Genomic DNA, 57,671 nt, shown 5'->3' on the forward strand with positions numbered 1-57,671 from the left:
TGGTACATTCGCACACCGTCATATCGTATTACACGATACTGATACAAATGAAACATATTCACCGTTACATCGCTTACCAAACATTAATGCATCGTTCTCTGTTCATAACAGTCCGTTATCAGAGGCTGCTGTTGTTGGTTACGAATATGGTTATAACGTATTCGCTCCAGAAACTCTTGTTATGTGGGAAGCGCAATATGGTGACTTCTCAAATACTGCGCAAGCATTATTTGATCAATATGTTTCAGCTGGAAGAGCAAAATGGGGTCAAAAATCTGGCTTAGTTCTTCTATTACCACACGGTTATGAAGGTCAAGGACCAGAGCACTCTAGTGCACGTCCAGAGCGTTTCTTACAGTTAGCTGCTGAGAATAACTGGACAGTTGCAAACTTAACGAGCGCGGCTCAATACTTCCATATCCTGCGTCGTCAAGCATCTATCTTAGGAACAGAAGCTGTTCGACCATTAGTATTGATGACGCCGAAGAGTTTATTACGTCACCCACTTACGCTTTCAACTGCTAGTCAGTTAAGCGAAGGACGTTTCCAACCTGCTTTAGAACAAGAAAACCTTGGCATGAAACCAAATAAAGTAAAGCGTCTTGTTTTAAGCACAGGTAAAATGGCGATTGACTTAGCAGCAGAAATCGAGTCGGGTAAACATGAGTACAACTTAGACGAAGTTCATGTCGTTCGTATTGAGCAATTGTACCCATTCCCTGCTGAGAAAGTTCAATCTATTATTAAACGCTTTAAAAACTTAGAAGAAATCATTTGGGTTCAAGAAGAACCTCGTAATATGGGCGCATGGCATTACATGGCTCCAATTCTGTTCGAACTTGCTGGAGATAAAGTGAAAACAGGCTACATTGGACGTCCTGATCGCTCTAGTCCATCTGGCGGCGATCCATTCGCTCACAAAGCTGAGCAAGAGCTAATTGTTGCACATGCTTTAGATGTGAAGTATAACTTCCGTCAAGATAAACAAGAAATTGAAGTTTACAGCAACTAAAAAGTAACAATGAAGGTTTCTAGCTTGTTCCTTGGGCAGAATATCTGCCCAAGGCCAGGCTAACAAATGGAGATTACCGAAGACAAAAGAAGAAAAAACACACCGTTAGGCAAATAAGGGGAGGACATTTAAAATGATCGAAATTAAAGTACCTGAGCTTGCAGAATCTATTACTGAAGGAACTATTTCACAATGGCTTATCAACGTAGGCGACAAAGTTGAGAAAGGTGGCAGCGTTGTTGAGCTTGAAACTGATAAAGTCAATGTAGAAATCATTGCAGAAGATTCAGGTATTGTATCGAAGTTACTAGGCGAACCTGGGGATACAGTTGAAGTTGGCGCAACTATCGCAATTTTAGATGCTAATGGAGCACCAGTTGCAGTAAGTACACCTGCACCGGCTGCTGAGCAACCAAAACAAGAAACAGCTGCTGAAGCACCGAAAGCTGCGGCACCAAGTGCTGAGCAAACTGCAACACTACAAGGGTTACCAAATACAAACCGTCCTATCGCATCACCAGCTGCTAGAAAGATGGCTCGTGAATTAGGAATCGACTTAAACGACGTACGTAGTACAGATCCACTTGGACGCGTGAGACCACATGATGTACAAGCTCATGCTGCAGCACCAAAAGAAGCACCAGCTGCTCCAAAGAGTCCAGCTCCTGCTCCAGTTGCAAAAACGGAATTTGAAAAACCAGTTGAGCGCGTGAAAATGTCCCGCCGCCGTCAAACAATTGCAAAACGTCTTGTAGAAGTTCAACAAACATCTGCAATGTTAACAACATTTAACGAAGTTGATATGAGTGCGATCATGGAATTACGTAAAGAACGCAAAGATGCTTTCGAGAAAAAACATGATGTACGTCTTGGCTTCATGTCATTCTTCACAAAAGCAGTTGTTGCAGCATTAAAACAATTCCCATTATTAAATGCTGAAATTCAAGGTGACGAGCTTATCATTAAAAAATTCTATGATATCGGTATTGCAGTAGCAGCTCCAGATGGATTAGTTGTTCCAGTTGTACGCGATGCTAACCAATTAAACTTCGCTGAAATCGAAAGCGAAATTCGTGAATTAGGTAAAAAAGCACGCGATAACAAACTTTCATTAAAAGAACTACAAGGTGGTACATTTACAATTACAAACGGTGGTGTATTCGGTTCTCTAATGTCAACACCGATCCTAAATAGCCCTCAAGTTGGTATTTTAGGAATGCATAAAATCCAAGTACGCCCAGTTGCAATTGATAACGAGCGTATGGAAAACCGCCCAATGATGTACATTGCTTTATCTTACGATCACCGTATTGTTGATGGTAAAGAAGCAGTTAGCTTCCTTGTTGCTGTTAAAGATATGCTTGAAGATCCAAAGTCATTATTATTAGAAGGTTGATAGATTAAAAATCTATTAAAGGCTGTAGAATGATTCATTCTACAGCCTTTTTTTATTGTGTTCATACGGGACAAATTTCATGACATAAGGTAATAATGTATGCCTAAACGTAAGGAGGATTAAAATGAATAACCTTCCAATTCATGCAAAACTTAAAGTAAATAAGGATACTTTCTTCCTCCCCGATTCAAACGGGGGTGTCTATTTTCGAAATAACGCCAGTTCATTTCGCATGGACGGTGATGGAATTTATGACTGGATTGAAAAATTAATGCCAATGTTTAACGGGAATTATTCTTTAGCAGAAATAACCGATGGCCTCCCTCTCCCCTATCAAAATCGTGTATTTGAAATTGGAGAGATTTTATATGAAAATGGTTTCGTTCGCGATGCAAATCAAGATGCACCTCATGAATTAAACAGTACATTACTCGACAGATATGCTTCACAAATTGAATTTTTAGAAGCTGATTCTCATTCAGGTGCTTTAAAATTTGAAACGTACCGCGGGGCAAATGTCCTTGTACTTGGTTCTGGGGATATGCTTACTTCCTTAGTTTCTTCTTTATTAGAATCTGGTTTACCTACATTTCATTACCTCGTTACAGATCGAGATGAAACAAACTATGACAGAATACATGAGCTAATAGAACGTGCATATGAAGTTGATAACAGTGTACTCCTTCAAGAAATCGATACTACAATTGACCGTCCCTTGCATGAAGTATTCGAACCTTTTGATTGGATTTTATATATTTCTCAAAACGGAGACATTGACGGTTTAAAAACAGTTCACACTATTTGTAGAGAAACGAAAAAGAATTTTATACCAGCTATTTGTTTATCTACACTCGGTATAGCTGGGCCTGTCGTAACGGAAAATCGTGATGAATGCTGGGAATCCGCATGGCATCGACTACATGAAACGACTTTACAAAATGAAAATTCATCTAATTCCTTCTCACCAATTACATCTGCCATGTTAGCAAATGTAATCGTTTTTGAATTATTTAAGCATGTCGCAGATGATTCTTATCGGGAAAAAGAAGCACAATTCTTTTTATTAAACTATGAAACACTTGAAGGAACGTGGCATTCTTTTATAAAACATCCTCTTGCAACTGATGAAAGTTTTACAATTGATACGATAGAAAATCTTTCTGAAAAACTTGAGCATCGGTATGGCCAACATACTTCAACTGATATATTCCGCTTTTTCGACTCATTAACTTCTAAAGAAGCCGGTATATTCCATGTATGGGATGAACAAGATTCATATCAATTACCGTTATCACAGTGCTATATTCAAGTAGCCACTCCACTATCAGATGGCCCAGCTCCCCTTCTGCCTCTTATGACTTGCAGTGGATTGACTCATAATGAAGCACGCCGAGAAGCCGGTTTAACAGGAATTGAAACATATGTAGCAGAAATCATTCACCGCCTTATTCCTGAACATAACGATATCGGTATCGGTGCTGGAGAAACGATGACAGAAGGATTTTACCGGGCACTACAACAACATTTAAACAATAAACTGTATGAGCGGCAGTCACATATGCTAGAAGAACTTACAACGATTGATTTAACTGATATTCACGATAAACATTGTAGATTTTATTACGATGCTCTTGCTACAATTCATGAAACACCTAAAATTGCAATGAGTGAAGAGATTCTCAGTTTTCCAGTCATTTGGGTTGGTATAAATGATAGATGGTACGGTGCATCTAATATTAATATGACGTTAGCCTTACGGAACGCACTACAACTATCACTGCTCCACATTCAAAGTGCAGAGACTCCTTACAGAGCTAATATCTTGCCTGAATCATCTATTATTTTATATGACACGGATTCTTTTAGAGTGGAAATACAAGCGGAAGAAGAAATTCCAAGTGTGCAATCTTTACAGCTTGCCTTACAGCATTTAGAAGAACATAATTTTTATCCCTTCGTGTTTGATTTAGCAATCGAACCATTTTTGAAAGAAAACTTAGACGGTGTGTATGGGGTATTAATTGCAAAGGAGGACGGTCTATGACTCAAAATATATTGCTTATAGGAGATGGCCTTCTTGCAGACTATGTACATGATCAATTATGCAAACAATATTCCATCATTCGTCAGCATACCCTTCCAGAAGTACTTCCTGAAAATATTCATCTCGCTCTCGTATTACATGACGGATCTCCTTCTACTATTCATCATGACGCTGAGCTAATTTTTCGGTCAAATCATATTCCATGGCTACGTGGTTTTACTTCATTTGGCGAAGGTATTATCGGTCCTTACATTCATCCTCTTACGCCCGGATGTTCCCATTGTTCTGATGGACGCCGTTTTATCGCTGGCTTTGACCAAAAAGAAATGTGGGAACTACAGCGGAAATATGCCTTTAAAGCAGATGATGTAACGAGGCGTGATGTACGTGCCACCCAAAATGGAATGTTACAAATGTGCCATCTTATTTGCGCAGAAACAGAAAAAATATTAACTCATAACCATTCTTCTTTAGAAAATGAACTTATTTTACTAAACTTACAAACATTACAATGTACGCGGCATTCTTTTCTTCCAGATCCTCTCTGTCCTGTATGTAGTAATTTACCTAATGATACTGCGGATGCGGCGGAAATTTCTTTACAACCGAGTTTAAAAGTAAGCACCGAAACGTATCGCTGCCGTTCCATTCATGAATTAAACACATTTTTAACGAGAGACTATTTAGATTATCGGGTCGGTATGTTGAACGGCAAAATGCAGCATTCATTATTACCATTCGCTGACGTCATTATAAACATGCCATTAATGTTCGGAAATGAAGGTGTTGCAGGCCGAACTCATTCATTTGCAGTGAGTGAAGCAACTGCTATTTTAGAAGGTTTAGAACGATATTGCGGGATGTCGCCTCGCGGGAAAAAGACAAATGTGCATGGTAGTTTTCATGATTTAGAAGAACACGCACTAAATCCCCTCTCGCTCGGTGTACATACAAATGAACATTACAATCGTGATAATTTTCCATTTAAACCGTTTGATCCTGATTATGAGCAAAACTGGGTATGGGGATATTCTTTATCACAAAACAGACCGCTTTTAGTTCCTGAATCAATTGCTTATTATAGCCTCGGTCATCGAGACGCTTTCGTATATGAAACATCAAATGGATGTGCAATTGGCGGTAGTTTAGAAGAAGCGATTTTTCACGGCATTTTAGAAATTGTAGAGCGTGATGCCTTCTTACTCACTTGGTATGCAGAATTACCTCTTCCCCGCCTTGATCTGAGTTCAGCAAATGATACAGAATTACAATTAATGATTCAGCGGTTACGTACGATTACCGGATATGAATTACACGCTTTTAACGCGACGATGGAACACGGCATCCCTAGCTTATGGGTAATTGCAAAAAATACGCGTGAAAATGGAATGAACGTTGTTTGTGCAGGAGGCGCTCATTTAGATCCTATTCGAGCTTTAAAAAGTGCCATTCAAGAAATAGCAGGCATGTTACTTATAACAGACGATGAGCTCGAGCACAAAAGAGAATACTACGAAAAATGCTTACAAGATCCTTATTTCGTTAATAAAATGGAAGACCATAGTATGCTGTACGGATTGAAAGAAACGGAAGAACGTCTTCACTTCCTTTTACGAGAAGATGCACCGGTGCAAACGTTCCAAGAAATGAATGTATCACAATCATTTGATATGGATTTAACATCCGATCTCCACCAACTTTTAAATCGTTTGCATCAATCTGACCTTGAAGTAATCGTTGTAGATCAAACCGTTCCCCTTATAGAGAAGAACGGACTACACTGTGTAAAAGTTATTATTCCAGGTATGTTACCGATGACGTTCGGACACCATCTTACTCGGGTTACAGGACTGGACCGGGTATATACCATACCGATGACACTTGGATATACAGACGAACCTTTAACAAATGAAAAATTAAATCCACATCCACATCCGTTTCCATAGTAAAGGAGGGATTTCATGCAGCTAAATACTTTTTTACATCATCTCCATTTCTCTATCGATGAAATTATGCCGAATCATGAGGTGGACTGGAAAGACGCACCGCTTCCTTATAAATTATATCGAAATGTACCTAACATCCCGCTCTCCTTAGAAATCCCGTTATCTTTATCGAACTCTTCTACTACACCTACTCTAAATGAGATTGGTCACTACCTTTGGTATTCATTTGGTGTAACACAATTATGTCAGCTAAATAGCGAGAGAAATGTATTACGTAGATCCATTCCTTCAGGCGGTGCTTTATATCCGAATGAATTGTATATCTATTTAAAGATTGACGATTATCCAGACGGCATTTACCATTATGACGCCGCGCATCACCGGCTTATTTTACTTCGCGAAGGAAATTTCGATTCTTATTTAGCAGACGCACTCGGTAATCGCTGTAATATACATGATTGTTTCGGTGCCGCATTCGTATCCACTATGTTTTGGAAAAACTTCTTTAAATACAATAACTTTTCATATCGCCTTCAAGGATTAGATAGCGGGGTTCTCATTGGACAATTACTTGAATGTGCAAAACAGTTCGGTTATACGAACGGCGTATACTTTCAATTTCTAGACCGTGCACTGAACCATTTACTCGGATTGTCAGAAGGTGAAGAAAGTGTGTATGCCGTTATTCCTTTAAGTACAGAGCCAGAAACTAATTGGTTTCACAATGATTACCATGAAAATAAAACAGTTACTTCTCATGAGTTGTTGCAACAAATTCCGCCGCTCGCACATGAACATTTCGTTCGCTCAAAACATGTAGATGAATATCCGATGATAACAAAAATAAATGAAGCTTCTATGATCGAATCGACAGCACACTTCCAAACACTAGCTCATGAAGAGCACTATCAATATCATGAGCATGCTGTACAACTGCCGAAAGTAGAGCGTTTATCTTATGATTTCTTGCAACTTTGCAGAAAACGGTATTCCCCTGATGCTGACTTTACTTTAACGAAATGGGATGCAGCCGAGCTCGCTACTTTACTACAAGAAGCGAGTCTCTCCTTCCCCTATTACAACGATCTTGACGGTAAGTATACAAATGAAAATACAAGCGTCTCCTTATATGGATGTTTTTATAACGTGAAAAATATTAAAAACGGGGCTTACGCTTATAACAGTAAAACACATTCCATACAACCAATTCGATATGGAGACCTTCGCTACTCACTTCAGTCTAGTATGACGATGGATAACGTGAACCTTTTTCAAGTACCACTTTGCTTACATGTAGTCGGAAAGAAAGATTACTATACAAATGCATTAGGCTATAGAGGGTACCGTATTCATCAAATGGAAGCAGGTATACTCGTTCATAAACTCGTTTTTGCAGCGACCGCGATGGGGATGGGCGGGCATCCTTTACTTAGTTTTGATACAAATTCATGTGATCAATTGTACGGAATAGATGCTGGGAATGAAACATCTCTTATTCAAGTTCCAGTTGGGGCATATCGGGCGCGGAATTGGTTAAAAGGGGATTTGCATTGTTAGAAGCACGCCGGTAGACGGCGTGCTTTTTTACTAGATTAACTTAAAAATACTCTTAATTTGTCTAGCAAATAACCAATTTTTCGTACCGTAGTTATCATTTAAACTATCTAAATTGATAGATTGTCCGTTAGCAAACTTTAATTCTAACGTAGTATTTTTGTCATTTGTTTTTAAGTTACTATTTGTAATGGCATCATACTTTAATTTTTCAATCTCAACATATTCGTCTTTTTCTTGTCCAATCACGACATGGTCTTGGAAGAAGAAAAATACTTCTACTTTTTTACCGAAACAAAATACATTTTTCGTATAAATTAATGTCGCGTTATCAAGTCCGACACATACTTCTTTCATTTCTTCCACAACGTGTCCAAAGTCTTCTTCATGTCTTGCATTTGATTCAGCAATCCATTCTTCGATTGTTTTCATGTTAATTGCCATACTGCGCCCCCTGGTTCGTTCATTGCTTCGTTTAAAAAATAAATACTATATGAAAATATAAGCGATACGTAATATGTTTTCAAGGGGAAACGGTATATTCAAAATAAAGTGAAACTTCATTTACTCCCTCATTGTAAAAAAAATAGCACTTTAAAAAGTGCTATTCCGCTCTCCTTGCCGCTTGCTGAATTGGATCCCAAACGCTGTTATATGGTGGGGCATAACTTAAGTCGACATCTTCTAAATCGTGAATGCTCATTTTATTGAAGAGTGCCATTGCGATTACATCAATCCGTTTATCTACACCTTCTTCTCCAATTACTTGTCCGCCTAATAATTGTTTCGTGTCGGAACGGTATAGTAATTTCAAGTAAAGTGGTTTCGCATTTGGATAATAGCCCGCCATATTAGTCGAATCTACTTTGACTGTTTTATACGGGATGTGTAGCCCTTTCGCTTCTTTTTCATTTAATCCTGTTCTTGCAAGCGTCAAATCCATAAATTTAATAATGCCTGTACCTAACGTACCTTTAAATGCTCTTCGTTTATCAAGCATATTCAGTCCAGCAAGTCGGCCTTGTTTATTGGCAGTCGTTCCGAGCGGGATATGATCATGAATTTCCTTTATAACGTGGTAATGTGTTGCGCAATCACCAGCTGCATATACGTCTTGCACATTCGTTTGCATATATGCATTTACTTCAATTGCCCCTTTATGATTCTTACGTATATTTGTCCCTTCAAGAAAATCAGTATTTGGCTTCACTCCTACCGACACTAAAACAAGATCTGCTTTATACGTACCTTTATCCGTTTCAATTGCTTCTACTCGTTCATTCCCTTTAAACGCTTTTACATTTTCATTCGTTAAAATTTCAATATGATGCTTATCTGCTTCTTTATGTATGTACTCTGCCATATCTGCATCATAAATCGTACCGATATGATCATTTCGCTCAATCATTCTTACTTTCTTACCAAGTTCAACGAATGTTTCTGCCATCTCCAGTCCGATTGCGCCACCGCCAATAATCGTTACATCTTCAACTTTATTCGTTTCTAGCGTTTTTAATATGCGCTCAGCATCAGGAATTGTTTTTAAAAGATGAACGCCTTGTAATTCCCGTCCTTCCCATTCTGGCATAACAGGACGCACTCCAGTCGCAATTAATAATCGATCATATGGAAATTCAAAGACATCCTTCGTCTTCGTATGCTCTGCGTATACCATTTTCTTTTCCGTATCTACTTTCGTTACTTCATGTCGTACTTTCGCATCAATTCCGTATTTATCACGAAACGTCTTTACATTACGCGCGATTAACTTTTCCGTTGAAGCGATAGCACCACTAATGACATACGGTAACCCACACTGTGCGTACGAATAAATTTCACCTTTTTCTAGCGTCACAACATTTGCATTTTCATCGTTTCTAACAATTTGCATAGCTGCACTCATACCAGCTGCATCTCCGCCAATAATGACATAGTTCACTTTACCACTCCTTCTTTTTTACATACTCTTTACGTTTTCCATATTTTATAAAAATAACACCTACCTCCATTGTAAAGAAAGAGAATTTTATCTTCAAATTTGGTGCACAAACTTATGTATGAATAGGTAACTGTCGTGTCTTATAAACAACATGTTTAATATGCTATAACAGTTACTATTGAAAGTAGGTGAAATATATGTGCGCCAGCCTTCTCGCCCAGCTTCCAGATGAACCGCAAGAACCAAAAGAACCGAAACCCGCCGTCTCACTTGACCAAGAATTTTCCATTAATGCAACAATATATAGCGCTCGTGCTTGGTTATCTAACGATGATACGTTTGCGCAAGATATTTGGAAAGCTACCCAATTCGCTTCAGCATCACATGCTGGCAAGTCCATCTTTCCAGTCGGTTCTGTTAAAATTATAAACTTCTCTGATGATACAATTACTGTTACTGCTTCACCAGAATCAGATCATGCGCTCAAAATAGTCGTACCACCCCATTCCGAGGCTGCTCTAACGTCTGGTCCTTTATCACATATACAAGCTAGTACATCAGGAGGATCAAGTAAAGTCACATTTCTCTTTCATATCTTTTTCTCAAGGGATCCTGGTCCAGCTAAATAACGATAGAAAAGGTACAGCAATATACACTGTACCTTTTTCAAGTGCCTATTCTCTTGATTTGATTAGTTCAATATTATAAGTTTCAATATCTGTTAACGTTCCTTTAAAATAAGGATTTTCTCTATACCAAGACTGTTTTGCAAAATACGCTTGCATATCTTTCGTTTGAAAAATATGTCCATGCCTTGCATATATTTCATTTCTAGCAATTTTCAACTGCTCTTTCGATAAATATGTTAAATCTGCACTCGTTAATTTTCGAATATCACTATCAGGAAAGATGAAACCATTATATACATGCCCAATCGCGGGCGTTGGAGTAACATTATAAACAACTGTTTTTTCTGTACTTTTCTTTTGGAATGGAAGATTATAAGACGAAAGTGTCGTTATCGTCTCTACTTGTGTCGTTTCTCGTCCGCTTTCTCCATTTCGTTCTAAATAAATCGTCGCACTTCCATCAGTCGCTACAGGCCCCCATGTAATTTCTTCTCCTGCCAGCGCTGTAACCGGTTTTTGATTTACGTACAATGTTGCACCAGACGCGTTCGTTTGAACTGTAATATATTGACCTTGCAACGTTAAATCTATCGTTACGTTATATTGGCTTTGTTTCATAAGTACAACCTTTTCCTCACGAGATAATTTTACATAGTCATTTTTATAATCTGATTGAAACACTTGATTTCCCGGAAGAAATGGCCCATATTGCTTCTCAAACTTTTTGTCATCTGTCTTATCAATTTCTTTTCCATTCATTTTTAACGATACGCCTTTTTCATTTGTAAGCAAAGTTGTATAGTACGTCTTCGCTTTCAATTTATATCGATCAAATATAAAGAAATACTTTCCGTCTTTCGTTAATGAAAAATCAACTCTTTCTATTCCGTCCCGTTGTTTTTCACCTTGTCTCAAATATCCTTTTAATTCATTTACGTAAGATGGATTTTCTTTTATATATGAAAATAGAGGCGTTAAACTCTCTCTCGTTATCATAACCGATGGATCATCTGCCGTAACGATCTCAGCTAATTTCTCTCCATCCCTCTCTTGTAAAATCGTAATCATCCGGTCTACTTGTGCCACCTGCGTATAATACGATGCTCCGTACAAATACAAGCCAATAATCACTATAACAAATAGTACTAACAGTGTAATGCCAACTTTTGTACCGCCGCTCATGTTCTTCTTTACTACAGGACGTCCCCTCTTCGACCCGCAGTTTTGACAAAATTGCACACCATCTTCAAACTGAGCTCCGCACTTTGTACATACATTCATTCAGTCAACCACCTTTTTATTAGAAGCCAGTTATTCCCTTTGTTAAGGCTTGAATTATCGTACTAATGTAAGACCAAAGTACAATGAACGTTGCAATTCCAATTAAAACATTTGCAATAATAAGTGTGTAAACGAGATCTAATCCGCCATTGTCTAGCTTTAATACGGCTACAGTTATACTAATCCCTATATAAGTTGCAGCTACGGATAATAATATAGGTAAGAAAAAGATTAATAAGAAACTAAAAAGAAAAGAAAGGACTAATATGACAATAGTCGGCGTCGCTATCGTTCCCCATATACCAAATACTTCAAGAAACGAAAAAGACGATTTCATCATCTTACCACTTACAAAAATAATAAATCCGACAAATAAAGTTAAAATTAATAAAAAGAAAAAGACCGTTATAGATTCTCCAAAAAACGTGGGAGTAGATATATCTGGTGCAAATGTTCTCGTAACTGCTGATGCTGCACTCATCATTCTATAAAAAATACATGCTCCTAAAAAACAAATAAGAACAAGACTTACAATTCCATTTCGCACTTCAATAGCGCCGCTTTTCATAATCGCTGTGGGTGCTTGTAATGCATGTTTAAAAAATTGAAAATAGCCGCTCGCGAACCGCTTCGCTTGCTCTACCGTTTCATTTGGCCGAGCTTCCTTTGCTTGTGCCGCACGTACTTGTTCCGGCCCTTCTTCTTGGCCACTACTTGCCACTACTTCTTCCGTTAACGAATGTCCACAATTCCCGCAAAATTTTGCCTCCGCTGCATTTTCTGTATGACATGACGGACATTTCATTCTCTTATCCCTCCTTAAGGATATACCGTATAGGGTGTTACAAATTCAATATATGAATTTGTACATAAAACATGACTACAAGAAAAAGATTCTGAAATCCTTCTTCCGAAAGAAAATATATGTGCTAGTAATCTTGAAAAAAATGCTATTATGAAACAGAATAAATAATATTTTTAACAGATTGGATGACTGGCAATGGAATTGGTAACCTCAATTTTTCAAATACTCCTTACAAGCGTAATCCAATTATTATCTTTAATTGGCGTTATCATTGTAATTGGATTTTTATTAGGATATTTAGAATCTCTCACACGCATGTATTGGTCGAGAGCTTTCGGAAGAAAAGGATTCCTTTTAACGGCTTGGATTGGTGTTCCGATTCACGAACTTGGACATGCCATTATGTGTGTGCTATTTCGTCATAAAATTGTAGGAACGCAGTTTTTCCCAACAGATACAAGTCAAGGTGCTTTAGGATACGTACAACATCAATACAATCAAAAAAGTGTATATCAACGAATTGGGAACTTCTTCATTGGAATTGGTCCTATTATTTCTGGTATTACTGCGTTAATCCTTTTAATGCGCTATTTCGTACCGAATTCATATTTCTTATTTAATACAACTCTCGAAAAAACAATCGCTTCTACTTCTATTAATATAGAAATGGTTCAAAACATGCTCTTGTCGACGTTTGTATTATTGAAAAGCTTATTTACAATAAGTAATTTATTGAATCCTTCCTTTTGGCTATTTTTATTTATCGCCATTTGTATTTCTGCACATATCGCTTTAAGTAAACCAGATATTAAAGGATCAATAGACGGTGTGATCGTCATGTTTATCGTATTATTTTTATTCAACATAATCGCAGGACTATTTCAATACGACAGTAACCAGCTAATTGGACAGGTTATGAAATATAATATGTATCTCATTGCGTTTTCTAGTGTAGCACTGCTGTTCTCTTGTCTTTCTACACTCGTTAGTTTTTCGTTTTATAAAATAAGAAGAGGGCGTTCTTTTTGAACGCCCTCTTCTTATTAATTATTCCCCTTATAATCACAATGCTCAACCGGAACACGAGCATGCCCCTCTTCATCGGTACACCATGACTGTGATTGGAAGGCAAGAAAGATACCAATCCATTCTTCTTCCTTTTCAAAGTGAATGAGTATTCCTCCGTCTTGCCATATACCATTATCTCCTTTCCATTTCTCTACATTCCCTTGATTCATGTGAATATCATGTATACCGTTTCCTGGTTTGAAATGAAAATAGGAATCTGGTGTATTTTCTTCTGGTCCCCATCTTTCGCCAAACGCGTAAATAATTGCTTTTTCTTCTATCGCTCGCTTTATATAACGTTCTATTTTTTCATTTAAATCATTATCTGCTCCTGCTTTTTCGGGAGGTAAAGGAATCATTTGATTTGAGTCAAATAGATTTCCTCTTATATAATCTAAAGCTACTTTCGGTTCATTGTTTTTTATTTCTGTAAAACCGAATGGTAATGTCGGTAAAATATGAATCGCCTCTGACTTAATATTGTTACTCGCAAAATATAAAACTTCTGACGGATAACTTTGCGATTTTACGTTAATTGCAATACGATAATCTACTTCTGCTTCGCCTTGTAAATGAACTTGATAATGAGGAGTTTTCCCTTTTCCGATCTTAGATTGTATAACGGTACCTTTTAACACACCATAATTTTTTAAGGGCATACATTTCATCTCCTATTCATCTAGTAGAAGCTTTTCATATTTAAAACATTATCCATTCATAAAAAAAATCCTCCTATGTTAGGAGGATTTTTAATTTCTCAACATATACCAAACAATAACCTCTACCACTACAAGCAAAACCGCACCAAAGATCATTAACGTCGTCTTCTTTAATAGTTCATTTTCACGGTAAGGGATATTACATAAGTAAGCACCTAGTGTAATCCGTGATGGACAAGCGATTGTCGCTACTGATGATGCGGTGTTTTGAAGTGTTGTGACATATTGCCACGGGAGTGCTACGTTTTGTGCGGTTTGCATTTGTAGTTTTATAAACATTGCATTTGATCCTGCGTTACTACCTGTTAAAAATCCACCAATAGCGCCAATAAACGGCGCAACGAAAACGAAAAATGTTCCAAATGTATCACCAGCTGTCTTTGCGAGTAATGAATGCATGCCTGATGCACCCATTAGTTCTGAAATGGCGATAAACATTGTCGTCGTAATCGCAAAAGGAATCCATTGTTTGATCGTTTGTGAGAGTGATTGTTTAATAATATGAGACGGGATGCGGAAGAAAATAATAGTAAATAAGCAAGTCATACCGAGCCAAAATCCTGGTGAATATAGTAACTCTAGTTTGTAAGAGTATGATTTCAAATCAAGAACCGCATATGATCTGAACAAATCATGTAATGCTGGAACGAGGCGAGAAAGTAAAATACAAACTGTTAGAAATATATAAGGGCTAATAATTTTTATAATGGATACTTCTCTCTCCGTTGCAGCCGCATGCTCTGTTATAAGATTTTGCCCACTTTTTCCTTTTAATTTAATGATAAGAAAGCCAAATGTAATCGTAACGATAGAACTTAATATACCTGCTAGTTCAACACTTACGTATGCGTTAGAAAGATAGATTCCGAGAGAAAATAATAGAAAGAATCCTACTCCTTCTTTCCACTTTTCTATAACCGCTTGCCAGCCGCCAACAACGTGTAAAGAAAGAATAACGAAGTAAGCAAACATTGGAATACTTAATAGCGCTGTATTTGTGCCAAGTGTTGTAAGAGGCATATTTATTAGCTGCGAACCGATAATCGTACCAGTTGCCATTGCGCCCCATGAACTAGCTAGTAAGCCGATGAATGAGAGTAGTACAGCTTGAAATGGTTTATATCCTAGTGAAAGAAAAATAGGTGCTGCAACCATGAAGCCGATACCGAATCCACTTACTGATTCAATAAGCGGGCAAATGCCAAAACACATAAGCAGCATTTGTAATAAGCGATCCTGAGTAACTGCTTCTAGAAAAAGTGCCACTTGATCGATGTACCCCATTTTGTTCATGAGGTGAAATAAAAAAATACCGAAAAATAAAACGTACCCGACAATAAAACAAATTAACCATCCTTTAATCGTTGCGTGTACAGTTTCACTTATCCCTAATTGAAACGTTGGCGAGAGTAAAACGATTCCAACAGACACAGCATAAGAAATTAACGAAGACCTTAATGACGTTTGTTTAAATAAAAATAAACAAATGAAAATCATCATAATTGGGATAAGTGCCAACAATATGGCCATGTTATCATCTCATTTCGTTTAAAATACAATTTTTAACTATTATATAACAGATGCTATAATTTTCAATTGTTTTTAAAACAGATTCAAAAAAGGAACCAAACGGCTCCTTTTCATTCACTCCCATTTTCTATTATCCTGAAAAACTGTCTGCTTTCCGACTATTTCTTTCAACACAACAAACACAATGTAAGTACATATTGCTTGCAATATAATATTCCAAAATTTCATTAATGTAAATGAATGAATCCGTAGAAATAGTTCGTTTAATAATACAATCGAAACGATACTAAATAATTCTATACTAATCGAAAATAGACATATTTCTAAAATAGACTGTTCTTGAATGCGATTTAAGTTGGAAAAGATGAATACATACCCTAAAAATAGAGCCATTAACTCTATTTTCGTCATGCTAATGAGCCAAGCGTATAATGGTACAGTTAAAAATAGATATAGTAATTTACGTCTTAGCATGCCTTCTCCCCCCTCTGAATTATATGTATTTTCTGTATATTTTAACACTTATTACGCAAAACAAAAAGAAGAGACTATGCCTCTTCTTTTTGTTTTGTTGCATATATTAATTCACATATTTCTTCTCGCTTTTCATTTTCTAAAAGCTCAATGACCTTACTTCCAACGACAACTCCGTCGCATATTGTAACCATTTCTTCTACATGTTCTTTTGTTGAGATGCCGAATCCAGCGACTACTGGTAAGTTGACGTGTGATTTTACTTTTTCTAAGTAACTATGAATCTCCTCTTTAAAGTTTTGACGTACTCCCGTTACGCCCGCTACTGTAACAGCATAAACGAACCCTTCTGATTCACTCGTAATTTTTTCAATTCTTTCAATAGGACTCGTTACGGTAACCAGTGGGATGAGCGCAATGTTTACCTCTCGAAGTAACGGCGCAATAATATTTTGTTCTTCATACGGTAAGTCTGGAACGATGATGCCGTCTACACCTGCTTCTATACAGTTCTCAATGAATCTCTCTTTTCCGAATGCAAGTACCGGATTTAAATATGTCATAAGAACAAAAGGCATTTGTACTTCTTTCCTTACCTCTGCTAACGCTTGAAAAATGCCTTTTAATGTTACGCCGCTATCTAGCGCTCGTTTCCCTGCTCTTTGAATCGTTGGGCCATCTGCGACTGGATCTGAAAATGGAATACCAATTTCAACGATGCTTGCTCCAGCCTCATCTAGAAAACGAATTCTTTCTTTTAATTTTTCAAGGCCACCATCTCCGCCCATTACGTACGGAATAAATGCTTTCTTGCCATTTTCAAACGCTGCTTTAATTTTTTCTACTCCCATTTTTTACACCTCTTCCATATAACGTTTTATACTCTCTACATCTTTATCACCACGGCCAGATAAACAAATAACAAGTCCTTCATCTTCCTTCATTTTCGGAGCTAATTTTAATGCGTATGCGACAGCATGCGAGCTTTCTAACGCCGGGATAATACCTTCTTTTTTCGTTAATAATTGAAATGCTTCTAATGCTTCTTCGTCTGTTATCGAATGATAAGAAACGCGGCCAATATCTTTTAGCAAGCTATGTTCTGGACCAACACCTGGATAATCAAGTCCTGCTGAAATAGAGTGTGCTTCTTGAATTTGTCCTTCTTCGTTTTGCAGAAGATACATCATTGATCCGTGGAGAACGCCAACGCTTCCTTTCGTTAAAGTTGCTGCATGCTTTTCTGTATGAACGCCTTTTCCAGCTGCTTCTACGCCGTAAAGAGCAACTTCTTCATCGTGTACGAACGGATAAAACATCCCCATCGCGTTACTGCCACCGCCAATACAAGCAACGACTGCTTCTGGTAACTTTCCTTCTAACGCCTCATATTGTTTTTTCGTTTCATTTCCAATTACACTTTGGAAATCACGGACAATTTGCGGGAATGGATGTGGTCCGAGAACAGATCCCATAATGTAGTGCGTATCATGCACATGTGAAACCCAGTAACGAAGCGCCTCGTTTACCGCATCTTTTAATGTACCGCTACCTGCCGCTACACATTCTACTTTCGCTCCGAGTAATTCCATTCGGAACACATTTAATTTTTGACGTCTTACATCTTCTTCTCCCATAAAAATGACGCATTCTAATCCGAGAAGAGCACATACAGTAGCTGTTGCAACTCCGTGTTGTCCAGCTCCTGTTTCAGCGACAACTTTTTTCTTGCCCATTCGCACTGCAAGTAGTGCCTGACCGATTGTATTGTTAATTTTATGAGCTCCTGTATGATTCAAATCTTCACGTTTTAAATAAATCTTTGCACCACCGCAATACTTCGTCATATTTTCAGCATAATATAGCGGTGTTTCTCTTCCGATGTACGTTTTTAAATAATGATTTAATTCCTTTTGAAATGCTTCATCTTGCATCGCTTCTTTATATGCTTCTTCTAGTTCTAGTACAGATTGCATTAACGTTTCTGGAACGTATCGTCCTCCGTATATACCGTAATGTCCTTTTTCATCTGGATATGCGTAGTTCATTTGGAACACTCCTTCGCTTTTATAATAAATTGTTTTATTTTCTCTACATCTTTCTTTCCTTCTGTCTCTACTCCGCTGCTCACATCGACCATATATGGCCGAACAGTTCGAATTGCTTCTTCTATATTAAGAGCGTTTAATCCACCAGCTAATATCATTTTCTTTCGCAATTCTTTTGGCATATCTCTAAGTAGTTCCCATGAAAATGTCTTTCCATTTCCTCCATGAAACTTTTCTTTCGGGCTATCAAATAATATATAATCCGCTTCATACCCTTGGGCGTTTTTCATATCACTCTCTGAAGTTACTCCTAGTGACTTTATAGACGGAATATTCAATCTTCTAATTTGATAATTGTCTTCATCCCCATGTAGTTGTACATGTGTTAACCCGCACTCATCTGCAATTTTCTGGATCACTTCTACTGATTCATTTACGAAAACACCGATTTTTAACACGTTGGCTGGAAGCTCCTGAATGATTTCTTCCGCTCTCTTTGGAGTGACTTCCCGCTTACTTTCTGCAAAAACAAATCCGAGTGCATCTGCGCCATATTCGCACGCACTTTTCGCTGTTTCCACATCAGTGATGCCGCAAATTTTCACTTTCATATATTCACCTTACAATCTTCAAAAAAACTACTAATAGAAGATGATGTCATAAGCGCCTCTCCAACTAATACACCTTTTGCTCCAGCTCTTTTAACACGAATAATATCCTCTTTTGAATGAATGCCACTTTCACTAATCCAAAGTAGTTTCTCCTCATTCAATCTTTTTCCAAGCTTTTCAGTTTGGCTTAAATCTACTTCGAACGTTTTTAAATTACGATTATTAATGCCAATAACGTGCGGATTTAATACAATCGCAGTTTCTAATTCCTGTTCATCATGAACTTCAACAATCGCTTCCAATCCTTTTTCTAACACGTAGCTATACAACTCTTTTAACTTCTCTTTCGTTAACGCTGCTACAATTAGTAAAATAATATCTGCTCCCGCTTCATATGCTCTATCAATTTGAATCTTATCGATTATGAAATCTTTACATAAAAGCGGAATGTTACTTTCTTCTCTTGCTGTTTGTAAATCGTGAAACGACCCTTTAAAAAATTGACCATCTGTTAAAACAGATACTGCTCCTGCACCACATTTCTCATATGTTCCCACTTGTTTTCGTACGTCAACGTGTAAATTGATATCTCCTTTTGATGGTGATGCTCGCTTTACTTCTGCAATGACAGTAAACTGCTGTAACGCTTCTACAAGTGAATGTGTCTTTCTTTTTGTTTTTACTGGTGTATATATTTCATACAACTCCGCAACTTCCCTTTGCTTCTGTTCTACAATTTCATCTAAAATCGTCCCCACCTTAGTTCACCCTTTCTAATTTTTCATTGCTTGCTGCAATTAATAAGTTTAATTTGGTTAATGCTTTTCCAGAGTCAATGCTATGTGCCGCGAGTTTAATTCCTTCTTCAATCGTTTCCGTTTTTCCATTTGCGAAAAGAGCTAGACCTGCATTTAATAAAACTGTATCACGATAAACACTCTTTTCTCCGCTCAATACTTCAAGCGTAATCTTTGCATTTTCTTTTGAATTCCCCCCTCTAATTTCTTCATTTTTCACTCTTGAAAAACCATACTTTTCTGGATCAATACTCATTTCTACTATTTCATTATCTTTTAAAAGGACTACGTGATTTTCCCCTTGTAATGACGCTTCATCTAAAAAACCACTTCCATTTACGACAAGCGCTTGTTTCCGGCCTAACTTTTGTAATACTTCTGCAACTGGTAATAACATATCTCGTTTATAAATACCGACAAATTGTGTTTCTAAATTCACTGGATTTGTTAAAGGACCAATTAAATTAAAGATCGTCGGCACGTTTAACTCTTTTCTTATTTTCATAATGCGCCTTAGTGCTGGATGCATCACTGGTGCAAATAAAAATGCAATGCCCACATGCTCTAGTAAATAATCAATTTCGTTTGGCGTACTACTAATATTTACACCTAGTTCTTCTAATAAGTCTGCACTTCCTGTTTTACTAGAAACAGCACGATTACCATGTTTTGCAACCTTTACACCTGCTCCTGCCAGTACGAATGCTGATGTTGTGCTAATATTAAACGTTTGAGCACCGTCACCACCCGTCCCGCAATTGTCCATTGCTCCTTGTATATGGTTCGAAAATGGTAGTGCCTTTTCGTGAAGAGCTCGAACAAGGCCGTATATTTCTTCTGCAGTTTCACCTTTCGCTTTCAGTAAGACTAAAAAAGCTGCAATTTCACTTTCCAATATGTTTTCATTTAATAAAAGAAGCCCTGCTCTATACATTTCCTCTTCTGTTAAATGTTTCCCCTCCACTAATTTACGAAGATAGCTATTCATACTCTTTCCTCCTCCTTCACTTCTGTTAAAAAGGCACATATTAACTTTCCGCCTTCTTCTGTCGCGATTGATTCCGGATGAAACTGTAATCCGAAGAGCGGATAATAATTGTGACGGACTGCCATTATTTCTCCATCGTCCATCGCTGTCGCTAGTATGTCAAAACACTTTGGCAAGCTCGTGTGCTCTGCAACAAGGGAATGATAGCGCATCGCCGTTAGCGGCTGTGTAGCGTATGAAAAGATTGACGTTCCGTTATGTTTCACACGTGATGTTTTCCCATGTTTAATACGTTCTGCTCTAACAATGTCTCCTCCAAATGCTGATATAATCGCCTGATGACCAAGGCAAATCCCTAATATGGGAACGTTCTTATAAAAATGGCGGATGACATCGATACAAATGCCAGCATCCTCTGGTTTTCCTGGTCCTGGTGAAAGTACAATTCCTCTTGGATTCATCTCTTCTAACTGTTCTATCGTTATTTCATCATTTCTTACAACTACAATTTCTTCTTCATGTTCGCCTAACAGTTGGTACAAGTTATATGTGAACGAATCGTAATTATCGATAAGTACAATCATTTCATTACCTCCAAAAGCGCTCTCGCTTTATTTAACGTTTCTTCATATTCAGCTACTGGGTCTGAATCATAAACAATTCCCGCTCCTGCCTGAACGTATGCTTTTTCACCCTTTACGACCATCGTTCGAATAGCGAGCGCCATATCAAGATTCCCTGAAAAACTAACGTATCCAACTGCACCCGCGTATACATTTCTTTTTTCATTCTCTAGCTCATTTATAATTTCCATCGCTCTAATTTTCGGAGCTCCCGACACTGTTCCTGCTGGTAGACAATACGCTAATGCATCAAATCCACTCATTTGTTTTCGCAATGTTCCGTAAACTTCAGATACAATGTGCATAACGTGAGAGTATTTTTCTACTTTCATATATTTATCTATCGTAACCGAGCCGATTTCGCTCACTCTACCAATATCGTTTCGCCCAAGATCTACAAGCATCATATGCTCTGCTCGCTCTTTCTCATTGTCTAACAGTTCTTTTGCGATTTCCTCATCTTCCCTCTTCGTTTTCCCTCTCGGTCTTGTACCAGCAATTGGATTCGTCATCACTTTATCCTCCCTTACTGATAGCAAACTTTCTGGCGAAGAACCGAGTACAACATAATCTTGAAAATCGATATAGAACATATATGGTGATGGATTTGCAATTCGAAGTTTTCGATATAACGCGAATGGATCACCAATACATTCACTTTGTAAACGCTGTGACAGTACGACTTGGAATATGTCTCCGGCTCTTATATGTTCTTTCGCCATTTCTACCATCCCACAAAACTCTTTTTCCGTTATAGAAGAAGTGAATGATAATGTGGATTGTATTGCATTTACTTCAGTTTCTTCTCCTTGTAGCACTTCCTCTTTGTATAATCGTAGCCTTTCGTATACTTCCTCATAATCTGCTGAATCATCTTCCCTGCATACATATACAAACGACAACCTTTGGCGTAAATGATCGTAAACGATAAACTCACGATATAGTAAGAGGTGTACTTCCGGAATATTTAATGGGTCGTGTAAATCCGCTCCAATGTTTTCATACTGCCGAATGACATCATATCCAATATAACCAACTGCTCCTCCGCAAAATGGAAATGGGCTGTCTACTTGTGATGATGCGATTATTTCTTCTAACACTTGTAGTACGTTACCTTGTAACTTTTCTGCCCGGCCGAAAATCGTTCGTTCTACTTCCGTACCAACGCTTTTTACTTCTCCATAAGGATTACATCCTAAGTAAGAATAACGCCCTTTATCTTGATGAAGCTGTGAACTTTCTAATAAAAATTTCTTCTTTCCTTTCATACGTCTATATAAAGAAATTGGCGTAATGCTATCTCCTTCTTCTTCAGTAATTACTAAAAATGTCTTTCTCTCTCTTTTTTGTTTTATAAATTCTTCTTTCGTCATCATGTCCTTCACCTCACTCTGAAAAATAAAAAAGTCCCCTACATATCGAAAATATGTAGAGGACGATAAATATACCGCGGTACCACCTCGTGTTGGATGCAAAAGCATCCCGCTTTGTTCAGGTACAAAATTTATACCTTATCCTTGTAACGGCGGAACCCGGGTTGCCTACTGAAAACAATTGTTCAGCATACCTCTCGTAAGCCCATTCCGTATATGGCACCGTACCGGGCTCCCACCTATTCCCGGCTCTCTGTAACGTCTCCAATATACGTACTCTTCTTACTTAAACGATTTCATTTATTTAATTTTTTATACACAAAAAGGGAGTACTCATCCTATAGAAAGGACGGGTACTCCCGTGGTGCCACCTTAATTCGTTACAAATGTAACGCACTTTACCGTATCAAAAACAATACGTGTCTCTTGTATCGATGAGATCATGTCGCCAAAGCCTACTTCTTTCGTTTCGGTTTGGAAGCTCCGAAGCCCATTCCACATCAATTCCATACTGATTCGCACCAACCATCAGCTCTCTGACATGTTCATCATGTGTACTCTTCTTCATCAACGCTTGCATTTTTTTAAGTTGCACTCATTATAGACCTGACTTTTTTCACAAGTCAATACTTTTTTAAAAATTTTATTTTTCTTTCCTTTCAATATTATATTGACAAAACAACCTCTTTTTATGTAAATATAATAAATACTCTATTAAAAATAAGGTTTTTTGTATGAATATTATATATTAAAAAAGTAAAATGACATCAAAAAACGCTTACATTTCTGAAAATTCATATTTCTATATGGATTTTTCAGAATAATCATGATAGATTATAAATATGCATAACGCATCAAAAGACATGACAAAAGGAAGGGGAACTACATGAGTACGCAGATGTTAACTTTAACTTCGATCTCTATCTACATGCTCGGGATGTTAGTAATTGGCTATTTCGCCTACAAACGAACGTCCAACTTAACAGATTATATGCTTGGCGGGCGTACACTAGGCCCCGCAGTAACAGCATTAAGTGCTGGAGCATCCGATATGAGTGGTTGGCTTTTAATGGGATTACCCGGTGCAATGTTTAGCGTTGGATTAAGTAGTAGTTGGATTGCGATCGGCCTAACACTAGGCGCATACGCAAACTGGCTTTATGTCGCTCCTCGCTTACGTACCTACTCAGAAATTGCAAATAACTCTATTACTATCCCAGAATTTTTGGAACACCGTTTCCACGACAAATCTCATATGCTACGTTTAGTATCTGGACTTGTTATTATGATTTTCTTTACTTTCTATGTAGCTTCAGGATTAGTTTCAGGCGCTGTATTATTTGAAAATTCATTTGGCATGAACTATCATGTTGGATTATTCATTGTAGCAGGCGTTGTTGTAGCTTACACATTATTTGGTGGTTTCTTAGCAGTAAGTTGGACAGACTTCGTGCAAGGAATCATTATGGTAGTTGCTCTTATTCTTGTTCCTATCGTAACAATTATGAATTCGAACGGACTTGGACCTGCATTTGATACAATTCGATCTGTAGATCCAACACGTCTAGATATTTTTAAAGGTGCCTCTACTTTAGGAATGATTTCTCTATTCGCATGGGGCCTTGGTTATGTCGGACAACCTCATATTATCGTACGCTTTATGGCAATCGCTTCTGTAAAAGAACTTAAAAGCGCACGAAGAATTGGTATGAGCTGGATGATTTTCTCTGTTGTCGGAGCTATGTTTACTGGTCTTATTGGTATTGCTTACTATTCACAACAAGAGTTAACATTATCTAACCCAGAAACAATTTTCCTTGAACTTGGGAAAATTTTATTCCACCCACTTATTACTGGATTTTTATTAGCCGCAATTTTAGCAGCGATTATGAGTACAATCTCCTCTCAGTTACTCGTTACTTCTAGTGCCGTAACGGAAGACTTATATCGTACATTCTTCAAACGTTCTGCATCTGATAAAGAACTTGTATTTGTCGGTCGTATGGCTGTACTTGTTATTGCATTAGTTGGGTGCGCTTTAGCGTTTAAACAAAATGATACGATTTTAGCTCTTGTTGGATACGCTTGGGCTGGTTTTGGTTCTTCATTCGGACCTGCTATTTTATTAAGCTTATATTGGAAACGTATGACGAAATGGGGCGCGCTTGCTGGTATGATTTCTGGTGCCGCTACTGTTATTATCTGGACTCAATTCAAATTCTTAAAAGATTTCTTATATGAAATGATTCCAGGTTTCGCTATTAGTTTACTAGCCATCGTAATTGTTAGTTTACTAACACAACCTTCAAAAGAAGTTGAAGAGCAATTTGAGGATTTCGAAAAACAACATCGTCATAATTTATAAAAAAATCTCTGCTGTTATCGTAACAGCAGAGATTTTTTACAGTTCGACAATCTTCTTATCAAATTTAACAAATTCTTTATGTTTCGTTAAATTTAACATAACACTACTCCTTTATAGTATGAGTATCAGCACTTATACAGAAAGGGGACTCCAACATGTTAGCAGCTTTCCAGCAACAACAAACACGAAAATTTTCACCTATCACAAATACTTCTGCGTCTTGTTTAAACATGCAACCTAACCCGCCTAAAATTTCAATTGCTCCTTCTGTTATTTCAGTCATCGGTGTTCATATGGAAAAACATAAATTAAAAATAAAAACGGGACAAAACATTGTGTTAGCAGCTTCTACTTTGCCAATACAAGCAACGAATAAAGAGCTTATTTGGTCAAATATGAATTCTGATATCATCACCATATATCCAAAAGGTGACACCGTGACGATTACTGGAAAAAGTGCAGGTAAAGCAGTCGTAATTGTTACAACTGCTGAAGGCAAATTCCGTGACCTATGTGTCATTCACGTACAACCTTATATGACAAACCCAAAGTAAAAGAGTGGCTTCGTAGCCACTCTTTTACTTTGTTTCAATATTTGAGTTTTTACTTTTTACAAGGTTAATAAATTGTTCTTTATTTCTTGGAGAAATAATTTCTGTTTTTATGTGTATCGTAAACAATTTCAAGTCGTTCAAATGATAATGCATGAGCTGCTATTGGATTTTTCGTATTTGAAATTTGTTTTATATCTCGTATAAATATACGTTTTGTAACGAGACCCGATCTAATCGTAATTGTTTCTTTCCCGGCAATATATTTTGCCAAAAATCAACTCCAACTAAACAACATTGCTAATGGAATTGTAAAAAACAAAAGGAAATATTCTCTCCCTGCAAATATAGGAGCAAAACAGGCGCCTACAACAATAAAAAAAATTGGATGTAACCATACATCTTTTTTTGATGGAAATTCCATTTTCCTCCCCCTTCTACACCCGTATTTCCATAAAACAAAAAGAGAAGTATCACAACTTCTCTTTTCTCCCCTAACACTATAATTCCTGTGTATACACCGGCTCGTTTACGACATTTTTTGCTGTTCGCTTTTGTTGCTGCAGTAAGAAAACAGAGACACCAAACAATACGAGCATGCTACCGATAATTTGCATTGCATTTAATTTTTCTCCAAGTAAGAAGAACGCAAGTATAGATGCTCCAACAGGTTCTCCTAAAATACTCATTGAAATTGTCGTTGCATTTACATAATTTAATAGCCAGTTATTAATTACATGTGACACTGTCGGCACAACCGCAAGTAAAAGAAAAACAGTCCAATCCCACTTCGTATAACCTGTAAAGGGTACTTGTAATATGATATTATAAATCCCCATAAAAAGACCTGCGAACGCAAAGACTGTAAAGCTATAAATCCAGTGCGATACTTTCTTCACTGTCGTTTGCCCGATAAATAAATAACCGACAACCGCTATTACACTTAGAAAGGATAATATGTCACCATAAATTGCTTGCTTACTTAAACCTAAATCTCCCCAACCAATGCACATTACTCCCAAAATAGCGATTCCCATCGTTGCAATGGCTGAATATGTTGTTCTTTCTTTAAATAGAAAAAAACCTCCAACTAAAGATACGATTGGTTGAAGCGCCAAAATAATTGTTGAACTAGCAACTGTTGTATGCTTTAAAGATTCAAACCATAAAAGAAAATGAAGTGCTAAAAAGAAACCAGATCCAATTAAAAAGCCCCAATCTTTCATTTGAATCCTATTAAATTCCTCTCTTTTTTTCCATACGATAGGCAGCATAATAAGTACGATAATCCATAATCGGTACATACTTAATATTGAAGATGGTGCTGAGGACATCTTTACAAAAACTGCTGCAAAGGAAATAGCAATTATAGAAATAGCCAATGGTAGTGCGATTGATTTTTCTTGTTTCAAATCCTGTCTCCCCTCTCACCTGTCAAAAATCCCACTTCATTATATCCGTTTTCTTTCGTAACTTAAATACTAATTTTTTAGATTCTTCGTACCATTATGGTAAAATAGAAATTAAGGCACCAATTAGTGAATATTTCTTTCCTTTTCACTACAAGCGTCGCTCTTACAATCGTTACAGTAAATTTTTATTTAGGGGGATCTACATGAGTCAAACAATAGGGAGAATTGAAGAAATTTCATTTTATAGCGCATCACTTCAAGAAGATGTTACACTTCTCGTTTATTTACCAGTAAATTACACACCACTGCACAAACATACAGTTGTAATTGCACAAGATGGTAGAGATTATTTTCAGCTCGGTAAAGCGCACCGTGTAATTGAGCGCCTTCGTGAAACCGAAGAAATTGACCGTACAATTATTGTCGGTATTCCATATAAAAATGTACATGATCGTAAAAAAAAATATTTCCCAAATGAAGTGAAAAATGCTGCATATATTCGTTTCCTTGCTCATGAACTTGCACCATATATTGATGAAAATTATCCAACGTATCAAATGGGAAAAGGTCGTGTTTTAATTGGTGATTCTCTTGGCGGAACAGTTTCCTTTATGACTGCACTTATGTATCCGCATACATTCGGTAAAGTCGTTATGCAATCACCATTTGTGGATGAGACAGTGATGAACTTAGCAAAAGAATTCAAAGATCCACAGGCGTTAGAACTGTATCACGTCATCGGTACAGAAGAAACGGCTGTAAAGCGTACTGATGGACAAGTATCTGATTTCGTAGGGCCGAACCGTGAGTTAAATACGCTTCTTACAGATAGAAACTTCATCACGCATTACGAGGAATTTGAAGGCAATCATACTTGGAAATATTGGCAGACTGATTTACCGAAAGCCTTCTCTCATATTCTATCAATGAAATAATAGAGAGCAGTATTCAGAATAATTTGATATAATAGATAAAGAGATTTATTTATCTCAAAATCTAACTAGACTTACAAAGGGAGGAATTGGAACATGAAATTAGGCATTGTAATTTTTCCATCTAAAATGATTCAAGATAAAGCGAACGGATTGCGTAAACGTTATGACCCGCACTACGCATTAGTTCCGCCACATATTACATTGAAAACACCCTTTGAGGCGCAAGATGAACAATTAGAGTCGATTGTAAACGAGTTACATACAATCGCAAGTAAAACGAACCCTTTCACCCTTCATGTTGGGAAAGTTGGTTCTTTCGCACCTGTTAATAACGTCCTTTACTTTAAAGTAGAAAAAACACCTGAACTTACTTTCTTAAATGAAGAAATGCATAGCGGGTTATTCACGCAAGAACGCGAATATGCTTTCGTACCTCATTTAACAATCGGACAAGGCTTATCAGATGCAGAGCATGCTGATGTGTTGGGCCGATTACGTATGAAAGATTTCTATTACGAACAACCAATTGATCGTTTCCATCTTCTATATCAATTAGAAAATGGAACATGGACTGTACACGAAACATTCCGTCTTGGAAAGGGGAACAACTAATTTGCACGCACAGATTGTACAAACGGACGAACAACTAAGAGATGCATTCTCTGTACGTAAACAAGTGTTTGTAAATGAACAACGTGTCTCTGCTGAAGAAGAGTACGATGAGTTTGAAGAAACTTCAACACACGTTGTTATATATGACAATGATGTTCCAGTTGGTGCTGGACGTTTTCGCATCCTTGATGGTATAGGAAAAATGGAACGCATTTGCGTGCTAAATTCCCATCGCAAAAAAGGGATTGGAAAAATTGTTATGGATTCTCTTGAAGCGTATGCAAAAGAAAATTCGCTACCAAAATTGAAACTTCACGCTCAAACACATGCTGAAAATTTCTATAAAAAACTTGGATATGTAACAAGTTCTGATGTATTTATGGAAGCAAATATCCCGCACGTTGTAATGATAAAAAAATTGTAATTTGAAAACAGGAGGTGACCTCTCCTGTTTTTTTACATTGCTATTTTCTTTTTCTTCCGCTAAAGTTAAATGTTGATGCTATAGTTTTGAAGGTGAACATATGACACAAGAAAAATTTTCACAAAAATCGTTAACACACGCTGATATTCCGCGTGCGACATATCATATTCCGAAAACATCTACCCATTTAATTATGGAAGAAGATGTAGACGCGGCTTATTTCCGCGCTCTTGAACAACAAAATGTTTTTTTAAACGAAAAACAATTAGAAGCCGTGCGCACAACAGAAGGTCCTGTTCTTACACTAGCTGGTGCTGGAAGCGGGAAAACATCGGTTTTAACAACTCGCGTTGGTTATTTAGTAAATGTAAAACAAGTTCATCCACGAAATATTTTATTACTTACATTTACACAAAAAGCAGCTGAAGAAATCCGAAGTCGTGTTGCGAAGTTACCAGGTATGAATCATGCAGCAAGTAGCTACGTTGTTGCTGGTACATTCCACTCTGTTTTCTTAAAATTACTTCGTAGTCAAGGTTATAATCAGCAAATTTTAGCAAATGAAAAACATAAACAAATTATGATAAAGAAAATCTTAAAAGAATTGCGTTTAAAAGACGATTATGATGCGGAAACGATGCTCGCGATGATTTCACTTGAGAAAAACAAATTAAATCGTCCGAAAGATGTAAAAGCGAAAACACCAGTGGAACAAGAATTTAAAGAAGTATATGAACGTTTTGAAGAGGTAAAACAACGATACAATTATATTGACTTCGATGACATCTTATTGGAAACATATTACATGTTAGAAAATAATGCTCCTTTACTAACTCAATTACAACAACGTTTTCACTACATTGAAGTAGATGAGTTTCAAGATACATCCTATGCACAATATGAAATTGTAAAATTGTTAGCCACGCCAAGAAATAATTTGTTCATCGCAGGTGATGATGATCAAGCAATTTATGGCTGGCGAGGGGCAAGTCACCAAATTATTTTATCTTTTCCAAAAGAATTTGATAACACAACAATCATTGCACTAAATACGAATTATCGATCCAATCCCTTTATCGTCGGGCTTGGAAATGAAGTTATAAAATTAAATCAAGAACGTTTTGATAAAGAGCTATACTCCGTTCGTGAAGAAGGTGTACAACCTTTTTATGCAAGACCTGCTACCACTCTTGATGAAGCAAATCAAATTTTGCAGCTCATTCAAGAAAAAGTAGATAGCGGTGACCGAAACTATAAAGATTTTTGTTTACTGTATCGCACACATTCTGTAAGTCGTTCGTTACTTGATCAGCTTACCATTCATAAAATCCCGTTTATTAAACACGGGGCGAGCCAATCATTTTATGAACATTCTTTAATTAAGCCTGTATTAGATCATTTAAGACTCGTGATTGAGCCGTTTCGACTAGAATCACTTTCAAACATATTGCCGACGATGTATATCGGACGTGATGATTGTATTTCATTTATTGAACGTGAACAATGGAAATATGGTGAGGGACGCTTCCCTTCTCTTCTTCATTTCTTACTATTAAATCCAAGCTTAAAACCTTTTCAAGTGAAAAAGGTAAATGAGCGCATCGATTTTATTAAGTTTATTAAAGAATTAGAACCGAAAAAAGCATTAAAAGAAATCATTCATGGTAAAGGAAAATATTTAGAGTACTTACAAAGTAACGATCGTTCTTCCTTTACGATGCATAAAGACATACAAGAAGAAATGTTGGAAGAATTAATGGAGTCTGCAACTCGTTTCACCGATATTCCAGCTTATTTACAATTTATCGACGAGGCGATTCAAGGTCAAAAAGAAATGGAAGCATTAAAAACAATGCCGCAAAAAGATGCCGTTTCACTTATGTCAATCCATAACGCAAAAGGCCTTGAATTTCCATGTGTCTTTTTACTTGGAGCGAGTGATGGAATCCTGCCCCACACTTCTTCTTTAAAAGATGCAAATGATCGTGTTACGGAAACTTCTGAAGCGTTAGAAGAAGAACGCCGATTACTGTATGTCGCCATTACACGTGCGAAAGAAGAACTTTATATTTCTTCTCCGCAATTTTTCAGAGGAAAGAAATTAGATATATCTCGTTTTTTATATACTGTGCGAAAAGATTTACCTGAAAAGACATCCACTAAATAAGGATGTCTTTTTTTTATATCACGTTATGTACATCCCTCCTATATAAATTCCTTGTTTTTATCGTGAGAATTAACGTAATATCAGCCATATTCCACTCATATTGTAATAGTGTATGTCAGAACTCACGAGAAGGAGTGAACATAATGAGCTGCAATTGTAATGAAGATCATCAACATGAGTGTGATTTCAACTGTGTATCGAATGTTGTTCGTTTTATACATGAACTACAAGAATGTGCAACGACAACATGTGGATCTGGTTGCGAAGTTCCATTTTTAGGTGCACATAACAATGCATCAGTAGCGAATACACGTCCTTTTATTTTATACACAAAAACTGGAGAACCTTTTGAAGCATTTGCACCATCTTCAAGCCTTACTAGCTGCAGATCTCCCATTTTCCGCGTAGAAAGTATAGATGATGATGACTGTGCTGTATTGCGTGTATTAACTGTAGTTTTAGGTGATGGTACCGCTGTACCACCTGGTGACGACCCAATCTGTACGTTTTTAGCTGTACCAAATGCAAGACTAATATCAACCTCCACTTGCATTACTGTTGATTTAAGTTGCTTCTGCGCTATTCAATGCTTACGCGATGTTTCTATTTAAAACTAAATAATGAGTTAAGCATGGATTGGGTGGCAGATAATTCTGCCACCCAATCCATGCTTAAAGAGTATTCTTATGTAAATTTCTTAAAATTGGGAACTTGTCTAGAACATAGAACCTGTCCTTTTCATTAACTGAAAGTAGAAACAGATAAAGGAGTGAAAAACATGTTCTCTTCTGATTGCGAATTTACTAAAATCGATTGCGAGGCGAAGCCAGCTAGTACACTACCTGCCTTTGGTTTTGCTTTCAACGCGTCTGCACCTCAGTTTGCTTCACTATTTACACCACTATTATTACCTAGCGTAAGTCCAAACCCAAATATTACTGTTCCTGTAATAAATGATACAGTAAGTGTCGGAGATGGCATTCGAATTCTACGAGCTGGTATTTATCAAATCAGTTATACATTAACAATTAGTCTTGATAACTCACCTGTTGCACCAGAAGCTGGTCGTTTCTTCTTATCATTAAATACACCAGCTAACATTATTCCTGGATCAGGTACAGCAGTTCGTTCTAACGTTATTGGTACTGGTGAAGTAGACGTATCCAGCGGTGTTATTCTTATTAACTTAAATCCTGGTGACTTAATTCAAATTGTGCCAGTTCAGTTAATTGGAACTGTAGACATTCGTGCTGCAGCATTAACAGTTGCACAAATTAGCTAGTAAAAAGCGGTATTTCTAATACAGAAATACCGCTTTTTATATATAATAAAAAACACTCACAGTAGCATGAGTGTTTCATTCTTCATATTGTTTTATTGTGTTCTTCTTTTTCCCACAATTGCATCCCTTTTTCTTCACAAATCCTTGTTGTTGTAATTGTTCTTGATATGCCTGTTGTTGTGCTTGGTGTTGTTGCTGTATATGATACCACTGCTGCAGGTCATATGAATTTTGCCTTGGATTATTGCTCACAGCAAACATCTCCTCTACTGTCAATTCTGTCTATTTACTATATGAACAACTCTTTATTTCCGTTCCCTCATTCTTTTAAACTCCGCTTTTTCTCTTATTATGAAAATATATTATTCTCCCATAAAATATCCTGTAATCGTTTCAATGATTGCTGCTGCTCCTGCAATGGCTAATAATGCAAGTAACGGTTCTGCAACGATAGGAATCCAATTATATAAGACTAATAAAAAAGCACTAACCCATACACCTGTACACCAATAACAGCTTAACAATTCGCCAATCCACTTTCTTAATCCTTTACCTTTCACTTTTGTAAACGTTGATACACTTCCATCCGGCTCCGTAATCTCTAATTCATCAATAAATGGTCTTCGCAAAAAGGCTGTAATTTTATCATAAACAATTAAACGAGTGAGCCTAAAAGCAGCTAACGCAAAAATAAAAAATAAAAGCCAGCTTGTAAACAGCATGATTCCACCTTCCCTTATCCTCTTTCGCCTATTTAAAAAAAAAGGTCTTGAGATTGTGACCAAATCTCCTCGACTCCAATATCTTATTAATGTAAATACAAACAAGAAGATAAGGAGTGACATTAATGAGTTGTAACGAAAATAAACACCATGGCTCTTCTCATTGTGTAGTTGACGTTGTAAAATTCATCAATGAATTACAAGATTGTTCTACAACAACATGTGGATCTGGTTGTGAAATCCCATTCTTAGGTGCACACAATACTGCATCAGTAGCTAATACACGCCCTTTTATTTTATACACAAAAACTGGAGAACCTTTTGAAGCATTTGCACCATCATCAAGCCTTACTAGCTGCCGTTCTCCAATTTTCCGTGTGGAAAGTGTAGATGACGATAGCTGTGCTGTACTACGTGTATTAACTGTAGTTTTAGGTGACAGTTCTCCGGTACCACCTGGTGACGATCCAATTTGTACGTTTTTAGCTGTACCAAATGCAAGATTAATATCTACAACTACTTGTATTACTGTTGATTTAAGCTGTTTCTGTGCGATTCAATGCTTACGCGACGTTTCTATCGTTAAGTAAACTAAAAAACTATTGGGGTGGTAGAAGCTTTCTACCACCTTTACATATTTAAAAACCGGCCATACTAATCGATTGGATATCATCTATAGACAACCTAATATCTCTCATACTATTTTGAGGCATAATAGATACAATGCCATTCCGATACGATATAATCGATCCAACATATGAGACTGTAGCTGTTTTTATTCTGCACCTTACTTTCGGAATGTAATGAGGGCGGTTTAGTAAAAAATGAATTTTTTCATCATTATTCATATCCTTAAATGATTTATTATACGGGACAGTTCTTACTGGTTCTAGTTCTTCCTCTTCTTGTTCTGCGTGTTCTTCTTTTTCTTCTATTTTTTCTACTTTTTCTTCCACTTGCTGCTCTTCTTGTTGTTCTTGCTCTATTACCTCTTCCACAGCACTGCTTACAATATTTTCTTGTTTATTACTTTGCTCTTTTTGATCTTCATTTTCAAAGTTTGTCAGAATAATCCTTTTTATTTTCGGTGCAGCAAGTTCTAAACTTACTTGCGTGATATATAACAACGGTTTTCCAACTGTTGAACTTTTATTTTTATTCTTCACACTCGTCCCTCCCACTTCCATACGTAGCTAAATAAATCGTGTACTATTATAGTTATATTCATCACCTGATAAGAACTTTCGTTAAAAATCGTTCTTTCTCAGAACAAATAAAAAGGACAATCTCATCATTTAGAGATTGTCCTTTAAAATTTAATATTATATTTATCCTAGGATATGATACCCTGAATCAACGTGAATGTTTTCTCCTGTTACACCGCGAGCTAAATCACTGAATAGGAATACTGCTGTATCGCCAACTTCTTCTTGCGTTGTTGTACGACGAAGTGGTGCGCGCTCCTCAATTTCTCTTAAGATTGAGTTGAAATCGCCTACACCTTTTGCAGATAACGTACGAATTGGTCCTGCAGAAATAGCGTTAACACGAATACCGTGTTGACCTAAATCGTTCGCTAAATATTTCACGCTCGCTTCTAATGAAGCTTTCGCAACACCCATAACGTTATAATTTTTCACAACGCGCTCGCCGCCAAGGTATGTTAACGTTAAAATATTTCCGCCTTCTGTCATTACTTTTTTTGCTTCTCTTGCTACAGCTGTTAAAGAGAATGCACTAATATTTTGTGCAAGTAAAAATCCATCGCGAGAAGTATCTACAAATTCACCTTTTAAGTCATCGCGATTTGCAAAAGCAATACAATGTGCTACACCGTGAATAGTACCTACTTCTTGTTTAATTGTTTCAAAGCAAGCTGTAAGTTCCTCATCATTCGTTACATCACAAGGTAATACAAGTGATTCTTGTCCTTCTAATGTGTCCGCTAATTCACGAACGTTTCTTTCTAAACGTTCTCCTGCATATGTGAATATTAATTTTGCACCTGCATTATGCAAAGAGCGAGCTATTCCCCATGCAATACTTCTTTGGTTCGCAACGCCCATAACAACAAATGTTTTCCCTTGTAATAGTTCCATGATATATCCTCCCAGAAATACTTATACTTGTTATTAGTACCTGATACTATAATTATAGTACCATAAAACCGCTTAAAGGCAAACAAAAAAGTCATTAACAGAAATTTGTTAATGACTTTTGGTTTCTATAAAAAACCGCTCTAATCCTTCTTCCCAAGACGGCATTTGTGAAAAACCATTTAATCTTAGCATGTTATGTTGAAAAATAGAATATTTGGGCCTCGCAGCCGCAGCCCCGAATTCTTCCGTTGAAACAGGTAATACATTCACTTTCATATTGGCGTACGAAAATATCTTTTGTGCAAATTCAAACCAAGAGCATGAGCCTCTGTTTGATACGTGGTATGTACCGTATAAAGAAGTATGAATGAGCTTATTAATAACCATATTCAAATCCGCAACATACGTAGGAGAGCCAACTTGATCCGCTACAACAGATATTTCATCTCTTTCTTTTCCTAATCGCATCATCGTTTTCACGAAATTATTCCCATATTTACCATATAGCCACGATGTGCGAACGATAAAATATTTATTATGTAACTCTTTGACGAACTGCTCCCCCGCATACTTAGAGGCCCCATATATATTTATCGGCGCTGGACTATGAAATTCGTCGTATCCATCTGGTCTGGCGCCTTGAAATACATAATCAGTACTAATATAAACTAGCTTCGCCCCTACTAATTGTGAAGCAACCGCTACATTTCGAGCTCCGATTGCATTTATTCTATATGCAAGATCCTGTTCTTTCTCCGCATGATCTACTTTCGTATAGGCAGCACAATGAATAATTATATGTGGTTTTATTTCTTGTACCACTTGTTGTATTCGGGATATATTTGTCACATCTAATAACTTTTTATCAAATGGATATATATCATATTCTTCAGAGTCTAACTCTTCAAATAGTTGCTTTCCTAATTGACCGTTTGCTCCTGTTATGATAACCCTCTCTTTCATTTAACATGCCCCTTACTAATCTTTTAGTGGTTTCCACCATTCCTTATTCTTTTCATACCATTTCACCGTCTCTTGTAATCCTTGTTCAAACGTATATTTCGGTTCCCAATCAAATTCATTCTTCATTTTCTCTGCATCAATCGCATAACGACGATCGTGCCCTAAACGATCTGTAACATATTCAATGTCTTTTTTTGTTTTTCCTAAAAGAGTAATAATTTGTTCCACAACTTCTACATTTGTTTTTTCATTATTTCCACCTATATTATATACTTCTCCGACACGTCCCTTATGCAAAACAACGTCAATCGCACTGCAATGATCCGTTACATGTAACCAATCTCTTACATTTAAACCATCACCATATAACGGTAGTTTTTTTCCTTCTAGTGCATTCGTAACCATTAATGGAATTAATTTTTCAGGATACTGGTACGGTCCATAATTGTTAGAACAACGCGTTACTATAACCGGTAATTGATATGTTTTATAGTAAGATAGAGCTATCATGTCCGCGCTCGCCTTACTTGAAGAATATGGACTATTTGGAGCTAACGGCGTTTTCTCTGTGAACTTCCCTGTTTTTCCTAAAGAGCCATACACTTCATCCGTTGATACTTGCACAAGTTTTATATGCGAATATTTTTTAACTAGTTCTAATAAAGTGACCGTCCCAATTACATTTGTATCATAAAAAGGAATCGGATTTTCAATACTACGGTCCACATGTGATTCAGCTGCAAAATTTACAATCACTTGTACGTCCCGCTCTTTTATAACGTGTTCTAATAGCTCTCCATTTTGAATTTCTCCCTTTACAAAAGAGTAATTCGGGTGATCCAGAAGAGATTTTACGTTATTTAAATTCCCGCTATATGTTAATGCATCGTAATTAATAATTTTATATGTTTCATAACTTTGTAGCATGTAATGAACGAAATTACTTCCAATAAATCCAGCCCCACCTGTTACTAATATATTCATAAACAACGCTCCTACTTAAAAACTATCTTCATATTCCTCTAATAATGGTAATATCTGATCCTTATCGGACAATATAGGATCGGTTACTGGCCAAGGAATTGCTAAATCTTTATCTTTCCAAAGTAATCCTGAGTCATGCTCTGCGCTATAATATTCATCTACTTTATACATAACGATAGTATGCGGAACAAGCGTGCAAAATCCATGCGCAAACCCTTTTGGCACTAGTAATTGCCGATGGTTATCTGCACTTAAAATATATCCTTTCCATTGTTTAAATGTTGGTGATTTTTTTCGTAAATCAACGATAACATCATAAATTGCCCCTTGCATAACTTGAATGAGTTTCGTTTGTGCTTTCGGTTTTTTTTGAAAGTGTAGTCCCCGAATCGTTCCTGCCTTAGCCGAATAAGATACGTTATCCTGTACAAATGAATACGTTATCCCTAATGTTTCTAGCACCTGCTTATTATAACTCTCTGAAAAAAAGCCACGCTCGTCTCCAAACAACCTCGGTTCTAACAATTTTGCATCGGTAAAATTTGTTTCTACAACTTTCATATTCTCACCTATTCTCCGTTAAACTGTTTCCCAAAATTAATATCACGCGCTAACGTATTCGCCTTTTGAAGCGAAGCATGAGTTCCCGCATCAGTCCACCAACCGCTCATTTCATTATAAGTAAGTACCCCTCGTTTTAAATACCAATTATTTATATCTGTAATTTCAAGTTCTCCCCGCGCAGAAGGTTTTAATTCTTTAATATAAGAAAAGACTTTCGAATCATACAAATAAATTCCCGTAACCGCATAAGAACTTTTCGGCTCTTTCGGCTTTTCTTCAATTTCAACTATTTTTCGGTTTTGAATATGTGCTACGCCAAATCTTTCGGGATCTTCTACAGATTGCAATAGCACTTTCGCACCTTCTTCTTGATTTGCAAACTCTTCAACATACGGAAGAATATCATCTGAAAAAATATTATCCCCTAATATAACTACCATACGATCATTCCCGACGAAATCTTCACAAAGCCCTAACGCCTGTGCGATCCCGCCCGCTTTATCTTGCACACGATACGTAAAGGAAACCCCAAATTCATGACCACTCCCTAAAAAGCTAACAACATCCCCCATATGCTCTTTACCTGTAATAATCATAATATCTGTAATATCGCATTGTTTTAGCTTATATACCGCATGATAAATCATTGGATACCGACCAACAGGAAGTAAATGTTTATTCGTTACTTTCGTTATTGGATATAATCTCGATCCAGTACCACCTGCTAAAATAATTCCTTTCACTTTGCATCTCTCCTTTATGATGGAGATAATATATCTTTGTAATGTTCTACAAACACTTTCCGGTACTTCTCATATGTATCCGCATCAAACTCATCCCCGTTGTAATGAATACACCATAAATTTGCTTGATTTGGGATACCAATTAAATAACCAGCCCTTTGAAACTCTAAAGACTGTGACACATCATAAAAGTGAAACCCTTGAAACAAATCTTCTCGCCACGGAATATCATACTGCGTTGCCATGAATAAGCCATCAATTGCCTGAACTGACAAAAATGGTTGATTACCATAAAAAACCTGATCTAAATTTAATAATTGATAATTCTGTCTTCTATACTCAATCACTTTCCCTACTAAATTTTTTCCTTCCCACCATATCCCGTTATTCGGTAAAAACTGAGCCCCAGCGACTCCTATTAAACCAAGCTTTTCATTTTCTTTAAAAAGAGATATAAGTGTAGAGAACATGTCTCGATTAATAAGATATGTATCTTGATGTATATACACTTTGTATTTCGCTGGATATGAAAGGGCTCGGTTGTATGCACTTGCCATACTTTGTGCATCTCGTATCGGAAAAATTTGCACGACATAACCTGGGGGAACAAAAATGTTTCTTATTTGGCTCTCACATTGTTTGAAAAGCTCCTCATTATTTACACAGATAACGACTAATATTGTATGATCTTTCATTTTTGTCCCCCCTTTTATTCTTCCTTATTTACATCTGACATATATTGTTCCACAAATATTTTCCGATACTTTTCATAGTTCGTCATATTCACATCAAAATGATAATGGATACACCAAGCATCACGCTGTACAGGTACACCAACTGTATATCCTGCTTTTCTAAATTCAAATGATTGAGATACATCATAAAAATCAAATCCGTCAAATAAGTCTTCTCGCCACGGAACATCATATTGTGTGGCCATTAATAAACCATCAATACATTCTACAGGAATAAATGTTTTTGATTCATGATACGGTTGTTCTAAACTTGCCATATAAAACAAATCATTCATATAACCAATGACCTTTCCTACAATTCCACGCCCTTCGTTCCATACACCAGTCGGAGGAACATATTGCGCTCCAACCATCCCAATCATACCAAGGTGTTCATGTTCCTCAAATAATTGAAGTAATCCGTATAAAAAAGCCCTATTTATAATAAAAACATCTTGATGTAAATACACTTTATACTTCGCTGGATGCGAAATGGCTTGATTGTATCCACTCGTCATACTTTTCGCATTTCGAATCGGCATAAATTGTACAATATACCCTGGCGGTACTAACAATTGCAATATATGTCGAACGCAGTTTGCATACAATTTCCGATCATTTATACATGTAACAAATAATATTGTTTTGTCTGCAGTACTCATAATTGTGATTTTTCAGCTTCAATAATATACTGAAATACAACTGTCTCAGCCATGAAGCCACTTCCAAGACGATATTTTTTACAAATTCCATATAACTCCTCAATAAGCGGCTCATACATTTTATGATCAACATATACACGATCTACTTTACTAATAACATATCCTGCTTTTAAAAACATTCTTAGCATTTCATTAAATGTAAAGAAACGAATATGTGTTTTATCTAATAAACCATATTCTGTATACGTCCAATTTCCGGCAAGTAAGGGAGCTAATACTGAAATATGAGCAACGTTTGGTATACTTGCTAAAATCACACCATTTTTCTTTATATATGGCTTTACTTTTTCTATCACAGCCCACGGATCAAATAAATGCTCTAATACATCTCCAAATAGGATGCAATCAAATTGTCCCTCCTCATAAGGAAGATCTATTTTTTCTATATCCCCTAAAATAACATGATCTAGTCTTTCTTTCGCTTTTTCTGCCGCCTCTGGAAATGCCTCAATTCCTGATACACGTGTACCATTTTCTTTAATAGCCGCTCCCAATGCACCGCTCGAGCAACCAATATCAAGAACTTCTTTCCATTCCTTTTTTATATGCTTTAATAAATTCGGATTCGCTGCATTATAATAATGCTCGGATTTTTCTTCATATAAAGAACTTTTTTCGCGATTCATTTCACACACTCCTTATGCAAATTGAATTAGAATTAGAAATATAAATCTCATATGAATTCTATAAAGTGCAGATTTTGTTCATCCCCCAATGATTATTAGCCCACAAATAGCAGTATAAAATCTTTTATCTATATTGGTTACGTTACCGATACTCTAATATATAACCAATCTATTAGAGTTAGAATAAAGATACATCATTTCTAAAAAACGAAACCCATTACACTTTATATGGTTTATCAAAAACCCCCCGAAAATATTTACGGTTATATTCAATTGCAGCATTATTCGGAACATAAGAAGCTGCTAATTCATTGTAATAATACGCTTTATCCTGCTCTCCTAACCTGCTATAACAAATACACATTTGTAAATAGGGTAGCCATGTGTAGCTAGCTGGACTATGGAAAGGACTTTCCGTTGCCATTGGTACTTCCGTTGCAAGTTTAAACCAAAATATCGCTTCATTATATTTTTCTTGTTCCATATATATATATCCTATTCTTGTACAATTCTCTCCTCTAGGGACGTCATACCGAAACGACTTCACACAAGATTCGATTGCCTTCTCCCACATTCCGAGCTTCGCATAGCAATCTCCTAGTTTACCACATGCATAAATTTTTTCTTCATACCATCCTTCGTCTTGATTAAGAAATGTTTCATATAGAAGAACTGCATCATCATATTTTTGGTTATCCGTAGATTCATTTGCGTAATAAAATAAATCTCTCGGACTCAATTCTTCACCTGCAGCTACAGTATTTTGAAAAATTTTCAAATTACGATCTGTTACTTTTTTTTCTTTTTTATGTGTAATAGCAACATTACTACTAAAAACCTCACCAGAAATAGCTAAATACTCATGAACCTTTCCAAACCATTGAAATTGTTTTTCACGCTTTACAAGTCGATTTCTTTTTGTACAATATAAAGGTTTCCCGTTAGAATCCATTGCAAGATGATAAGGCATCGAAACAGCATCAATTTTAGGATCTAATTCTCTTTTTAAAAGTTTCAATGCTTCTTGAGCATCTTCTAATAATACGTCATCTGCATCTAGCCACAATATATACTCTTGCGTCGCTTTTGAAAAAGAAAAATTTCTTGCTGCTGCAAAATCATCAATCCACTGGAAATCATATATGTTAGAAGTGTATTTCTCTACGATTTCTTTCGTTCGATCGACGGAGCCTGTATCAACCACTATAATTTCATCCACAATTTTTTCAACTGTGTCTAAACAACGGGCTATTGTCTCCTCCTCATCTCGAACAATCATACATAAACTAATTGTAATTCCTTGCTTGTTCAACATAATCACCCTCTTCCAAATCAATCATATGTTATACATATACTAAACTTTCCATTTTTTTAAATTGTTCAAGTAGTTTAAGATTTCTTTTCAATAATTCAAATGTCCGTGTCATTTTCTTTCGGTTTTGCATCTACTATATAATGAACGCTTTATGGAGGTGAATTTATGTCAAATAATAATTATTCAAATGGATTAAATCCCGATGAATCTTTATCAGCTAGTGCATTTGACCCTAATCTTGTAGGACCTACATTACCACCGATACCACCGTTTACCCTTCCGACTGGGCCGACCGGGCCGACTGGGCCGACTGGACCTACGGGGCCGACTGTACCTACCGGGCCAACTGGACCGACTGGACCTACGGGGCCGACTGGGCCGACTGGACCTACGGGGCCGACTGGGCCGACTGGTGACACTGGGACTACTGGACCTACGGGGCCGACTGGTGACACTGGGGCTACTGGACCTACGGGGCCGACTGGTGACACTGGGGCTACTGGACCTACGGGGCCGACTGGTGACACTGGGGCTACTGGACCTACGGGGCCGACTGGTGACACTGGGGCTACTGGACCTACGGGGCCGACTGGTGACACTGGAGCTACTGGAGCTACTGGACCGACTGGGGCTACTGGACCGACTGGACCGACTGGACCGACTGGACCATCAGGACTAGGACTTCCAGCAGGACTATACGCATTTAACTCCGGTGGGATTTCTTTAGATTTAGGAATTAATGATCCAGTACCATTTAATACTGTTGGATCTCAGTTTGGTACAGCAATTTCTCAATTAGATGCTGATACTTTCGTAATTAGTGAAACTGGATTCTATAAAATCACTGTTATCGCTAACACTGCAACTGCAAGTCTATTAGGAGGTCTTACAATCCAAGTGAATGGAGTACCTGTACCAGGTACTGGATCGAGTTTAATCTCACTCGGAGCACCTATCGTTATTCAAGCAATTACGCAAATTACGACAACTCCATCATTAGTTGAAGTAATTGTTACAGGGCTTGGGCTATCATTAGCTCTTGGCACGAGTGCATCCATTATTATTGAAAAGGTTGCTTAATTTTTACTTAGCAGTAAAACTGATATCAGTTTTACTGCTTTTTTCAATTTCAAATTCAATCATGAAACATTCGGTACCTACATAATCATATTGTTGTATGACATTTTGCAGGAGGCACAAATATGGAAAGTAAATCTGCTGTTCAGCTTTATCTCGAATTGCTAAAGAAGACAATTTTATTTGAAATATGGTTAGAATATGAGGCATACTTACCCGCATCTCTACATATTTCGAAAGAACTAGAATTCGAACCAGTTACAGTCCCCCTCCCTTTATTCATTAAGCAATATGCCGAAAACCATAACTTAAAAATTGTAAAACCAAATGTCTCAAAAAGTGAACGTCATGATGGAATGGATTGGCCAAGAGCAGCACATAGCATGATTGGTCGAGAACGTATGAACCAATTACAAGAGGCGATGGAAACCGTTGTTCGTGAAAATATAGAAGGTGATTTTATTGAAACAGGTGTATGGCGCGGAGGATCATGCATTTTTATGAATGGTTTTTTACAAGCAAACAACATTACGGATCGTAATGTGTGGGTTGCAGATTCATTTGAAGGTTTGCCAGCACCGAATCTAGAGCAATATCCAAAAGATTACGGTGATTATTTACACACATTCGATTACTTACGCGTCTCTTTAGAACAAGTACAAGAGAATTTCAAAAAATATGATTTACTAAATGATCAAGTGAAATTTTTAAAAGGTTGGTTTAAAGATACTTTACCAACAGCACCAATTGAAAAAATAGCAATTGCACGGCTTGATGGTGATATGTATGAATCCACCATGGATGGTCTCGTGAACTTATATGATAAAGTTTCTAAAGGTGGCTATATAATTATCGATGACTACGGGCTACCACCATGCGCTGAGGCTGTGACAGACTTTAGAAATCAACGGAATTTAAAAGCCCCTATTACTAAAATTGATGTATTTGGCGTTTATTGGAGAAAAGAATAAAAAAGATTTAATCTATAGGAGATTCCATTTTCACTCATTCTTCTCTTACTTCTGATCCAATTAAGTATTCTTTTTCGGAATCTCCCTACATATAATAATTGTTTTCCTGTGTTCTCTCACTACAAATTGAAAATTTTATTAATAGAGTTACTGCATATTCTCACATAAGAAAGGGGTATACTCATGAGCGAATTTAACAAAGAAATGACTTTACTCCCCCCTCCTGAACTCGTCCAATATGTAGGTGGCGACTTCAAAAAGGTTGGAAAAGAGTTCCTAAAGCATTTTATTCAAATTGGCGCTTTAAAATCAAATGAAAAAGTATTAGATGTAGGCTGCGGTGTCGGCCGAATGGCTGTACCATTAATGAATTACTTAAATGATGATGGAGCGTATTATGGATTTGATTTGTTTAAAGATGGAATTACTTGGTGTCAAAATAACATTTCAACTATGCGTAATAATTTTCACTTTGAACATGTTGACATATACAATCAATTCTATAATCCGGAAGGAAAAGAAGATGCCTCTCAATATCGTTTTCCCTATGAAGACGGAACATTCGATTTTATCTTTTTAACTTCTGTATTTACACATCTTCTCCCAAAAGAATTAGAACATTACGTATCTGAAATTGTACGTGTATTAAAAAAAGACGGGAGATGTTTCATTACATTCTTTCTTATAAACCCTGAATCGTCCTATTATTTAAATGCAGGACAAAGTACATTAGGTTTTTATCATCGAATCGAAAATTGCTACGTTGTAAATAAAGATATTCCGAATTTCGCAGTTGCTTATCCTGAGACAGATATTTGCAATCTATTGAATAAGTACGGCCTAGAAATAATCAATAAGCCGCATTACGGTTTATGGTGCGGCAGACATGAATATACAAGTTACCAAGATATTGTTCTTACAAAAAAAAGCTTCTGAAAGGAAGTTATGTATGATGAATGAAAAAAATCCACCTCTCGTTTCCATCCTTATTCCTACTTATAATCGGCCTCATTATTTCAAAATTGCTCTAGAAAGTGCATTGGCACAAACTTATTCAAATATTGAAATCATCATCGGAGATGATAGTACAAATGATGAAACAGCAACTTTAATACGCGAACAATACTTACCAAATTATAAAAATATAACATACATTCGAAATACCCCTACTCTAGGACAATTTCACAATGACCTTATGCTCATAGAAAAATCAAATGGTGAGTATATAAATTTTTTAATGGACGATGACGTGTTTTATAAGCATAAAATACAAAAAATGATGACCTATTTTGAGCAAGATCCCAATAAAAATCTTGCTCTTGTTACTTCTTATCGAGTACGTATTGATGATCATGGAAATCTAATAGGTGATTCCCATCCAACACAAAGGTTATATAGTGAAGACACTCCATTAAACGGGATATTTTTAGGTAATTGGATGTTAAAGGGCGGGCACAATATTATCGGTGAGCCTACAACTACTTTGTTTCGAAAAGAATTGCTCACTGAACCTTTTGGTACCCTTAAAGAGCGACAATATTCTTGTAGTGTTGATATGGCCTCATGGATTTCTTTACTTTCTAAAGGAAATGCAATATACATTTCTGAGCCTTTAAGTCAATTTCGCTACCATGCTGGACAACAAATACACAATAAGCTCCTTCAAGGTTGTGAAGATTTCACACACCTTGTTATAACAGCAAAAGAATATGGCTTTTTACAAAATACTACGGACTATAGAGCAGCTCTACTTAGTGCTTACCAATGGTGTAAAAGTTCCTTAAAATACTATCTTCATCAACTAGATATTTTTCCTGACGCACATGTACGTCTCTCTCATTGTTTGGATATAATTATTAAAGAGCTAAACAATTAAACTACTCTGCAAAATTAAAAGTGTATGGACTATATGTGAATCATTCGTATAGTTCATACATTCTTTCTCATACTATAAAGTGAAACTTTAATCAGCTCTCACCAATCGGGCTTTTACGGGCAGTTGATCCCCCACCTAACTTCTTCGCTTTCGCTGAATTTTGAGGTGGGGGTCTTACTGCCCATTAATGCGGGATAAAATCCATTACTATAAAGAGCAGTAGAAAGGAATACCTACATTGAAAGATCCAAATTCTCAATATCAAATAGACTACGTATTACTATTTATTTTATTTGCCATTGGGATTGTTAGTTGTTGTGCTATTGCAAGTGCGCAAGCCTCTTTACCGCCATTTTTACAAAACGTCAATTTTGTACTAAAGCAAATCCAATGGTATTTCATTGGATTTATAGCCATTGGTGTTATTATGATTATCGACTTCGATCATTATCAAAAAATTGCTTGGTATTTGTACAGCTTTGCAATGGTACTACTTATTGGACTAGAACTTCAAGTACCAGGTGCCGTTACAATTAAAGGCGCTACCGCTTGGTACAGGCTCCCAGGCATCGGAAATTTTCAGCCTTCTGAAATTATGAAATTGTTTTTAATTATCGTCATTGGACGAATTATAGCAAATCATAATGAGAAATATTTTTCCCAAACGATACATGATGATTTTTTACTACTTGGAAAAATATTTGCGACAAGCTTGCCACCACTACTACTTATTGCAAAAGAACCAGATTTAGGAAACACAATGGTCATTTCAGCGATGCTTGCAGCAATGATACTAGTTTCTGGCATACGATGGCGTTTTATTTTTGGATTAGTTTCAGGTACTTTCGTTGCTGGATCTACATTAATATATATTTTTTTTACTCACACAGATTTCTTTAAAGCACACATTTTAAAAGAATATCAATTAAATCGCTTCTACGGATGGTTAGCACCTTACAAATATGATGCACAAGGCTATCAATTAAGACAAGCATTCTTAGCGACTGGATCCGGAGAAATGCAAGGAAAAGGGTGGGAAAATGGACAAGTATATTTTCCAGAACCACATACAGATTTTATTTTCACTAATGTCGCTGAACAATTTGGATTTCTAGGCGCAAGTGTCATTATTTCTCTTTTTTTCTTACTCATTTTTCGAATGATTCATATTGCTTTAGAAAGTAATGACCCTTTCGGTAGTTACATTTGCGCTGGTACAATCGGAATGTTTACTTTCCAAGTATTCCAAAATATCGGGATGACAATCGGATTACTCCCCATTACAGGGATAACATTACCTCTTATGAGTTACGGAGGAAGTTCACTGCTTACATACATGATTGCGATTGGATTCATTTTAAATGTTCGCTCAAGAACGAAAATCTTTATGTTTAAATGAACAACACAAAAACGCTATATTTTTATCTCTATCCTTTTTTAGATATACTAATGAAAAATACGATGGAGGTTTAAATATGAAATATGACATTATAGGAGATATTCATGGATGCTTCCAAGAGTTTCAAAATTTAACAGAGAAGCTAGGATATAACTGGAGTAGCGGTCTACCGGTTCACCCTGACCAACGTAAACTTGCATTCGTTGGCGATATTACAGACCGTGGTCCTCATTCATTACGTATGATTGAAATTGTATGGGAACTTGTCATACATAAAAAAGAAGCTTATTACGCTCCTGGAAATCACTGTAATAAACTATATCGATTTTTCCTTGGGCGTAATGTAACAGTCGCTCACGGACTTGAAACAACTGTTGCTGAATATGAGGCACTTCCTTCTCATAAGCAAAACATTATAAAAGAAAAGTTTATCACTCTTTATGAACAATCACCCCTCTACCACATACTAGATGAAAAAAGAGTAATCGTATGTCACGCTGGGATTCGGCAAGATTACATAGGAAGACGAGATAAAAAAGTACAAACCTTTGTATTATATGGCGATATTACAGGAGAAAAGCATGCCGATGGCTCACCTGTCCGTCGCGATTGGGCGCAAGAGTACAAGGGGCAAGCTTGGATTGTATATGGACATACACCAGTAGCAGAACCTCGATTCGTCAATCAGACAGTCAATATTGATACTGGTGCTGTATTTGGTGGCAAATTAACCGGATTACGTTATCCTGAAATGGAGACTATCTCTGTTCCTTCTTCTTTACCTTTTGTCGCTGAGAAATTCCGTCCAATTTCATAACTACCTTACTTAGCGAAAGATTACCGTATTATTTAGGCAGATCTCATATAAAACTAGGTAAAGTAATTAAAAAAAGATGCAATAAAGTGCATCTTTTTTTAATTACACTACATATAATGTCGCAGGAGGTGACAGAATGAAGAAAAAATCTTCTAAACAAAAAAGAAAATTTCCCCCTTTATATCTGCCCATGTACGGAATTAACAACTGGTGTAGTATTCGGGCTGCAGCGATAGAAGAACTGGAAGAACAAGAGTCATCAAAAAAAAGCAAAGTAAAACCAACATATGTCTCTTTAGAAAATGCTGTGATGAGCCGCATAATCGATCGCAGAAAAATAAAGATGCAACAAAAAAATAAACAGCTCTCAAATCAAGATGAACAGGTAATACATTCTAATCAAACAGAAGAAAAGACGGAAGAAAATATTTCTGTAGCAATAAATAAAAAAGTGGAACCAGAAATTCCAGCTGCTATTATAAACAAAGTAAAAAAAATAAAAGAGGCATTGGCTTCATCGAATGATATACAAACTGAAAAACCACTCATAATTGAGACACCTACACCTGAAAATACAAAAGTTAAAAGGGGCGGCCGATATGCATATGCGGAAGGGCTTCACTCTCATGCGGAGGGCATGGCAGCACATGCGGAAGGCTTATTAACACACGCAAAAGGTTCTTTCTCTCATGCAGAGGGATCAAACTCAAAAGCAACTGGACATAGTTCGCATAGTGAGGGAAGTGAAACGACAGCAGGCGGAGCTTATTCTCATGCAGAGGGTAAACAGACGATTGCTTTAGGCGAAGCAGCACACGCAGAAGGAACCGCAACTATCGCTAACGGATCCTCTTCTCATGCGGAAGGTCATCATACATCAACAGCTCATTTTGCAGGTAGCCATATTATGGGGCGCTTCGGCACTGCAGAAGAAGCTTATTCTTGGTTTATTGCAAATGGTGTAAGCGACACCGACCATAATATCGGGGCTAAATGGCTTGCCCATAATGGAGAAATGTACATTGAGGGTGCGTCTTACAATGCAAGTGGAACGGATTTTGCACAAATGTTTGAAACCGAAGATCATAAACCTATTGATGTCGGTTATTTCGTTACATTTAGTAGCGAAGAAAAAATTCGGATAGCTACTTCACACGACTCGTTCATTTTAGGAATATCTAGTGCAACCCCTGCCCTTATAGGAAATAGCGGGGCTTTAAGTTGGGAAAAACGTTATAAAACAGATAACTTTGGAAAACGCCAATATGTATGGACGGAAACCGAAGAAATACAACCTCTTTTAAATACAGAATGGGATCCAACTCGCAAATATGTAGCAAGAAAAGATCGCGCCGAGTGGCTTCCTGTCGGATTAATTGGACAAATGTTAGTACGTGATGACGGAACTTGCGAAGCACATGGATTTTGTCTTCCAAATGACAATGGCATTGCTACAAAAGCCGAAAGTGGATTTTTCGTTATAAAGCGTACGGGTGAAAACCAAATTTTAATATTATTCCGCTAAGAAAAAAGGGAACAAAATTCTTTATAATATAAGAATTTTGTTCCCTTTTTAAGTATGCCGCAACACTTCTTGCATATCGCTTGGAAGCTTTATAGTGAAAGACATCTCTTTCTCTAAAATAGGATGATAAAACGTCAAAGATTTACTATGAAGTGCTTGCCGTTTCATTTCATCCCTTCTCCCTCCATATAAGCTATCACCAAGTAATGGATGTCCTATATGAGCCATATGCACACGAATTTGATGCGTTCTTCCTGTCTCAAGCTCAAGCGCTACATGTGTCTTATGATATGTACTATCAATTACTTTAAAATGAGTAACTGCCCTTTGTCCATCCTCACAAACCATTCGCTCAATAATGCTATCAGATTTTCGACCAATTGGTGCATCAATCATTCCTTCTCGTTCTACAATCTTTCCGTGAACAATTGCTTCATACGTTCGTTTCACAGCTTTTTGTTGATGCTGCTTCGATAAAAGGTGATGCACGAAACGATTTTTTGCAATAAGCATAAGCCCCGAAGTATCACGATCTAAACGTGTTACGATGTGCACTGTACTTGCAAGATGCTGCTTATCATAATGAGATAACAGCGCATTGGCAACACTTCCTGCCGGATGTTCTCTAGACGGAATCGTTGACATATTCGCCTCTTTATTAATGATAAGAACCGCGTCATCTTCATATATAATGCATAAAGGAATATCTTCTGCCATCATCCCTTCACTTCTTTCCTCCACTGGAAAAAAGACACGTAATTCTTCACCAGCACGCAACTGATGACGAACACTCGCATGTTGACCATTTACTTCAATTGCTCCGCCATGAAACTTTATATCCGTTAAAGCGGCTTTAGAAATACCTTTCGTTTTCAAAAATTCCCTAACTAAAGTTCCCTCTTCAGCCGGCCCTATATCCCATTTCAATGTAAATCTGTTCAAATATATAACCCTTTCTATTTATCTGCAACAAACGAGTCACGAACTCGTTTCCAGAACGGGAATGGGCGGAAACGAACAAATCGTACTTTCTCGTTTGCGACGCGATACTGGATTGATTTCACATCTTGATGAACCATCGTTAAATGATCCACTGTAATTTGTAAGTTCATTCCTGCAGCTGGCTTTAACACACATGTATGATGCTTCGGCAATACGAGTGGCGATCCTACAGTACGAAATACACGATTGTTAATGGACGCCATTTCTGCAATTTGAATCGCTTCAATAGATGGGTGAATAATTGCTCCGCCAAGCGCTTTATTATACGCGGTACTTCCTGAAGGAGTAGAGATACAAAGGCCATCTCCGCGGAATGTTTCAAAATATTCTCCGCGTATTTCTACTTCTGTTACTAATGTACCTTCTGCACTTTTTACAGTCGCCTCATTCATCGCTAAATACTGTGACTCTTTACTTCCATTCACATAGCGAATAATAACTTCTAAAAGCGGATATTCCACCACTTGGAATGGTGTTTTCGCAATCGCAATTACTAATTTCTCTACTTCTGTTGGTAACCAATCTGCATAGAAACCTAGATGTCCTGTATGTACACCAACAAATGCTGTTTCATCCAATCGATTATAATAACGATGAAACGCATATAAAAGCGTTCCATCTCCCCCAACAGAAATTACAATATCGGGTTCCTTTTCATCCATTATAAATCCAAAATCTAGCAAGTACTCTTTCATCGTGCTTGCAAGTGTATCTGATGATTGATCTCCCTTTGACATAATTGTAAATTTCATCGCCCAACACCCTTTAGTTTATGATTCGGAATCTTTCGTTTCTTGCTTTCTTGAAAAAGCCTTTTGCGCTTCTTGAATTTCAAGACGAATAGAAGACATTTCTTCATCTAATAAAAACGCCGCTTCAGCTGCACGTTGCAATCGTATTTTAATATCTTCAGGAAAACGTCCACTATATTTATAATTTAAAGAATGCTCAATTGTTGCCCAAAAGTTCATTGCTAGCGTGCGTATTTGGATTTCTACCAATACTTTTTGTTCACCTTGAATCGTTTGAACAGGATAACTAATGACAACATGATAAGAACGATAACCGCTATCTTTCTTTTGCGTGACATAATCACGTTCTTCCACGATTTCAAAGTCATTTCGTTTTCGAAGATATTCTACAACAGGCTTAATCTCATCAACAAATTGACACATCATTCTAAGCCCAGCAATATCCTGCATATCTTCTCTCAATCGGTCTAGCGGTACATTTCTCTTCTCCGCTTTATCAATAATACTTGCAACCGACTTTACCCTTCCTGTTACAAACTCAATTGGAGAATGCTCTGTTAACATTGCAAATTGAGTACGCATTCCTTTTAGTTTCACTTTTAGCTCTGCCACCGCTTGGTGGTAAGGTGCTAAAAATTCTTCCCAATTTCGATTCATTTCAACCACCACCAAAATCAATCCATTTGCTTATAGAAATACTTTTTCTACAGCAGTTACTAATTCTTCTCCGTAATTTGCATTACCTTCAATATTTTCAACTAAATATTCTACTTCTTCTTTTAATCCTTCTAATTCCATTTCAATGTCATTCACGCGAACGAACATAACCACATCGTTATTCATCGCTTCATGCATTGCTTCCCAGCATGTGTGCGGAATACTTACATAAATGAAAGATGATTCATTTTCTAAGATATATAAAAATGATAAATTGTCTGAGTCTACAAGTACGTGATTACGCGCACTTAACTCCTTTACCTCTATTTCACTATTTTCCGCACAAAAAATAAGAGCATTCTCTCTCTTTTCTACGCTCTTAACTTGGATTTTATTTTGCATGCTCTAACTCCTCCATCTCAACTTCCTGTCTTACTTAACAGTATTATTGTATCATAACATGGACGCAAACAAATAAAACATTGAACCAAATTTATGAAAAAGCGATAATGTGTAAAGAATTATTTTTCAAAAGGAGATTATACAATGACACAAGAAATTGAAATTGAATTCAAAAATATCGTTACAAAAGAAGAATTCGATACATTATGTAAATCGTTTTCTATTGAAGCATTTACAAAACAAGTGAATCACTACTTTGAAACACCTGACTTCTCGTTAAAAGAAGCTGGCTCTGCACTTCGTATTCGTCATAAAGGAGCAACTTATACGTTAACGTTGAAACAACCTGCAGAAATCGGTTTATTAGAAACGCATCAAGTCGTAACAGAAGACGAAGCAAAAATGATGATGGAAACAAACACAATCATTCAAGGAGCAGTAGTAGATCAATTACACAAATTACAAATTCCTGTTTCTGCTTTAACATATATGGGTAGTTTAACAACAGAAAGAGCAGAAACATTATTTAAAGGCGGAACGCTTGTCTTTGATCATAGTTTCTATTACAATCACGATGATTATGAAATTGAATTTGAAGTACAAGATGAAGAAACAGGAAAAGCTGCATTTATTCATTTATTAACGCAACATAACATACCTGTTCGCCATACAAATAACAAAGTAAAACGCTTTTTCCTTGCCAAACAAAAAAAAGCACGCTAAAGTGAAAATTCCACTAGTGAATATGTTTCACTAGTGGATACATCTCACTAAAAAAGTTTACACCCGTAGAATAAGCAAAGAATCTTTGAGAAAGCTGTTTATTTGCCCTCTCGAACATTCCATTGCTACAATAGATATACATTTCATGGAAAAAGGAGTTTATAAAGGATGAGCAAGCAACCGATGACACCATTTGAAGGAATTGGCGGTGAACAATGCATTGCAATATTAGTAGATACATTTTATTCCTATGTCAGTAAACACCCTGACTTATCTCCCATCTTCCCGGAAGATTTAACAGAAACCGCTAGGAAGCAGAAGCAATTTTTAACACAATATTTAGGTGGTCCTAATTTGTACACTGAAGAACATGGTCATCCTATGTTAAGGGCACGCCATCTTCCGTTTGAGATTACTCCAAAACGAGCAGAGGCTTGGCTATCATGTATGGAGCAAGCAATGGATGATACTGGAGTTCATGGTCATATAAGAGAGTTTGTTTTTGAACGTTTAGCATTAACCGCTCAGCATATGGTTAATACTCCAAACGAAACAGGTGAAGTGTAATGGATAAGCAGGAAGCAAAGCATATAAATATGCCATCTCCTTCCGCATGCGAGCATAAGTCTGTAGAAGCATATTTATTTATTGATCCACTTTGTAAAGATTGCTGGGAAATTGAGCCTTTTATTATTAAACTATGGCTTGAATACGGGAAATACTTCTCTATTCGTCATATCGTAACAGGAAAAGTGGATGGAACGAACGCTTCCTCACACAAATGGAATAAACCTGCTAATATTCGATTTGTGTGGGAAAAGACAACCAGTTTACAAGGTTTTTCATGTGATGGAAAGGTACATATGCAAGAAGCATCATCAACACCATATTTAGTTTCGATGGCAATTAAGGCAGCGGAGTTGCAAGGCCGAAAAGCAGGTTCGAAGTTTTTGCGAAAACTCCAAGAATACATTTTCCTTGAAAATGTATCAAACCCTGACTGCGAACTATTACTTGCATGTGCGAAAGATAGCAATATTGATGTAGAAGAATTTAAAAAAGATCTACATTCTGCTAGTGCAAAAAAAGCTTTCCAGTGTGACTTGAAATTCACGAATGAAATGCATATTACAGAAATACCTTCCCTCGTCTTTTTTCATGCGAACTCAGATGAAGAAGGTATTAAAATCGCTGGAAATTATTCCTACGATGTATACGTACAATTATTGAAAGAACTTGTAAAATGTGAAATTGAGCCAGAACCATTACCACCTTTAGAAGTGTTACTAGAGGCAACACAATTTATATCTTCAAAAGAAGTAGCATTTATTTATGATTGTCCGCAACAAGAAATTGAACGCGAACTAAAAAAATTACAACTGAAACGAAAAGTACAAATGATAGAAGTAAAATGCGAACGTTATTGGAAATGGATAGCAAAAGAAAAAGACCTGGTGTAAACACCAGGTCTTCTTCTTTACGGCTTATAAAAATATTAAAGGGGATGGGAGAAATTTTCACGTTCAAACAAAGGGGTATATGTTTGTATGTGAATTCGTTCACGCTTATTATATTACAAGATTCGACGTCAGATGACAACCCCTTTTGTCGAATTTCACACTTTTGTCACATTCTAAACGTTTTCATTTTTGAATAAGCTATAAAAAAGGTCATTTAGGGGGTTTATTTATGAAAAAATCTTATATTGCTCTTCTCTTTCTAGCTGTCATCGTTTCTTTTTTCTTGTACATCCTCTCTCTACTACAAGCTTTTCCTAAAATTATTGCCTTACCTCTTTTATTCGGAATCATCGTTATCACTCTCTCTTATTTCAATTATAAAAAACGATTCAAAGGGTTTTAATTTTAAAAATCAGTCGTAAAACTATCCTTTCAGTTAGAAAAACAAAGAAATTCACCTTTCTCTCCGACAAATATCGACATTGAATCTATTCAACAAAAAGACGAGGATACAATCCCTCGTCTTTTTTCATTACTTTTCTTCAAATAATAATGCTTCTAATTCATTTAATTTCTCTTCAAATACTTGTAGCGCCTCTTTTACTGGTTCAGGAGATGCCATATCTACTCCTGCTTTTTTCAGCACTTCAATTGGATAATCAGAGCTTCCTGCTTTTAAGAACTCGTTAATATAACGTTCTACTGCTGGTTGTCCTTCTTCTAAAATCTGTTTAGATAGAGCTGTCGCTGCACTAAATCCTGTTGCGTATTGATATACGTAATAGTTGTAGTAGAAGTGTGGAATACGAGACCATTCTAAACCAATCTCTTCGTCGATTACTAAAGCGTCACCGAAATATTTCTTATTTAAATCATAGTAAATTTCCGTTAACATGTCTGGCGTAACAGCATGTCCTTCTTGTACTTTCTTATGAATAATATGTTCAAACTCTGCAAACATCGTTTGACGGAATACAGTACCACGGAACCCTTCTAAATAATGATTTAATAAATATAGACGCTCTTTCTTATCTCCTGTCGTTTTTAATAAATAATCATTTAGAAGCGCTTCATTACAAGTAGATGCCACTTCTGCTACGAAGATGGAATAATCACCATATACGTGCGGTTGTGTTTTTCTTGTATAGTAACTATGCACCGAATGACCAAACTCATGAGCAAGTGTAAATAAATTATTTACATTATCATGCCAGTTCATTAAAATATACGGATTTGTTCCATATGCACCAGATGAATATGCCCCGCTTCGTTTTCCTTTATTCTCATACACATCTACCCAGCGATTTTCATATGCCTCTTTCAAAATATCAACATATTCATCACCAAGTACGTTTAAAGATTTTAATAAAAGGTCTTGCGCTTCTTCGTATTTCACATTCATTTTCACTTCTGGTACAAGTGGTGTATATAAATCATACATATGAAGCTCATCAAGTCCTAGTGCACGCTTACGAATATCGATGTAACGGTGTAATAAATGTAAGTTGTCATTTACTGTTTCAACGAGTTGATCGTATACTGCTTCCGGAATATTATTATTGCTCAGTGCAGCTTGGCGAGCAGAATCATATTTACGAACACGCGCATTGAAATTATTACGTTTTACTGCTCCGCTTAACGTACTTGCGAATGTGTTTTTAAATTTTCCGTACGTTTCATATACAGCTTTAAATGCATCTTTGCGAACACGAGGATCATCACTTTCTAAAAACTGAATGTAACGGCCATGTGTAATTTCTATTTCTTCTCCGTCTTCCCCTTTAATAGATGGGAATTTTAAATCCGCGTTATTCAACATACCGAATGTACTGCTTGATGAACTCATTACTTCAGATGCTTCTGCTAATAAAGCTTCCTCAGCTTCTGATAATACGTGCGGGCGTTGACGTGTAATTTCTTCTAATGCATGTTCATATACACTTAAATCTCTATTTTCCTTCAAGAATGTTTGCAATGTATCTTCTGAAATCGATAAAATTTCAGGCACAATATACGCTGTGCTACTAGATACTTGTGAATATAAATTTGTTGCACGATCATTTAATGCTTGATATACAGAGTTTGTTGTATCTTGATCGTAACGCATATGAGCATATGTATATAACTTACCTAATCGCATTGATATTTCATCTTCATATTGCAATGCCTCAAGTAAATTGTCCGCAGAGTCACCAAGTTTCCCTTTAAATTCAGTTAACTTCGGTAATAGCTCTTTAATAGCTTGGAATTCTTTTTCCCATTCTGCATCCGTTTGGAAAATATCTTCTAATCGCCACGTACTTGCTTCTTCAATCTCGTTGCGATCTGGTAATGCTTTCGCTTTGTTTTGTTCAGACATTCTTTAAGCCCTCCTTTAAATATCTCTACTTAAGTACAATTCGTTTTTTTCTTATGTAATTCCTTCACAATCATTCTTTATTATATCCGCTTTTCCTCCTCTCATGTTAAAATTTGCCTCAAATAAAGATAGCGCATGTATTAAGCAAATCTCATCATGTTTCATAATTTCCTCCTCTGTTTTTAACATCACGGCATCCCTTATTTTTCGGTACGTATAAGTTCCCACTTTACGTAAAACACCTATATAGCATAAAAATGTCATATATTCAGTAACTGCCATTTTCCATATGTGCTGCGAAAAGTACGGAAGTATCCGCCTTTTCGTATACCTTTTTACATAACTACACACGTATTGAAGAGAAATACACTCTCCCACTGCAAGCTCCCCTATACACTTCATATATAGAAAAGCTTGCCATATAAATGGGTTTGTTTGAAAAGCAAATGCAGAAGGGAGTGGAACACCAATTTCAGAAGGAAAGCTCGCTGGGGTACATTTAAATTGATATAAGAGGCGTAATAATGACTTATAATTATAATTCCAAATCGGTAAGGCATTTTGGCGAAAGTTTTTCTTTCTCTTCTTCCACTC

60 protein-coding genes, 1 pseudogene and 2 other annotated features (2 of these 63 only partly in view) are annotated in these 57,671 nt (G+C 36.7%); of the genes and pseudogenes, 27 read left to right on the top strand and 34 right to left on the bottom strand.

What is annotated here, in order from left to right:
• The 5 genes from odhA to IQ781_RS09250 all read left to right on the top strand — a co-directional run.
• A protein-coding gene (odhA, locus tag IQ781_RS09230; RefSeq protein ID WP_000197120.1) for a 2-oxoglutarate dehydrogenase E1 component crosses the window boundary here: on the top strand, nucleotides 1-1,012 show its final stretch. The gene continues 1,856 nt to the left of window position 1, outside the view; the window shows 1,012 of its 2,868 coding nt (coding positions 1,857-2,868); its start codon lies off the left edge, out of view; the stop codon is at nucleotides 1,010-1,012.
• 133 nt (nucleotides 1,013-1,145) lie between these two features.
• Entirely contained in the window at nucleotides 1,146-2,408 is a 1,263-nt protein-coding gene (gene odhB, locus IQ781_RS09235) for a 2-oxoglutarate dehydrogenase complex dihydrolipoyllysine-residue succinyltransferase (protein ID WP_000569891.1), read from the top strand.
• 124 nt (nucleotides 2,409-2,532) lie between these two features.
• Nucleotides 2,533-4,452: a putative thiazole-containing bacteriocin maturation protein gene (locus tag IQ781_RS09240; RefSeq protein ID WP_139847266.1), complete on the top strand. Its 1,920-nt coding sequence runs from the start codon at nucleotides 2,533-2,535 to the stop codon at nucleotides 4,450-4,452.
• Nucleotides 4,449-6,398 carry a TOMM precursor leader peptide-binding protein gene (locus IQ781_RS09245; protein ID WP_139847267.1) on the top strand — a complete coding sequence of 650 codons (1,950 nt, stop codon included), beginning with the start codon at nucleotides 4,449-4,451 and terminating at the stop codon, nucleotides 6,396-6,398. The genes IQ781_RS09240 and IQ781_RS09245 overlap by 4 nt, the downstream gene beginning before the upstream one ends.
• A gap of 15 nt (nucleotides 6,399-6,413) precedes the next feature.
• Nucleotides 6,414-7,955, top strand: coding sequence for a SagB family peptide dehydrogenase (locus IQ781_RS09250; protein WP_139847268.1), 1,542 nt, complete (start codon nucleotides 6,414-6,416; stop codon nucleotides 7,953-7,955).
• A 30-nt stretch (nucleotides 7,956-7,985) separates the two neighbouring features.
• Here the strand turns inward: IQ781_RS09250 and IQ781_RS09255 are convergent, their stop codons facing one another.
• Together IQ781_RS09255 and IQ781_RS09260 are read right to left on the bottom strand one after the other, a co-directional pair.
• Complete coding sequence (locus IQ781_RS09255) at nucleotides 7,986-8,396, bottom strand: DUF3908 family protein (protein WP_000996782.1); 411 nt, start codon at nucleotides 8,394-8,396, stop codon at nucleotides 7,986-7,988.
• Nucleotides 8,397-8,556: 160 nt separating this feature from the next.
• Nucleotides 8,557-9,891 (bottom strand): CoA-disulfide reductase, encoded by a 1,335-nt coding sequence (locus IQ781_RS09260; protein WP_001110222.1) that lies wholly within the window; start codon nucleotides 9,889-9,891, stop codon nucleotides 8,557-8,559.
• 197 nt (nucleotides 9,892-10,088) lie between these two features.
• On the opposite strand from IQ781_RS09260, the gene IQ781_RS09265 reads away from it, so the two are divergent.
• On the top strand, nucleotides 10,089-10,520 hold the full coding sequence (locus IQ781_RS09265; protein WP_050293060.1) for a hypothetical protein: 432 nt from the start codon (nucleotides 10,089-10,091) through the stop codon (nucleotides 10,518-10,520).
• Between the two features lie 45 nt (nucleotides 10,521-10,565).
• Here IQ781_RS09265 and IQ781_RS09270 read toward each other — a convergent pair whose 3' ends face one another.
• Nucleotides 10,566-11,801, bottom strand: coding sequence for a TcaA 3rd/4th domain-containing protein (locus IQ781_RS09270; RefSeq protein WP_139847269.1), 1,236 nt, complete (start codon nucleotides 11,799-11,801; stop codon nucleotides 10,566-10,568).
• A gap of 19 nt (nucleotides 11,802-11,820) precedes the next feature.
• Nucleotides 11,821-12,606: a zinc ribbon domain-containing protein gene (locus IQ781_RS09275; protein ID WP_000650098.1), complete on the bottom strand. Its 786-nt coding sequence runs from the start codon at nucleotides 12,604-12,606 to the stop codon at nucleotides 11,821-11,823.
• A 195-nt stretch (nucleotides 12,607-12,801) separates the two neighbouring features.
• Between IQ781_RS09275 and IQ781_RS09280 the strand changes: the two genes are divergently transcribed.
• Nucleotides 12,802-13,635, top strand: a complete 834-nt coding sequence (locus IQ781_RS09280) for a hypothetical protein (RefSeq protein ID WP_050252143.1) — start codon at nucleotides 12,802-12,804, stop codon at nucleotides 13,633-13,635.
• 14 nt (nucleotides 13,636-13,649) lie between these two features.
• Here IQ781_RS09280 and IQ781_RS09285 read toward each other — a convergent pair whose 3' ends face one another.
• The 10 genes from IQ781_RS09285 to trpE all read right to left on the bottom strand — a co-directional run bounded on the left by IQ781_RS09285 (nucleotide 13,650) and on the right by trpE (nucleotide 22,840).
• Nucleotides 13,650-14,333, bottom strand: a complete 684-nt coding sequence (locus IQ781_RS09285; RefSeq protein WP_139847270.1) for a DUF2278 family protein — start codon at nucleotides 14,331-14,333, stop codon at nucleotides 13,650-13,652.
• A gap of 90 nt (nucleotides 14,334-14,423) precedes the next feature.
• Nucleotides 14,424-15,923, bottom strand: a complete 1,500-nt coding sequence (locus IQ781_RS09290) for an L-lactate permease (RefSeq protein ID WP_139847271.1) — start codon at nucleotides 15,921-15,923, stop codon at nucleotides 14,424-14,426.
• A gap of 114 nt (nucleotides 15,924-16,037) precedes the next feature.
• Nucleotides 16,038-16,397 carry a DUF4029 domain-containing protein gene (locus IQ781_RS09295; RefSeq protein WP_000946131.1) on the bottom strand — a complete coding sequence of 120 codons (360 nt, stop codon included), beginning with the start codon at nucleotides 16,395-16,397 and terminating at the stop codon, nucleotides 16,038-16,040.
• Nucleotides 16,398-16,471: 74 nt separating this feature from the next.
• A complete protein-coding gene (trpA, locus tag IQ781_RS09300; RefSeq protein ID WP_000537825.1) occupies nucleotides 16,472-17,248 on the bottom strand; it encodes a tryptophan synthase subunit alpha in 777 nt (258 codons plus the stop codon).
• Nucleotides 17,249-17,251: 3 nt separating this feature from the next.
• Nucleotides 17,252-18,445: a tryptophan synthase subunit beta gene (trpB, locus tag IQ781_RS09305; protein WP_139847272.1), complete on the bottom strand. Its 1,194-nt coding sequence runs from the start codon at nucleotides 18,443-18,445 to the stop codon at nucleotides 17,252-17,254.
• Nucleotides 18,442-19,056 (bottom strand): phosphoribosylanthranilate isomerase, encoded by a 615-nt coding sequence (locus tag IQ781_RS09310; RefSeq protein WP_139847273.1) that lies wholly within the window; start codon nucleotides 19,054-19,056, stop codon nucleotides 18,442-18,444. Before IQ781_RS09310 ends, trpB begins: the two co-directional genes overlap by 4 nt.
• Entirely contained in the window at nucleotides 19,053-19,814 is a 762-nt protein-coding gene (gene trpC, locus IQ781_RS09315; RefSeq protein ID WP_000536678.1) for an indole-3-glycerol phosphate synthase TrpC, read from the bottom strand. The genes IQ781_RS09310 and trpC overlap by 4 nt, the downstream gene beginning before the upstream one ends.
• A 1-nt stretch (nucleotide 19,815) precedes the next feature.
• Complete coding sequence (gene trpD / locus IQ781_RS09320) at nucleotides 19,816-20,841, bottom strand: anthranilate phosphoribosyltransferase (RefSeq protein ID WP_139847274.1); 1,026 nt, start codon at nucleotides 20,839-20,841, stop codon at nucleotides 19,816-19,818.
• A complete protein-coding gene (locus IQ781_RS09325; RefSeq protein ID WP_060634804.1) occupies nucleotides 20,838-21,425 on the bottom strand; it encodes an aminodeoxychorismate/anthranilate synthase component II in 588 nt (195 codons plus the stop codon). Before IQ781_RS09325 ends, trpD begins: the two co-directional genes overlap by 4 nt.
• Complete coding sequence (trpE, locus tag IQ781_RS09330) at nucleotides 21,422-22,840, bottom strand: anthranilate synthase component I (RefSeq protein ID WP_053564996.1); 1,419 nt, start codon at nucleotides 22,838-22,840, stop codon at nucleotides 21,422-21,424. The genes IQ781_RS09325 and trpE overlap by 4 nt, the downstream gene beginning before the upstream one ends.
• 52 nt (nucleotides 22,841-22,892) lie before the next feature.
• Nucleotides 22,893-23,137: a binding site (T-box leader), on the bottom strand.
• A 42-nt stretch (nucleotides 23,138-23,179) separates the two neighbouring features.
• Nucleotides 23,180-23,417 (bottom strand) — a binding site (T-box leader).
• A 306-nt stretch (nucleotides 23,418-23,723) separates the two neighbouring features.
• Between trpE and putP the strand changes: the two genes are divergently transcribed.
• Complete coding sequence (putP, locus tag IQ781_RS09335) at nucleotides 23,724-25,202, top strand: sodium/proline symporter PutP (RefSeq protein ID WP_000107208.1); 1,479 nt, start codon at nucleotides 23,724-23,726, stop codon at nucleotides 25,200-25,202.
• Between the two features lie 155 nt (nucleotides 25,203-25,357).
• Nucleotides 25,358-25,756: an Ig-like domain-containing protein gene (locus IQ781_RS09340; protein WP_000878731.1), complete on the top strand. Its 399-nt coding sequence runs from the start codon at nucleotides 25,358-25,360 to the stop codon at nucleotides 25,754-25,756.
• A 24-nt stretch (nucleotides 25,757-25,780) separates the two neighbouring features.
• On the opposite strand, the pseudogene IQ781_RS09345 reads toward IQ781_RS09340, so the two are convergent.
• Together IQ781_RS09345 and IQ781_RS09350 are read right to left on the bottom strand one after the other, a co-directional pair.
• Nucleotides 25,781-26,177: pseudogene (locus IQ781_RS09345) on the bottom strand (PH domain-containing protein).
• Between the two features lie 76 nt (nucleotides 26,178-26,253).
• Nucleotides 26,254-27,165 carry a DMT family transporter gene (locus IQ781_RS09350; RefSeq protein WP_139847275.1) on the bottom strand — a complete coding sequence of 304 codons (912 nt, stop codon included), beginning with the start codon at nucleotides 27,163-27,165 and terminating at the stop codon, nucleotides 26,254-26,256.
• 203 nt (nucleotides 27,166-27,368) lie between these two features.
• Here IQ781_RS09350 and IQ781_RS09355 point away from each other — a divergent pair, with 203 nt between their 5' ends.
• From IQ781_RS09355 to exsF, 6 genes are all read left to right on the top strand, one after another.
• On the top strand, nucleotides 27,369-28,100 hold the full coding sequence (locus tag IQ781_RS09355; RefSeq protein WP_242808292.1) for an alpha/beta hydrolase: 732 nt from the start codon (nucleotides 27,369-27,371) through the stop codon (nucleotides 28,098-28,100).
• A 93-nt stretch (nucleotides 28,101-28,193) separates the two neighbouring features.
• Nucleotides 28,194-28,712: a YjcG family protein gene (locus tag IQ781_RS09360; protein ID WP_000765863.1), complete on the top strand. Its 519-nt coding sequence runs from the start codon at nucleotides 28,194-28,196 to the stop codon at nucleotides 28,710-28,712.
• A 1-nt stretch (nucleotide 28,713) separates the two neighbouring features.
• Entirely contained in the window at nucleotides 28,714-29,136 is a 423-nt protein-coding gene (locus IQ781_RS09365; protein ID WP_000543297.1) for a GNAT family N-acetyltransferase, read from the top strand.
• A 100-nt stretch (nucleotides 29,137-29,236) separates the two neighbouring features.
• Entirely contained in the window at nucleotides 29,237-31,303 is a 2,067-nt protein-coding gene (locus IQ781_RS09370; RefSeq protein ID WP_000191199.1) for an ATP-dependent helicase, read from the top strand.
• 143 nt (nucleotides 31,304-31,446) lie between these two features.
• A complete protein-coding gene (cotY, locus tag IQ781_RS09375) occupies nucleotides 31,447-31,914 on the top strand; it encodes a spore coat protein CotY (protein WP_001277719.1) in 468 nt (155 codons plus the stop codon).
• Between the two features lie 167 nt (nucleotides 31,915-32,081).
• On the top strand, nucleotides 32,082-32,585 hold the full coding sequence (gene exsF / locus IQ781_RS09380) for an exosporium protein ExsF (protein WP_000492939.1): 504 nt from the start codon (nucleotides 32,082-32,084) through the stop codon (nucleotides 32,583-32,585).
• Between the two features lie 75 nt (nucleotides 32,586-32,660).
• Here the strand turns inward: exsF and IQ781_RS09385 are convergent, their stop codons facing one another.
• Nucleotides 32,661-32,846 (bottom strand): hypothetical protein, encoded by a 186-nt coding sequence (locus tag IQ781_RS09385; RefSeq protein WP_029948404.1) that lies wholly within the window; start codon nucleotides 32,844-32,846, stop codon nucleotides 32,661-32,663.
• A gap of 101 nt (nucleotides 32,847-32,947) precedes the next feature.
• Nucleotides 32,948-33,307: a DUF1360 domain-containing protein gene (locus IQ781_RS09390; protein ID WP_000899662.1), complete on the bottom strand. Its 360-nt coding sequence runs from the start codon at nucleotides 33,305-33,307 to the stop codon at nucleotides 32,948-32,950.
• Between the two features lie 125 nt (nucleotides 33,308-33,432).
• Between IQ781_RS09390 and exsY the strand changes: the two genes are divergently transcribed.
• Nucleotides 33,433-33,897: an exosporium assembly protein ExsY gene (exsY, locus tag IQ781_RS09395; RefSeq protein WP_001277744.1), complete on the top strand. Its 465-nt coding sequence runs from the start codon at nucleotides 33,433-33,435 to the stop codon at nucleotides 33,895-33,897.
• Nucleotides 33,898-33,945: 48 nt separating this feature from the next.
• Here the strand turns inward: exsY and IQ781_RS09400 are convergent, their stop codons facing one another.
• The 10 genes from IQ781_RS09400 to IQ781_RS09445 form a co-directional block, all read right to left on the bottom strand.
• Complete coding sequence (locus IQ781_RS09400) at nucleotides 33,946-34,494, bottom strand: spore coat CotO family protein (RefSeq protein ID WP_072770188.1); 549 nt, start codon at nucleotides 34,492-34,494, stop codon at nucleotides 33,946-33,948.
• Nucleotides 34,495-34,635: 141 nt separating this feature from the next.
• A complete protein-coding gene (fabI, locus tag IQ781_RS09405; RefSeq protein WP_000421886.1) occupies nucleotides 34,636-35,406 on the bottom strand; it encodes an enoyl-ACP reductase FabI in 771 nt (256 codons plus the stop codon).
• Nucleotides 35,407-35,514: 108 nt separating this feature from the next.
• Nucleotides 35,515-36,369 carry a dTDP-4-dehydrorhamnose reductase gene (gene rfbD / locus IQ781_RS09410; protein WP_000664653.1) on the bottom strand — a complete coding sequence of 285 codons (855 nt, stop codon included), beginning with the start codon at nucleotides 36,367-36,369 and terminating at the stop codon, nucleotides 35,515-35,517.
• A 15-nt stretch (nucleotides 36,370-36,384) separates the two neighbouring features.
• The gene (gene rfbB / locus IQ781_RS09415) at nucleotides 36,385-37,353 is read right to left on the bottom strand and encodes a dTDP-glucose 4,6-dehydratase (RefSeq protein WP_001024160.1); all 969 of its coding nucleotides are present in this window, start codon (nucleotides 37,351-37,353) and stop codon (nucleotides 36,385-36,387) included.
• A gap of 15 nt (nucleotides 37,354-37,368) precedes the next feature.
• Entirely contained in the window at nucleotides 37,369-37,914 is a 546-nt protein-coding gene (rfbC, locus tag IQ781_RS09420; RefSeq protein ID WP_000869416.1) for a dTDP-4-dehydrorhamnose 3,5-epimerase, read from the bottom strand.
• Nucleotides 37,915-37,922: 8 nt separating this feature from the next.
• A complete protein-coding gene (locus IQ781_RS09425) occupies nucleotides 37,923-38,660 on the bottom strand; it encodes a sugar phosphate nucleotidyltransferase (RefSeq protein WP_000676156.1) in 738 nt (245 codons plus the stop codon).
• Nucleotides 38,661-38,674: 14 nt separating this feature from the next.
• Nucleotides 38,675-39,355: a glycosyltransferase family protein gene (locus tag IQ781_RS09430; RefSeq protein WP_060634678.1), complete on the bottom strand. Its 681-nt coding sequence runs from the start codon at nucleotides 39,353-39,355 to the stop codon at nucleotides 38,675-38,677.
• 14 nt (nucleotides 39,356-39,369) lie between these two features.
• Nucleotides 39,370-40,056, bottom strand: a complete 687-nt coding sequence (locus tag IQ781_RS09435; protein WP_025709871.1) for a glycosyltransferase family protein — start codon at nucleotides 40,054-40,056, stop codon at nucleotides 39,370-39,372.
• On the bottom strand, nucleotides 40,053-40,742 hold the full coding sequence (locus IQ781_RS09440) for a class I SAM-dependent methyltransferase (RefSeq protein WP_050228927.1): 690 nt from the start codon (nucleotides 40,740-40,742) through the stop codon (nucleotides 40,053-40,055). Before IQ781_RS09440 ends, IQ781_RS09435 begins: the two co-directional genes overlap by 4 nt.
• 217 nt (nucleotides 40,743-40,959) lie before the next feature.
• Nucleotides 40,960-42,057 carry a glycosyltransferase gene (locus tag IQ781_RS09445; RefSeq protein WP_050228929.1) on the bottom strand — a complete coding sequence of 366 codons (1,098 nt, stop codon included), beginning with the start codon at nucleotides 42,055-42,057 and terminating at the stop codon, nucleotides 40,960-40,962.
• 165 nt (nucleotides 42,058-42,222) lie between these two features.
• On the opposite strand from IQ781_RS09445, the gene IQ781_RS09450 reads away from it, so the two are divergent.
• The 7 genes from IQ781_RS09450 (at nucleotide 42,223) to IQ781_RS09480 (ending at nucleotide 49,722) form a co-directional block, all read left to right on the top strand.
• Complete coding sequence (locus IQ781_RS09450; protein ID WP_242808293.1) at nucleotides 42,223-43,137, top strand: BclA C-terminal domain-containing protein; 915 nt, start codon at nucleotides 42,223-42,225, stop codon at nucleotides 43,135-43,137.
• 122 nt (nucleotides 43,138-43,259) lie between these two features.
• The gene (locus IQ781_RS09455) at nucleotides 43,260-44,105 is read left to right on the top strand and encodes a TylF/MycF family methyltransferase (protein WP_000444381.1); all 846 of its coding nucleotides are present in this window, start codon (nucleotides 43,260-43,262) and stop codon (nucleotides 44,103-44,105) included.
• A 183-nt stretch (nucleotides 44,106-44,288) separates the two neighbouring features.
• Nucleotides 44,289-45,041: a class I SAM-dependent methyltransferase gene (locus IQ781_RS09460; protein ID WP_001288765.1), complete on the top strand. Its 753-nt coding sequence runs from the start codon at nucleotides 44,289-44,291 to the stop codon at nucleotides 45,039-45,041.
• Between the two features lie 13 nt (nucleotides 45,042-45,054).
• Nucleotides 45,055-45,981 (top strand): glycosyltransferase family 2 protein, encoded by a 927-nt coding sequence (locus IQ781_RS09465; RefSeq protein WP_000980807.1) that lies wholly within the window; start codon nucleotides 45,055-45,057, stop codon nucleotides 45,979-45,981.
• Nucleotides 45,982-46,219: 238 nt separating this feature from the next.
• A complete protein-coding gene (locus IQ781_RS09470) occupies nucleotides 46,220-47,380 on the top strand; it encodes an FtsW/RodA/SpoVE family cell cycle protein (protein WP_065212156.1) in 1,161 nt (386 codons plus the stop codon).
• A gap of 76 nt (nucleotides 47,381-47,456) precedes the next feature.
• The gene (prpE, locus tag IQ781_RS09475) at nucleotides 47,457-48,197 is read left to right on the top strand and encodes a bis(5'-nucleosyl)-tetraphosphatase PrpE (protein WP_000872698.1); all 741 of its coding nucleotides are present in this window, start codon (nucleotides 47,457-47,459) and stop codon (nucleotides 48,195-48,197) included.
• A gap of 136 nt (nucleotides 48,198-48,333) precedes the next feature.
• Nucleotides 48,334-49,722, top strand: coding sequence for a peptidase G2 autoproteolytic cleavage domain-containing protein (locus tag IQ781_RS09480; RefSeq protein ID WP_000730518.1), 1,389 nt, complete (start codon nucleotides 48,334-48,336; stop codon nucleotides 49,720-49,722).
• 48 nt (nucleotides 49,723-49,770) lie between these two features.
• Here the strand turns inward: IQ781_RS09480 and IQ781_RS09485 are convergent, their stop codons facing one another.
• The 4 genes from IQ781_RS09485 to IQ781_RS09500 are packed head-to-tail and all read right to left on the bottom strand — an operon-like array spanning nucleotide 49,771 to nucleotide 52,535.
• Nucleotides 49,771-50,664: an RluA family pseudouridine synthase gene (locus tag IQ781_RS09485; protein WP_001079134.1), complete on the bottom strand. Its 894-nt coding sequence runs from the start codon at nucleotides 50,662-50,664 to the stop codon at nucleotides 49,771-49,773.
• Between the two features lie 14 nt (nucleotides 50,665-50,678).
• Entirely contained in the window at nucleotides 50,679-51,476 is a 798-nt protein-coding gene (locus tag IQ781_RS09490) for an NAD kinase (RefSeq protein ID WP_000673190.1), read from the bottom strand.
• Between the two features lie 18 nt (nucleotides 51,477-51,494).
• Nucleotides 51,495-52,133 (bottom strand): GTP diphosphokinase, encoded by a 639-nt coding sequence (gene yjbM / locus IQ781_RS09495; RefSeq protein WP_001081482.1) that lies wholly within the window; start codon nucleotides 52,131-52,133, stop codon nucleotides 51,495-51,497.
• Nucleotides 52,134-52,163: 30 nt separating this feature from the next.
• On the bottom strand, nucleotides 52,164-52,535 hold the full coding sequence (locus IQ781_RS09500; RefSeq protein WP_001180003.1) for a UPF0738 family protein: 372 nt from the start codon (nucleotides 52,533-52,535) through the stop codon (nucleotides 52,164-52,166).
• Between the two features lie 144 nt (nucleotides 52,536-52,679).
• Between IQ781_RS09500 and IQ781_RS09505 the strand changes: the two genes are divergently transcribed.
• The 4 genes from IQ781_RS09505 (at nucleotide 52,680) to IQ781_RS09520 (ending at nucleotide 55,121) form a co-directional block, all read left to right on the top strand.
• A complete protein-coding gene (locus tag IQ781_RS09505; RefSeq protein ID WP_000191116.1) occupies nucleotides 52,680-53,258 on the top strand; it encodes a CYTH domain-containing protein in 579 nt (192 codons plus the stop codon).
• Between the two features lie 168 nt (nucleotides 53,259-53,426).
• Complete coding sequence (locus IQ781_RS09510) at nucleotides 53,427-53,825, top strand: globin domain-containing protein (protein ID WP_000043390.1); 399 nt, start codon at nucleotides 53,427-53,429, stop codon at nucleotides 53,823-53,825.
• Complete coding sequence (locus tag IQ781_RS09515) at nucleotides 53,825-54,718, top strand: ClpXP adapter SpxH family protein (RefSeq protein WP_000360645.1); 894 nt, start codon at nucleotides 53,825-53,827, stop codon at nucleotides 54,716-54,718. Before IQ781_RS09510 ends, IQ781_RS09515 begins: the two co-directional genes overlap by 1 nt.
• Nucleotides 54,719-54,947: 229 nt before the next feature.
• Complete coding sequence (locus tag IQ781_RS09520) at nucleotides 54,948-55,121, top strand: hypothetical protein (protein ID WP_000750355.1); 174 nt, start codon at nucleotides 54,948-54,950, stop codon at nucleotides 55,119-55,121.
• A gap of 129 nt (nucleotides 55,122-55,250) precedes the next feature.
• Here the strand turns inward: IQ781_RS09520 and pepF are convergent, their stop codons facing one another.
• Both pepF and IQ781_RS09530 read right to left on the bottom strand, forming a co-directional pair.
• Complete coding sequence (gene pepF / locus IQ781_RS09525; protein ID WP_065382046.1) at nucleotides 55,251-57,077, bottom strand: oligoendopeptidase F; 1,827 nt, start codon at nucleotides 57,075-57,077, stop codon at nucleotides 55,251-55,253.
• A 51-nt stretch (nucleotides 57,078-57,128) separates the two neighbouring features.
• Nucleotides 57,129-57,671, bottom strand: partial view of a competence protein CoiA gene (locus IQ781_RS09530; protein WP_000628315.1) — the 3' end only. It continues 702 nt past the right edge of the window; only the last 543 of its 1,245 coding nucleotides appear in the window; its start codon lies off the right edge, out of view; it ends in the stop codon at nucleotides 57,129-57,131.

This window comes from Bacillus sp. N447-1, from assembly GCF_022701035.1.
Lineage (GTDB): Bacteria > Bacillota > Bacilli > Bacillales > Bacillaceae_G > Bacillus_A > Bacillus_A cereus.

What these genes read in the sequence shown, in the direction of transcription:
- odhB (WP_000569891.1), top strand. Translation starts at nt 1,146, where the DNA reads ATGATCGAAATTAAAGTACCTGAGCTTGCAGAATCTATTACTGAAGGA.
- IQ781_RS09240 (WP_139847266.1), top strand. Translation starts at nt 2,533, where the DNA reads ATGAATAACCTTCCAATTCATGCAAAACTTAAAGTAAATAAGGATACT.
- IQ781_RS09245 (WP_139847267.1), top strand. Translation starts at nt 4,449, where the DNA reads ATGACTCAAAATATATTGCTTATAGGAGATGGCCTTCTTGCAGACTAT.
- IQ781_RS09250 (WP_139847268.1), top strand. Translation starts at nt 6,414, where the DNA reads ATGCAGCTAAATACTTTTTTACATCATCTCCATTTCTCTATCGATGAA.
- IQ781_RS09255 (WP_000996782.1), bottom strand. Translation starts at nt 8,396, where the DNA reads ATGGCAATTAACATGAAAACAATCGAAGAATGGATTGCTGAATCAAAT.
- IQ781_RS09265 (WP_050293060.1), top strand. Translation starts at nt 10,089, where the DNA reads ATGTGCGCCAGCCTTCTCGCCCAGCTTCCAGATGAACCGCAAGAACCA.
- IQ781_RS09270 (WP_139847269.1), bottom strand. Translation starts at nt 11,801, where the DNA reads ATGAATGTATGTACAAAGTGCGGAGCTCAGTTTGAAGATGGTGTGCAA.
- IQ781_RS09275 (WP_000650098.1), bottom strand. Translation starts at nt 12,606, where the DNA reads ATGAAATGTCCGTCATGTCATACAGAAAATGCAGCGGAGGCAAAATTT.
- IQ781_RS09280 (WP_050252143.1), top strand. Translation starts at nt 12,802, where the DNA reads ATGGAATTGGTAACCTCAATTTTTCAAATACTCCTTACAAGCGTAATC.
- IQ781_RS09285 (WP_139847270.1), bottom strand. Translation starts at nt 14,333, where the DNA reads ATGCCCTTAAAAAATTATGGTGTGTTAAAAGGTACCGTTATACAATCT.
- IQ781_RS09290 (WP_139847271.1), bottom strand. Translation starts at nt 15,923, where the DNA reads ATGGCCATATTGTTGGCACTTATCCCAATTATGATGATTTTCATTTGT.
- IQ781_RS09295 (WP_000946131.1), bottom strand. Translation starts at nt 16,397, where the DNA reads ATGCTAAGACGTAAATTACTATATCTATTTTTAACTGTACCATTATAC.
- trpA (WP_000537825.1), bottom strand. Translation starts at nt 17,248, where the DNA reads ATGGGAGTAGAAAAAATTAAAGCAGCGTTTGAAAATGGCAAGAAAGCA.
- trpB (WP_139847272.1), bottom strand. Translation starts at nt 18,445, where the DNA reads ATGAACTACGCATATCCAGATGAAAAAGGACATTACGGTATATACGGA.
- IQ781_RS09310 (WP_139847273.1), bottom strand. Translation starts at nt 19,056, where the DNA reads ATGAAAGTGAAAATTTGCGGCATCACTGATGTGGAAACAGCGAAAAGT.
- trpD (WP_139847274.1), bottom strand. Translation starts at nt 20,841, where the DNA reads ATGAATAGCTATCTTCGTAAATTAGTGGAGGGGAAACATTTAACAGAA.
- IQ781_RS09325 (WP_060634804.1), bottom strand. Translation starts at nt 21,425, where the DNA reads ATGATTGTACTTATCGATAATTACGATTCGTTCACATATAACTTGTAC.
- trpE (WP_053564996.1), bottom strand. Translation starts at nt 22,840, where the DNA reads ATGATGACGAAAGAAGAATTTATAAAACAAAAAAGAGAGAGAAAGACA.
- putP (WP_000107208.1), top strand. Translation starts at nt 23,724, where the DNA reads ATGAGTACGCAGATGTTAACTTTAACTTCGATCTCTATCTACATGCTC.
- IQ781_RS09340 (WP_000878731.1), top strand. Translation starts at nt 25,358, where the DNA reads ATGTTAGCAGCTTTCCAGCAACAACAAACACGAAAATTTTCACCTATC.
- IQ781_RS09355 (WP_242808292.1), top strand. Translation starts at nt 27,369, where the DNA reads ATGAGTCAAACAATAGGGAGAATTGAAGAAATTTCATTTTATAGCGCA.
- IQ781_RS09360 (WP_000765863.1), top strand. Translation starts at nt 28,194, where the DNA reads ATGAAATTAGGCATTGTAATTTTTCCATCTAAAATGATTCAAGATAAA.
- IQ781_RS09370 (WP_000191199.1), top strand. Translation starts at nt 29,237, where the DNA reads ATGACACAAGAAAAATTTTCACAAAAATCGTTAACACACGCTGATATT.
- cotY (WP_001277719.1), top strand. Translation starts at nt 31,447, where the DNA reads ATGAGCTGCAATTGTAATGAAGATCATCAACATGAGTGTGATTTCAAC.
- exsF (WP_000492939.1), top strand. Translation starts at nt 32,082, where the DNA reads ATGTTCTCTTCTGATTGCGAATTTACTAAAATCGATTGCGAGGCGAAG.
- IQ781_RS09385 (WP_029948404.1), bottom strand. Translation starts at nt 32,846, where the DNA reads ATGTTTGCTGTGAGCAATAATCCAAGGCAAAATTCATATGACCTGCAG.
- IQ781_RS09390 (WP_000899662.1), bottom strand. Translation starts at nt 33,307, where the DNA reads ATGCTGTTTACAAGCTGGCTTTTATTTTTTATTTTTGCGTTAGCTGCT.
- exsY (WP_001277744.1), top strand. Translation starts at nt 33,433, where the DNA reads ATGAGTTGTAACGAAAATAAACACCATGGCTCTTCTCATTGTGTAGTT.
- IQ781_RS09400 (WP_072770188.1), bottom strand. Translation starts at nt 34,494, where the DNA reads ATGGAAGTGGGAGGGACGAGTGTGAAGAATAAAAATAAAAGTTCAACA.
- fabI (WP_000421886.1), bottom strand. Translation starts at nt 35,406, where the DNA reads ATGGAACTATTACAAGGGAAAACATTTGTTGTTATGGGCGTTGCGAAC.
- rfbD (WP_000664653.1), bottom strand. Translation starts at nt 36,369, where the DNA reads ATGAAAGAGAGGGTTATCATAACAGGAGCAAACGGTCAATTAGGAAAG.
- rfbB (WP_001024160.1), bottom strand. Translation starts at nt 37,353, where the DNA reads ATGAATATATTAGTAACAGGTGGGGCTGGATTTATTGGAAGTAATTTC.
- rfbC (WP_000869416.1), bottom strand. Translation starts at nt 37,914, where the DNA reads ATGAAAGTTGTAGAAACAAATTTTACCGATGCAAAATTGTTAGAACCG.
- IQ781_RS09430 (WP_060634678.1), bottom strand. Translation starts at nt 39,355, where the DNA reads ATGAAAGATCATACAATATTAGTCGTTATCTGTGTAAATAATGAGGAG.
- IQ781_RS09435 (WP_025709871.1), bottom strand. Translation starts at nt 40,056, where the DNA reads ATGAGTACTGCAGACAAAACAATATTATTTGTTACATGTATAAATGAT.
- IQ781_RS09440 (WP_050228927.1), bottom strand. Translation starts at nt 40,742, where the DNA reads ATGAATCGCGAAAAAAGTTCTTTATATGAAGAAAAATCCGAGCATTAT.
- IQ781_RS09445 (WP_050228929.1), bottom strand. Translation starts at nt 42,057, where the DNA reads ATGTTGAACAAGCAAGGAATTACAATTAGTTTATGTATGATTGTTCGA.
- IQ781_RS09450 (WP_242808293.1), top strand. Translation starts at nt 42,223, where the DNA reads ATGTCAAATAATAATTATTCAAATGGATTAAATCCCGATGAATCTTTA.
- IQ781_RS09455 (WP_000444381.1), top strand. Translation starts at nt 43,260, where the DNA reads ATGGAAAGTAAATCTGCTGTTCAGCTTTATCTCGAATTGCTAAAGAAG.
- IQ781_RS09460 (WP_001288765.1), top strand. Translation starts at nt 44,289, where the DNA reads ATGAGCGAATTTAACAAAGAAATGACTTTACTCCCCCCTCCTGAACTC.
- IQ781_RS09465 (WP_000980807.1), top strand. Translation starts at nt 45,055, where the DNA reads ATGATGAATGAAAAAAATCCACCTCTCGTTTCCATCCTTATTCCTACT.
- prpE (WP_000872698.1), top strand. Translation starts at nt 47,457, where the DNA reads ATGAAATATGACATTATAGGAGATATTCATGGATGCTTCCAAGAGTTT.
- IQ781_RS09480 (WP_000730518.1), top strand. Translation starts at nt 48,334, where the DNA reads ATGAAGAAAAAATCTTCTAAACAAAAAAGAAAATTTCCCCCTTTATAT.
- IQ781_RS09490 (WP_000673190.1), bottom strand. Translation starts at nt 51,476, where the DNA reads ATGAAATTTACAATTATGTCAAAGGGAGATCAATCATCAGATACACTT.
- yjbM (WP_001081482.1), bottom strand. Translation starts at nt 52,133, where the DNA reads ATGAATCGAAATTGGGAAGAATTTTTAGCACCTTACCACCAAGCGGTG.
- IQ781_RS09500 (WP_001180003.1), bottom strand. Translation starts at nt 52,535, where the DNA reads ATGCAAAATAAAATCCAAGTTAAGAGCGTAGAAAAGAGAGAGAATGCT.
- IQ781_RS09505 (WP_000191116.1), top strand. Translation starts at nt 52,680, where the DNA reads ATGACACAAGAAATTGAAATTGAATTCAAAAATATCGTTACAAAAGAA.
- IQ781_RS09510 (WP_000043390.1), top strand. Translation starts at nt 53,427, where the DNA reads ATGAGCAAGCAACCGATGACACCATTTGAAGGAATTGGCGGTGAACAA.
- IQ781_RS09515 (WP_000360645.1), top strand. Translation starts at nt 53,825, where the DNA reads ATGGATAAGCAGGAAGCAAAGCATATAAATATGCCATCTCCTTCCGCA.
- IQ781_RS09520 (WP_000750355.1), top strand. Translation starts at nt 54,948, where the DNA reads ATGAAAAAATCTTATATTGCTCTTCTCTTTCTAGCTGTCATCGTTTCT.
- pepF (WP_065382046.1), bottom strand. Translation starts at nt 57,077, where the DNA reads ATGTCTGAACAAAACAAAGCGAAAGCATTACCAGATCGCAACGAGATT.